General features: G+C 36.9%; 53 protein-coding genes (1 of these 53 running past the window's edge). 19 read left to right on the plus strand and 34 right to left on the minus strand.

Annotation, left to right across the window (positions count from 1 at the left end; all coding sequences use genetic code 11):
* Positions 1-43 precede the first annotated feature (43 nt).
* Together glyA and D017_RS11425 are read left to right on the plus strand one after the other, a co-directional pair.
* Positions 44-1318 (plus strand): serine hydroxymethyltransferase, encoded by a 1275-nt coding sequence (gene glyA, locus D017_RS11415; RefSeq protein ID WP_035336628.1) that lies wholly within the window; start codon positions 44-46, stop codon positions 1316-1318.
* Positions 1319-1673: 355 nt separating this feature from the next.
* A complete protein-coding gene (locus tag D017_RS11425; protein WP_035336632.1) occupies positions 1674-2060 on the plus strand; it encodes a nucleoside triphosphate pyrophosphohydrolase family protein in 387 nt (128 codons plus the stop codon).
* Between the two features lie 62 nt (positions 2061-2122).
* Here D017_RS11425 and D017_RS11430 read toward each other — a convergent pair whose 3' ends face one another.
* Together D017_RS11430 and D017_RS11435 are read right to left on the minus strand one after the other, a co-directional pair.
* The gene (locus D017_RS11430) at positions 2123-2635 is read right to left on the minus strand and encodes an OmpH family outer membrane protein (protein WP_035336633.1); all 513 of its coding nucleotides are present in this window, start codon (positions 2633-2635) and stop codon (positions 2123-2125) included.
* 80 nt (positions 2636-2715) lie between these two features.
* Positions 2716-2958, minus strand: a complete 243-nt coding sequence (locus D017_RS11435; RefSeq protein ID WP_035336634.1) for a hypothetical protein — start codon at positions 2956-2958, stop codon at positions 2716-2718.
* Between the two features lie 132 nt (positions 2959-3090).
* On the opposite strand from D017_RS11435, the gene D017_RS11440 reads away from it, so the two are divergent.
* The 5 genes from D017_RS11440 to D017_RS11460 all read left to right on the plus strand — a co-directional run bounded on the left by D017_RS11440 (position 3091) and on the right by D017_RS11460 (position 11044).
* Positions 3091-5034: a peptidylprolyl isomerase gene (locus tag D017_RS11440; RefSeq protein WP_081804683.1), complete on the plus strand. Its 1944-nt coding sequence runs from the start codon at positions 3091-3093 to the stop codon at positions 5032-5034.
* Positions 5024-5893 (plus strand): hypothetical protein, encoded by an 870-nt coding sequence (locus D017_RS11445; RefSeq protein WP_035336636.1) that lies wholly within the window; start codon positions 5024-5026, stop codon positions 5891-5893. The genes D017_RS11440 and D017_RS11445 overlap by 11 nt, the downstream gene beginning before the upstream one ends.
* Positions 5877-7304, plus strand: coding sequence for a peptidylprolyl isomerase (locus D017_RS11450; RefSeq protein ID WP_343215421.1), 1428 nt, complete (start codon positions 5877-5879; stop codon positions 7302-7304). Before D017_RS11445 ends, D017_RS11450 begins: the two co-directional genes overlap by 17 nt.
* Before the next feature lie 9 nt (positions 7305-7313).
* Entirely contained in the window at positions 7314-8267 is a 954-nt protein-coding gene (locus D017_RS11455; protein WP_035336637.1) for a MoxR family ATPase, read from the plus strand.
* Positions 8268-8770: 503 nt separating this feature from the next.
* Positions 8771-11044: an aconitate hydratase gene (locus tag D017_RS11460; protein ID WP_035336638.1), complete on the plus strand. Its 2274-nt coding sequence runs from the start codon at positions 8771-8773 to the stop codon at positions 11042-11044.
* 76 nt (positions 11045-11120) lie between these two features.
* Here the strand turns inward: D017_RS11460 and D017_RS11465 are convergent, their stop codons facing one another.
* Positions 11121-11633: a lactoylglutathione lyase family protein gene (locus D017_RS11465; protein WP_035336639.1), complete on the minus strand. Its 513-nt coding sequence runs from the start codon at positions 11631-11633 to the stop codon at positions 11121-11123.
* Between the two features lie 120 nt (positions 11634-11753).
* On the opposite strand from D017_RS11465, the gene D017_RS11470 reads away from it, so the two are divergent.
* Complete coding sequence (locus D017_RS11470) at positions 11754-12068, plus strand: helix-turn-helix domain-containing protein (protein WP_035336640.1); 315 nt, start codon at positions 11754-11756, stop codon at positions 12066-12068.
* 260 nt (positions 12069-12328) lie between these two features.
* Here the strand turns inward: D017_RS11470 and D017_RS15015 are convergent, their stop codons facing one another.
* A complete protein-coding gene (locus D017_RS15015; RefSeq protein WP_051583889.1) occupies positions 12329-15961 on the minus strand; it encodes a PAS domain-containing protein in 3633 nt (1210 codons plus the stop codon).
* A 400-nt stretch (positions 15962-16361) separates the two neighbouring features.
* Here D017_RS15015 and D017_RS11480 point away from each other — a divergent pair, with 400 nt between their 5' ends.
* Positions 16362-16925 carry a DUF6642 family protein gene (locus D017_RS11480; protein WP_035338225.1) on the plus strand — a complete coding sequence of 188 codons (564 nt, stop codon included), beginning with the start codon at positions 16362-16364 and terminating at the stop codon, positions 16923-16925.
* 150 nt (positions 16926-17075) lie between these two features.
* Here the strand turns inward: D017_RS11480 and D017_RS11485 are convergent, their stop codons facing one another.
* The 4 genes from D017_RS11485 to D017_RS11500 all read right to left on the minus strand — a co-directional run bounded on the left by D017_RS11485 (position 17076) and on the right by D017_RS11500 (position 20713).
* Complete coding sequence (locus D017_RS11485; RefSeq protein WP_051583891.1) at positions 17076-17543, minus strand: hypothetical protein; 468 nt, start codon at positions 17541-17543, stop codon at positions 17076-17078.
* Positions 17544-17762: 219 nt separating this feature from the next.
* Entirely contained in the window at positions 17763-18311 is a 549-nt protein-coding gene (locus D017_RS11490) for a hypothetical protein (protein ID WP_035336642.1), read from the minus strand.
* Between the two features lie 18 nt (positions 18312-18329).
* The gene (locus D017_RS11495; RefSeq protein ID WP_035336643.1) at positions 18330-18863 is read right to left on the minus strand and encodes a hypothetical protein; all 534 of its coding nucleotides are present in this window, start codon (positions 18861-18863) and stop codon (positions 18330-18332) included.
* Between the two features lie 248 nt (positions 18864-19111).
* Positions 19112-20713, minus strand: coding sequence for an FMN-binding glutamate synthase family protein (locus tag D017_RS11500; RefSeq protein ID WP_035336644.1), 1602 nt, complete (start codon positions 20711-20713; stop codon positions 19112-19114).
* Positions 20714-21652: 939 nt separating this feature from the next.
* Here D017_RS11500 and D017_RS11505 point away from each other — a divergent pair.
* The 3 genes from D017_RS11505 to D017_RS11515 all read left to right on the plus strand — a co-directional run bounded on the left by D017_RS11505 (position 21653) and on the right by D017_RS11515 (position 27084).
* Complete coding sequence (locus D017_RS11505; protein ID WP_035336645.1) at positions 21653-22750, plus strand: DUF3810 domain-containing protein; 1098 nt, start codon at positions 21653-21655, stop codon at positions 22748-22750.
* An 82-nt stretch (positions 22751-22832) separates the two neighbouring features.
* A complete protein-coding gene (locus D017_RS11510) occupies positions 22833-25793 on the plus strand; it encodes an amidohydrolase family protein (protein ID WP_035336646.1) in 2961 nt (986 codons plus the stop codon).
* A gap of 1 nt (position 25794) precedes the next feature.
* Positions 25795-27084 carry an amidohydrolase family protein gene (locus tag D017_RS11515; protein ID WP_035336647.1) on the plus strand — a complete coding sequence of 430 codons (1290 nt, stop codon included), beginning with the start codon at positions 25795-25797 and terminating at the stop codon, positions 27082-27084.
* A 76-nt stretch (positions 27085-27160) separates the two neighbouring features.
* Here the strand turns inward: D017_RS11515 and D017_RS11520 are convergent, their stop codons facing one another.
* Positions 27161-28132, minus strand: coding sequence for a homoserine kinase (locus D017_RS11520; protein WP_051583893.1), 972 nt, complete (start codon positions 28130-28132; stop codon positions 27161-27163).
* A 7-nt stretch (positions 28133-28139) separates the two neighbouring features.
* On the minus strand, positions 28140-30575 hold the full coding sequence (gene thrA, locus D017_RS11525) for a bifunctional aspartate kinase/homoserine dehydrogenase I (protein WP_035336649.1): 2436 nt from the start codon (positions 30573-30575) through the stop codon (positions 28140-28142).
* A 392-nt stretch (positions 30576-30967) separates the two neighbouring features.
* Between thrA and D017_RS11530 the strand changes: the two genes are divergently transcribed.
* The gene (locus D017_RS11530) at positions 30968-32518 is read left to right on the plus strand and encodes a bifunctional ADP-dependent NAD(P)H-hydrate dehydratase/NAD(P)H-hydrate epimerase (RefSeq protein WP_035336650.1); all 1551 of its coding nucleotides are present in this window, start codon (positions 30968-30970) and stop codon (positions 32516-32518) included.
* Positions 32519-32596: 78 nt separating this feature from the next.
* Here the strand turns inward: D017_RS11530 and D017_RS11535 are convergent, their stop codons facing one another.
* From D017_RS11535 to D017_RS11575, 9 genes are all read right to left on the minus strand, one after another.
* Positions 32597-33157: a hypothetical protein gene (locus tag D017_RS11535; RefSeq protein WP_035336652.1), complete on the minus strand. Its 561-nt coding sequence runs from the start codon at positions 33155-33157 to the stop codon at positions 32597-32599.
* Positions 33158-33194: 37 nt separating this feature from the next.
* Positions 33195-35591: a TonB-dependent receptor gene (locus tag D017_RS11540; protein ID WP_051583894.1), complete on the minus strand. Its 2397-nt coding sequence runs from the start codon at positions 35589-35591 to the stop codon at positions 33195-33197.
* A 38-nt stretch (positions 35592-35629) separates the two neighbouring features.
* The gene (locus D017_RS11545; protein WP_035336654.1) at positions 35630-35962 is read right to left on the minus strand and encodes a hypothetical protein; all 333 of its coding nucleotides are present in this window, start codon (positions 35960-35962) and stop codon (positions 35630-35632) included.
* Positions 35963-35965: 3 nt separating this feature from the next.
* Positions 35966-36475 (minus strand): DUF6787 family protein, encoded by a 510-nt coding sequence (locus tag D017_RS11550; RefSeq protein ID WP_035336655.1) that lies wholly within the window; start codon positions 36473-36475, stop codon positions 35966-35968.
* An 18-nt stretch (positions 36476-36493) separates the two neighbouring features.
* Positions 36494-36901 carry a DUF6146 family protein gene (locus D017_RS11555; RefSeq protein ID WP_035336656.1) on the minus strand — a complete coding sequence of 136 codons (408 nt, stop codon included), beginning with the start codon at positions 36899-36901 and terminating at the stop codon, positions 36494-36496.
* 198 nt (positions 36902-37099) lie between these two features.
* On the minus strand, positions 37100-37735 hold the full coding sequence (locus D017_RS11560) for a DUF937 domain-containing protein (protein WP_035336657.1): 636 nt from the start codon (positions 37733-37735) through the stop codon (positions 37100-37102).
* A 159-nt stretch (positions 37736-37894) separates the two neighbouring features.
* The gene (locus D017_RS11565; protein WP_035336659.1) at positions 37895-38845 is read right to left on the minus strand and encodes a D-2-hydroxyacid dehydrogenase; all 951 of its coding nucleotides are present in this window, start codon (positions 38843-38845) and stop codon (positions 37895-37897) included.
* Between the two features lie 29 nt (positions 38846-38874).
* Positions 38875-39939, minus strand: coding sequence for a 3-phosphoserine/phosphohydroxythreonine transaminase (gene serC, locus D017_RS11570; protein WP_035336660.1), 1065 nt, complete (start codon positions 39937-39939; stop codon positions 38875-38877).
* An 83-nt stretch (positions 39940-40022) separates the two neighbouring features.
* Positions 40023-41102, minus strand: coding sequence for an acyl-CoA reductase (locus D017_RS11575; protein ID WP_035336661.1), 1080 nt, complete (start codon positions 41100-41102; stop codon positions 40023-40025).
* Positions 41103-41163: 61 nt separating this feature from the next.
* On the opposite strand from D017_RS11575, the gene D017_RS11580 reads away from it, so the two are divergent.
* Positions 41164-41517: a 4Fe-4S dicluster domain-containing protein gene (locus tag D017_RS11580; RefSeq protein WP_035336662.1), complete on the plus strand. Its 354-nt coding sequence runs from the start codon at positions 41164-41166 to the stop codon at positions 41515-41517.
* Positions 41518-41637: 120 nt separating this feature from the next.
* Here D017_RS11580 and D017_RS11585 read toward each other — a convergent pair whose 3' ends face one another.
* From D017_RS11585 to D017_RS11635, 11 genes are all read right to left on the minus strand, one after another.
* Positions 41638-41961, minus strand: coding sequence for a hypothetical protein (locus tag D017_RS11585; protein ID WP_035336664.1), 324 nt, complete (start codon positions 41959-41961; stop codon positions 41638-41640).
* A gap of 17 nt (positions 41962-41978) precedes the next feature.
* Positions 41979-42326, minus strand: coding sequence for an arsenate reductase (glutaredoxin) (gene arsC / locus D017_RS11590; protein WP_035336666.1), 348 nt, complete (start codon positions 42324-42326; stop codon positions 41979-41981).
* 7 nt (positions 42327-42333) lie between these two features.
* Positions 42334-42966 carry an HAD family phosphatase gene (locus tag D017_RS11595; protein WP_035336667.1) on the minus strand — a complete coding sequence of 211 codons (633 nt, stop codon included), beginning with the start codon at positions 42964-42966 and terminating at the stop codon, positions 42334-42336.
* 4 nt (positions 42967-42970) lie between these two features.
* A complete protein-coding gene (locus tag D017_RS11600; protein ID WP_035336668.1) occupies positions 42971-43726 on the minus strand; it encodes a DJ-1/PfpI family protein in 756 nt (251 codons plus the stop codon).
* 34 nt (positions 43727-43760) lie between these two features.
* Positions 43761-44969: an MFS transporter gene (locus D017_RS11605; protein ID WP_035336669.1), complete on the minus strand. Its 1209-nt coding sequence runs from the start codon at positions 44967-44969 to the stop codon at positions 43761-43763.
* Between the two features lie 240 nt (positions 44970-45209).
* Positions 45210-45470, minus strand: coding sequence for a hypothetical protein (locus D017_RS11610; RefSeq protein ID WP_035336670.1), 261 nt, complete (start codon positions 45468-45470; stop codon positions 45210-45212).
* A gap of 30 nt (positions 45471-45500) precedes the next feature.
* A complete protein-coding gene (locus D017_RS11615; protein ID WP_035336671.1) occupies positions 45501-48020 on the minus strand; it encodes a M14 family metallopeptidase in 2520 nt (839 codons plus the stop codon).
* Between the two features lie 111 nt (positions 48021-48131).
* Positions 48132-48875: an ROK family protein gene (locus tag D017_RS11620; protein WP_035336672.1), complete on the minus strand. Its 744-nt coding sequence runs from the start codon at positions 48873-48875 to the stop codon at positions 48132-48134.
* 104 nt (positions 48876-48979) lie between these two features.
* A complete protein-coding gene (locus D017_RS11625) occupies positions 48980-50017 on the minus strand; it encodes an AI-2E family transporter (protein ID WP_035336673.1) in 1038 nt (345 codons plus the stop codon).
* A gap of 3 nt (positions 50018-50020) precedes the next feature.
* Positions 50021-50437, minus strand: coding sequence for a VOC family protein (locus tag D017_RS11630; protein WP_035336674.1), 417 nt, complete (start codon positions 50435-50437; stop codon positions 50021-50023).
* A gap of 46 nt (positions 50438-50483) precedes the next feature.
* A complete protein-coding gene (locus D017_RS11635) occupies positions 50484-50681 on the minus strand; it encodes a hypothetical protein (RefSeq protein WP_035336675.1) in 198 nt (65 codons plus the stop codon).
* 215 nt (positions 50682-50896) lie between these two features.
* Between D017_RS11635 and hisF the strand changes: the two genes are divergently transcribed.
* Together hisF and hisIE are read left to right on the plus strand one after the other, a co-directional pair.
* Complete coding sequence (gene hisF, locus D017_RS11640; RefSeq protein WP_035338232.1) at positions 50897-51652, plus strand: imidazole glycerol phosphate synthase subunit HisF; 756 nt, start codon at positions 50897-50899, stop codon at positions 51650-51652.
* A gap of 22 nt (positions 51653-51674) precedes the next feature.
* Complete coding sequence (gene hisIE / locus D017_RS11645; RefSeq protein WP_035336676.1) at positions 51675-52274, plus strand: bifunctional phosphoribosyl-AMP cyclohydrolase/phosphoribosyl-ATP diphosphatase HisIE; 600 nt, start codon at positions 51675-51677, stop codon at positions 52272-52274.
* A gap of 64 nt (positions 52275-52338) precedes the next feature.
* Here hisIE and D017_RS15020 read toward each other — a convergent pair whose 3' ends face one another.
* From D017_RS15020 to D017_RS11665, 4 genes are all read right to left on the minus strand, one after another.
* Positions 52339-53580 carry a S41 family peptidase gene (locus D017_RS15020; protein WP_051583895.1) on the minus strand — a complete coding sequence of 414 codons (1242 nt, stop codon included), beginning with the start codon at positions 53578-53580 and terminating at the stop codon, positions 52339-52341.
* 102 nt (positions 53581-53682) lie between these two features.
* A complete protein-coding gene (locus tag D017_RS11655) occupies positions 53683-54480 on the minus strand; it encodes a LytTR family DNA-binding domain-containing protein (RefSeq protein WP_035338236.1) in 798 nt (265 codons plus the stop codon).
* A 129-nt stretch (positions 54481-54609) separates the two neighbouring features.
* Entirely contained in the window at positions 54610-55413 is an 804-nt protein-coding gene (locus D017_RS11660) for a DUF1853 family protein (RefSeq protein ID WP_035336677.1), read from the minus strand.
* Between the two features lie 89 nt (positions 55414-55502).
* Positions 55503-55937 (minus strand): hypothetical protein, encoded by a 435-nt coding sequence (locus D017_RS11665; RefSeq protein ID WP_035336678.1) that lies wholly within the window; start codon positions 55935-55937, stop codon positions 55503-55505.
* A gap of 90 nt (positions 55938-56027) precedes the next feature.
* On the opposite strand from D017_RS11665, the gene D017_RS11670 reads away from it, so the two are divergent.
* The 3 genes from D017_RS11670 to D017_RS11680 all read left to right on the plus strand — a co-directional run.
* A complete protein-coding gene (locus D017_RS11670; RefSeq protein ID WP_035336679.1) occupies positions 56028-56807 on the plus strand; it encodes a pseudouridine synthase in 780 nt (259 codons plus the stop codon).
* 141 nt (positions 56808-56948) lie between these two features.
* Positions 56949-57497 (plus strand): type 1 glutamine amidotransferase domain-containing protein, encoded by a 549-nt coding sequence (locus D017_RS11675; RefSeq protein ID WP_035336680.1) that lies wholly within the window; start codon positions 56949-56951, stop codon positions 57495-57497.
* Between the two features lie 115 nt (positions 57498-57612).
* Positions 57613-57671, plus strand: partial view of a DUF2461 domain-containing protein gene (locus D017_RS11680; RefSeq protein WP_343215422.1) — the start only. It continues 658 nt past the right edge of the window; the window shows 59 of its 717 coding nt (coding positions 1-59); it begins with the start codon at positions 57613-57615; its stop codon lies off the right edge, out of view.

The raw sequence follows: 57671 nt of genomic DNA on the forward strand, positions 1-57671 counted from the left end.
GTCTTTGTAGTATTTTTGTATCACTTTAACAAACAATTTTACTATGCAACGTGATACTGCCATTTTTGACCTAATACAAGAAGAAAAAGAACGCCAATTAAACGGACTAGAACTTATTGCTTCAGAAAACTTTGTAAGTGACCAAGTAATGGAAGCTGCAGGTTCTGTGTTAACAAACAAATATGCCGAAGGTTACCCAGGAAAAAGATATTACGGTGGTTGTGAAGTAGTAGACGAGGTAGAGACACTTGCTATAGAACGCGCAAAGGAACTCTTTGGAGCTGCATATGCAAACGTACAGCCACACTCTGGATCGCAAGCAAACACAGCAGTGTTTCATGCATGTTTAAAGCCAGGAGATAAATTTTTAGGTTTTGATCTTGCACACGGTGGTCACCTTACGCATGGATCTCCAGTAAACTTTTCTGGACGTTTGTATAACCCAGTTTTTTATGGAGTAGAGAAGGAAACGGGACTACTTAATTATGATAAAATACAAGAGATAGCAACAAAGGAGCAGCCTAAGATGATTATTGCTGGAGCTTCTGCATACTCTCGTGAGATAGATTATAAACGCTTTCGCGAAATTGCTGACTCAGTAGGAGCAATCCTTCTTGCAGATGTTGCACACCCAGCAGGTCTTATCGCAAAAGGAATCATTGCAGATCCTATTCCACACTGTCACGTAGTAACAACTACCACACACAAAACCCTAAGAGGACCACGCGGTGGAATGATCATGATGGGGAAGGATTTTGAAAATCCTTTTGGAATCAAATTAAAGAGTGGAAAGCTAAGAATGATGTCTTCATTGTTAGATAGTGGTATTTTTCCTGGGAACCAAGGAGGGCCATTAATGCACGTGATAGGAGCAAAGGCAATCGCCTTTGGAGAAGCACTTACAGATGAGTTTTTACACTATATGGTACAGGTTAAGAAAAATGCCACCACGCTGGCAGATGCACTTGTGCTTAAAGGATACGACATTATATCTGGAGGTACAGATAATCATATGATGCTTATAGATCTACGCAACAAAGATGTAACAGGTAAAGCTGCCGAAGAAGCACTAGGGAAAGCAGATATTACGGTAAATAAAAATATGGTACCATTTGATGACAAGTCACCATTTGTAACTTCAGGTATACGTATAGGTACCGCAGCAATTACTACACGTGGTCTTGTAGAAGGTGATATGCACGAGATTGCAAACTTTATAGACAAGGCAATACAGCACCACGATAATGACGAGGTGCTAGAAAACGTTGCAAAAAGTGTGAACGAGATGATGGGGCACAGACCATTGTTTAAAGCATAACACTTGCCATTTCACATAAAATAAAAGCCCGCATATAGCGGGCTTTTGTTTTTTATAATAGTTTCATACAGCATGTATACTCCAGTGACATTATTAAGGTTTCAGTGCGAGTTTGATGATTATAAGTAAAGCGATAAAACCCATAAAGCCTACCAGCACCCATTTACTTCCTTTGTATTGCTTTTTGTGTAGAGATAAATCCTTTCTGTAACTCCATACCATAAGAAGGATAAAAGCCACAATAAAAAAAACAACAAATATAATCTGACCAGTACTAAACATTTAAAGTATTTTAGGAGTTGTAAAAATACGACTGAGTACGCTTTCGCGAAAGCGTAACAAAACAAAATCCTTTATGAAAAATAAAATAGCCGCCGTAACATTATTTCATGACACTTATGGTCTTGATCGAAAAGATAAACCTACCGCAAATCTCCCGCAATCTAAAAATGAACTACGCTTTAACCTCATGAAAGAGGAAAATGAAGAGTATCTAGAAGCTGCAAACGCTGGTGACCTAGTAGAAGTGGCAGATGCGCTAGGGGATATGCTGTATATTTTATGCGGAACGATTATCGAGCATGGTATGCAAGATAAAATTGAAGAAGTTTTTAATGAAATCCAGCGCTCAAATATGAGTAAACTAGGAGCCGATGGAAAACCTATCTATCGCGAAGATGGAAAAGTGCTTAAGGGACCTAATTATTTTAAGCCAGATATTAAAAGTATACTTGATAAGTAATGACATAAAAAAAGCCGCTTCTATCTAGTAGAAGCGGCTTCTTAATAAAATGCGGTATAAGATTACTCTTCTACTGTGATTCCTAGTTTAGTAAGAACAGCCATTGTAATGTCTGATGCAGGGTCTGCATATGCAAAGTTATTGTTGTTACCTATAGTAAGGATATGTGAGTATCCTTGCTCCTTAGCAACTACAGTTACCATTTCTCCTATTTTCTTGTAAAGTGGTTGTACAACTTCAGATTGCTTTAATTGTAAAAGTTGAGCGCCATTCTGACGAAATTTTGAGATATCTTCTTCAAGAGCGATGATTTCTCCTTGTTTTGTTTTCTTGTCTGCATCTGTAAAAGTCGCTTGACCGCTTTGGTATAGTTTTACCTTTGCTTCATAGTCTTCAATCTTTGCTTTCATTTGCGTTTCAAGATCAAGATTGTAAGCTTTTACTTTTTCATTGGCTCCTGTAAGTTCAGGCATTTTTGAGAGAATGAAGTCGGCATCTACAGTTCCTATTTTGCTTTGAGCAAAAGCGGTTGCAGTAAATAGGACTACAAACATTCCAAGTACGATTTTTTTCATTGTATAGTATTTATTAAGATTATCATTTGCGCGTGCAAATATATGTGATAGAAGACAATATCTATGCCAAGTGATACTTTTTAAGTAAATAGCTGCCCTCGGTGAGGTTTGAGCGCATCTCTCACTGGTTTCATCGCTTCTTTATCAACTACCAAAAATGCAATGCTGTGTTCTTCTGTAACTTGTTGAGTGCCTGTAATGGGAGTATTTAATACCTGTGCAGCTGCATACTCTTTTAAGTGAATCTCATGGTGTAAAGCAATTTTATGTGCATCTGGACCTCTAAAATCCCAAATTAGTTTAAGTCGTTCTTCTGTAGGCATAATATGATTTTATTTCTAACAAAAATATAGCATATATTTTCTATCTAGCTCAATAGGTACTAAATATTCTATAAGCTCGTTGCTATGGTACAACAGTTCATAATACTTATTTTTGCACATACTTAGAACGCTATGAAGCACTTGTTTTTATTGATTACTTTTCTTTTTGGATTTGCATCTGCTCAAGCTCAAAAAGATATTCTTCTTACAATAAATGATGAAGTTGTTTATAGTGAGGAGTTTATAAGAGTCTTTGAGAAAAATAGTGACCTTATAAAAGAGGATGCGTTGAGTTCCCCAAAAGATTATTTAGAGCTCTTTATAGATTACAAGCTCAAAGTTCAAGAAGCATATAAGCTAGGTCTTGATAAGAAAAAGTCTTATCGAGATGAAATATCTGCATATCGCGCACAACTGGCAAAAAGCTATCTCAATGACGTCAAGGTTACAGAAGAGCTTGTTAAAGAAGCTTATAATAGAACTGTAAACGAGCTCAATGCGAGACATATACTCGTTAGGCTTAACCCAGATGCCTCACCTAGTGATACACTTGTAGCTTATCAAAAGATCACTCGAGTAAGAGAACGTATAATTAAAGGTGAAAACTTTGAAAAAGTAGCTAGAGAAGTAAGTGAAGATCCATCAGCTAAAAAGAATGGTGGGAATTTAGGCTGGTTTAAAGCGTTTAAAATGGTGTACCCATTTGAGAATGCCGCTTACAACACGGCAATTAATGAGGTGTCTAAGCCTTTTAGAACGAGTTTTGGATATCATATAGTTGAGCCTATCGCGACTCGCAAATCAAAGGGGAAAGTAAAGGTGGCTCATGTAATGGTTGCTTTAAATCAAAATGACAGTACTATTATTCCAGAGCAAAGAATTAATGAGGTGACTAAGCTATTGAAAGAAGGTGCCTCTTTTGAAACACTAGCACTTAATTATAGTGATGATAGAGTTTCATATAGAAAAGGAGGGAAACTAGAAGAATTTGAGCAAGGGCAACTAAGGAGTGCAATTTTTGAAGAAACAGCATTTTCACTTGAAAATATAGGGGATATCTCACAACCTTTTAAAACTGAATTTGGTTGGCATATATTAAAGTTATTATCTAAAACACCAATTCCTAGTTATCAGGATGTCCAATCTACTTTAATTAGTAAAGTAAAAAGAGACGCTAGGGCACAAGTAATATCAGACAAGTTAGATAACAAGTTAAGAAATAGATATAATGTAATTCTTGATGAAGGATTGCAACCCTATTTAGAAAGAATCTTTCCAGAGAAATATTCTGAAACTAAGGTTGTTCTTAATAACAATCCGGCATTAAGCAATGTAGCCTTTACCTTAGGAAGAAATAAAGTTGCTTATACTTACAAAATGGTAGCCGACTATTTACTAGCGTCTTATCCAAGAAAAACATATAGAAATAGAAATCAGTTTGTTAAAGAAAGAATTCAATCTTTTGTAAGCATCGTGCTTAAAAACTATCATCTGGAGCACCTAGAAGAGGAGGATCAAGATTTTAGTGACATATTAAAAGAATACAAGGAAGGTCTATTGTTATTTGATTTATTAGAAACTAATATCTGGAAAAAAGCTCAGCAAGATAGTATAGGTCTACAAGAATTCTTCTTAGGGAATAAGGAAGACTATAGAAGTGTAAAGACTTATGAGGCTACAGTATGTACTACCAAAAATAAAAGCTTAGCAAAAAAATATAGAAACCTTCTTTCTAAAGGCATCACGCCAGAAGAAGCCGTACTATCTTTGAAAAGTAAGCATGATACGCCTGTATTACTATCTAGTAGGGTTCTAACTCAAGAAGATTTACCAGAGGGACAACATCTATCTCAAGGAGTAAGTGAGTTGATAGAAGATGGAGATAACTTTACGGTTTATCACGTTACGGACATTACAGAGGCAAAAGATCAATTACTAAAAGACGTGAAGGGTATCCCACGTACAACGACACCTAGACCACTGGAAGCTAAGTTTGTAAAAAACTTAAGAGATAAAAGTGTAATCACTGTAAATAAAGAAGTTTTGAATACGTTAATAATGAAATATGAGAATTAAAAACAACAGCGTCGTTGTATTTCTTTTGTTTGCAGTAGTTTCACTGTCAATGGTGAGTTGTCGCTATTTTAAAAGTGATGATACTGAGACTATTGTTGCTCGGGTAAATAATCATACATTATCAAAGCGCACTATTGAAGAAGTTATGGCAAAGAATGTAGTGACAGATAGCGCGTCCTTTGTACAAAATTACATCAATACTTGGGCTACAAGTCAGCTACTGCTAGATGGAGCCTTGAGAAATCTGCCAAAAGAAGATCAAGAAGAATTTGAAGCGCTCGTGTCATCCTATAGAAGTGATTTATATACTCGTTTTTATAAAGATGCACTTATAAATAAACAATTAGATAGCGTTGTTTCTGATAGTGAAGCGTTGAAATTTTACGAAGAAAACAAAGAGAACTTTTTACTTAATGAACCGCTGGTTCAGTTTAAATTCATTCAAGTAGACGAAGATTATCAAAACCTAAAAACACTGGAATCTTATTTTACAAGCAAGGATGAGAAGGATAAGTACGCTTTAGATTCACTAAAATTTCAGTACAAGAATTATTTTCTAAATGATTCTATATGGATAAAAAGAGGTGTGGTAATTGATCAAATAAATGCGATAAACAAGGAGAATGCAAACAACTTGTTAAAAAAAACAAATTTCTTACAACTGCGAGACTCATTAGGATTATATTTGGTAGCTGTAAGAAGTACGCTTGAGCGCAATGAAAATGCCCCGTTGGAATATGTAAGACCAACGATCAATCAGATTATTAAGAATAAAAGAAAATTAGCGCTTATACAAAAGCTTGAAAAGGAGATTAAGGATGATGCTATTAAAAACAAACAATTTGAAATTTACAATTAATATGGTAGTGCTGCTTGCAGCGGCACAGCTTAGTATTGCACAAGAAACAACAGTAACTCCAGAAGTTACAACGATTAAAGAAGCAGCAGTAACGGTTCAAAATGATACTGTAAAAGCTCCTTTTAAGAAATTTAAAGTAGATGGTGTAGCTGGGGTAGTAGGTGATTACTTGATTTTAGAAAGTGATATTGATCAAAGTCTTATTGAGATAAAGCAAAGAGGTCAAGCTTCTGCAGATATTACTCCTTGCCAAGTGCTAGGAAGTTTGCTAGAAAATAAACTTCTCACACACCAGGCTGTTCAGGATAGTATCGTAGTACAAGATAGTCGTGTTAACTCTGAGGTAGACCAGATGGTGCAGCGTTTTGCTTCACAACTAGGTTCTGAGCAGAAGGTAGTTGAGTTTTATAGAAAAGAAAATATGGCAGACTTACGTGCCGAGTTATTTTCAATCAGAAAGAATAATATTCTTTCTGATCGCATGAATCAGAAGATAATTGAATCTGTAGATGTTACTCCAGACGAGATCAAAACATTTTTTAATAGAATACCAGCAGATGAGATTCCTACTTTTGGAGTTGAGCTAGAGATTGCACGTATTGTAATTGAGCCTAAAGCTACCGAGGAAGAACGCCAGAAGGTTATAGACCGTCTCAACGGTTTCCGTAGAGATATTCTTGAGAATGGAAGTAGTTTTGCCACTAAAGCTGTTTTATATACTGATGATGCAGCTTCAAGACCGGATGGTGGTTTAATGGTTATAGATCGTAAAACACCTTTAGTAAAAGAATTTAGAGATGTGGCCTTCAGTTTACAAGATGGTGAAATAAGTGAACCTTTTGAAACAGAATTTGGTTTTCACATTGTAACTGTAGAAAAAACAAAAGGAGAGCGCAAGGACATTAGACACATACTGCTTGTTCCAGAAATTAAAGAAGCTCAAGAAGAGGAGGCAAAAGACCTAGTAAAGAAAGTAAGGAAACGTATCATAGATGGCGAACTTACATTTGAAGAAGCTGCCAAAGAATTTTCTGATGAAAAGGAAACAAAATTTGAAGGAGGAACACTTACTAATCCTCAAACACTAGATAAACGCTTTGAATTAGGTAGACTAGATCCAGATATTTACCCTAAAGTAAATGACCTTGCAGATAAAGAAGTATCACTAGTTTATACAGATCAAACTAGAACAGGTAAAAAACAATTTATGATCTATACGGTAGATAATCGTCTTGAAGAGCACAAAGCAGACTACGTAAAGGATTATATTAAAATTAAAGATCTTGCATTGCGTGAAAAGCAGATTGCTGCTATAGAAAAGTGGCAAAAAGAAAAAATAGTAGAAACTTACATTAAGATAAACGGTGAGAATCGTGACTGTGAGTTTGTAAGTAATTGGTTAAAAAAATAATAGTTATTTATGTCTGACGTTGCCGCTATCAAGAATCTTGTCGAAAAGCATAAGATTCTAAAAGCAGAAATTTCAAAGATTATTGTAGGTCAAGATAAAGTAATTGATGAGATTCTTTTATCTATCTTTTCTGGAGGTCACGCATTACTTATAGGTGTTCCTGGGCTTGCAAAAACCTTGATGGTAAATACTATAGCGACAACGCTAGGACTAGATTTTAAGAGGATACAATTTACGCCAGATTTAATGCCAAGTGATATTTTAGGGTCTGAGATTCTAGATGACTCACGTAAATTTAAATTTATAAAAGGACCTATATTTTCAAATATTGTCCTTGCAGATGAGATCAACCGTACACCACCTAAAACTCAAGCAGCACTTCTAGAAGCGATGCAAGAGCGTGTTGTTACGGTAGCAGGACAGCGATACCCATTATCACTTCCTTACTTTGTTCTGGCCACGCAAAACCCTATAGAGCAGGAGGGAACTTACCCTTTACCAGAAGCACAGTTAGACCGTTTTATGTTTTCTATAAACCTAGATTACCCTTCTTTTCAAGAAGAGGTAGATGTAGTTAAAGCCACGACATCTGCTGCAAAACCTACGGTAAATGCATTGTTAAACGCACAAGAGATTATAGATATTCAACAGCTAGTGAGACGTATTCCAGTTGCAGATAATGTAATCGAATATGCTGTGAATCTCGTGAGTAAAACGCGTCCCAAAACAGATAAAGCAGCTCAGATTGTAAAAGATTACATTGATTGGGGAGCTGGACCAAGAGCATCACAAAACCTAATCTTAGGAGCAAAAACGCATGCAGCGGTGCATGGAAAGTTTTCTCCAGATATTGAAGACGTTCAGGTAGTAGCTACGGGGATTCTTCGCCACAGAATGATTAAAAACTACAAGGCAGAGGCAGAAGGTTTAAGTATTGAAGATATTATTAAGAGCTTATTTTAATACGCTTTCGCGAAAAAATGCTGACGTAATCTTGACAGTAAGATTTTAAAAAAAAAAGCAGTCTTTTAATTAAAAAATTTGCAACTAGTTAAGTTGTGAAAATTTCTAAGCCATTAAATCCATATTGTGATTTGATGGCTTTTTTATGTCACATAAGCTATTGATTATTTAGTTCAGTGCATAGTTGTCGATTTTAAAGTATTTAAATAGTTCTTAGGAGGTATCGTTCTATATAATCGCTCTTCTATTCAATAAAATCACATTTTCGCGAAAGCGGAATATTACAATGAGGAAATTTTATAAGAGTTAAATTATTAATTTGATAATTTGAGCCGCCTCTTTTTTTGAATTTCATAATTAGTGCGTTGTATTTGAGATGGTTTGTCAATACGCGCTATTAGCTCAGTATGGAGCTTTCTGCTATTGTTATTCTTTAAGGTATTTTGTATTTTCGTGAACCGCAAAATTGAGCGGTACTATTTAACAACCCTAATACATTATATATGGCATTTGATATTGATATGATCAAGAAGGTTTATGCAAATATGTCTGAGCGTGTAGATGCTGCTCGTGACCTTGTAGGTAAGCCCTTGACACTTTCTGAAAAGATTTTATATTCTCACCTATGGGAGGGAAAAGCTTCTAAAGCGTTTACTCGTGGAAAGGATTATGTAGATTTTGCGCCAGATCGTATCGCTTGTCAAGATGCAACTGCACAGATGGCTTTATTGCAATTTATGCAAGCAGGAAAAGATAAGGTTGCAGTACCTACTACAGTGCACTGTGATCACTTGATTCAAGCAAAAGAAGGTGCTGAAAAGGATCTTAAGAACGCAAACGATGTATCTAGTGAAGTTTTTAACTTCTTAGAGTCGGTTTCAAATAAATATGGTATTGGTTTCTGGAAGCCAGGAGCAGGTATTATACACCAAGTGGTTCTTGAAAACTATGCATTTCCAGGAGGAATGATGATAGGTACAGACTCTCACACAGTAAACGCTGGAGGACTAGGAATGGTTGCAATAGGTGTAGGTGGAGCAGATGCTGTAGATGTGATGGCTGGTATGGCTTGGGAGCTTAAGTTTCCTAAGTTAATAGGAGTTAGACTTACAGGAAAACTTTCTGGATGGACTGCACCAAAAGATGTAATTCTTAAAGTAGCTGAAATTCTTACTGCAAAAGGAGGAACTGGAGCAATAGTAGAATACTTTGGCCCTGGAGCTACGGCAATGTCATGTACTGGTAAAGGTACTATTTGTAACATGGGAGCAGAGATAGGAGCAACAACTTCTACCTTTGGTTATGACGAGTCTATGGAGCGCTATTTACGTGCTACAGATCGTGCTGATGTTGCAGATGCGGCAAATGACGTAAAAGAATACCTTACAGCAGATAAAGAAGTATATGCAAATCCTGAGCAGTATTTTGATCAGGTAATTGACATAAATCTTTCTGAGTTAGGACCATTACTTAATGGACCTTTTACTCCAGACCTTTCTACAACTGTAGGAAAGGATATGACTGAGAAAGCTACTAAAAACGAATGGCCTCTTAACGTAGAGTGGGGACTTATAGGTTCTTGTACAAACTCTTCTTATGAAGATCTTTCAAGAGCTTCATCTATTGCTCAACAAGCATTAGACAAAGGAATTAAAATGAAATCTGACCTTGGGATTAACCCAGGATCAGAATTGGTACGTTATACTACAGAACGTGATGGAATCTTAGGAATCTTTGAAAAACTAGATGCTAAGATTTTTACAAATGCTTGTGGACCATGTATCGGTCAGTGGGCACGTTACAGTGATCCAAAAAATGCTCCTAAAAACAGTATTGTACACTCGTTCAACAGAAACTTTGCAAAGCGTGCAGATGGTAATCCTAATACACACGCCTTTGTAGCATCACCAGAAATTACTGCTGCAATTGCAATCTCTGGTCGTCTAGACTTTAATCCTCTTACAGATACTCTTCTTAACGAAGATGGTCAAGAGGTAATGTTTGATGAGCCTACAGGATGGGAACTTCCTCCTAAAGGTTTTGACGTACAAGATAATGGATACCTAGCACCAGTAGAAGATGGTAGTGGTGTAGAAGTTAAAGTTGCTTCAGACTCAGAACGTCTTGAGCTATTGACTCCTTTTGAGCCTATTAAAGATAGCGAGATGCAGGGGATGAAATTGCTTATTAAAGCTTTTGGAAAATGTACTACAGACCACATTTCTATGGCTGGACCATGGTTACGTTACAGAGGTCACTTAGATAACATTTCTAATAACTGTTTAATAGGTGCTGTAAACGCATTTGGTAAGAAAACAAACTTTGTTAAAAATCAACTTACAGGTGAGTATGGTGGAGTGCCAGACACACAACGTGAGTATAAAAAAGCAGGAATTAAAACTGTTGTTGTAGGAGATCACAACTATGGTGAAGGTTCTTCTCGTGAGCACGCAGCAATGGAGCCTCGCCACTTAGGTGTAGCTGCTGTGATTGTAAAATCTTTTGCACGTATACACGAGACAAACTTGAAAAAGCAAGGTATGTTAGGTCTTACTTTCCAGAACGAGGCAGATTATGATCTTATTCAAGAGGATGATACTTTTAACTTTGTAGATATTGCTAGTTTTGCACCAGATACTCCATTAACAGTCGAGATCGTTCATGCAGATGGTAGCAAGGATACTATTAAGGTAAACCACACGTACAACGATGCTCAAATTGCTTGGTACCGTGAGGGAAGTGCTCTTAACTTAATAAAAAAGGAGAATGCTGCATAAGTAGTAATTCTTTTAAATTATAAAAAAGCTCCGCTGGTTACAGCGGAGCTTTTTGTTTTTAAACTATGTACGAGTTTTATTCTGTGTAGGCACCAGAGGAATATGTTAACTCATAACTATGAGTGTATATTTCAAATACAATTCCAAAAGGATCTTCTACGTAGCACATTTTATAAGGCTTATCTTTAGGATAATACGCTCTTATAGGCATTCTTTGCTTTCCTCCATAGGAAACAATTTTCTGAATGAGTTCTTCTATATTAGGATCTTGAACGCAAAAGTGAAATAATCCCGTGTTAAAGGGATTAAATTCTGGAGTTTTCATCTCTTTATTGGGAAATGAAAATAACTCTACTCCTATACCATCTGAAGTAGATAGGTGCGCTATCTCAAAGGTTTTCCAATCTTCGCCAAAAACATCAATACACATCTGTCCTATGGCAGTTTCTTTTTCTTTTTTGACTGTAGATGGAGGCATAATAACATACCACCCCATTACCTCTGAGTAAAACTCGACTGCCTTTTTTATATCTGGAACAGATAGTCCAATGTGAGAGAATGATTTTGGATAATTTTTTATAGTGCTCATAATTTTTATTTTTTTTTCAAAATTAAACTATATTGTTCCTGATGTCAATAACTTACCCAAAAGTGACATAGGGTGCTAAAAGAGTAAAATAATGATTTTAAGGTGTTTAAATTTTGATATATGAGTCATAATATTGCATGTCCGCTTAATTATACAATGAATTTAATAGGTACCAAATGGAAACCTCTTGTGTTATTTCATTTATTAGAGGGCGGCTCACGTTCTGGTGTATTACAAAAGAAGGTACCAGGAATTTCTAATAAAATGTTTACACAGACTGTACGTGAACTAGAAAAAGACGGGCTTCTTACGAGAAAAGTTTTTCCAGTTGTACCTCCCAGAGTAGAATATAGCCTGACAAAGAGAGGAGCTTCCTTAGAAGCTATTTTAAGGAGTCTTGATACATGGGGAGAGAAAGATTCTCAAAATATATAGTAATAGGAATTCTGTTGATCAATTAAAATAAAGATACATTGGATAGTATTTAAACTTTTTGATAATCATATTTCAGATTTGAGAAGTTTAATATAGTAAAAGGATACTGTGGTGGATAAAAGAACTGCCGTGTTGTGGAAATGTATACTCTTAGTTTTTATGTTTGTATCTAATAGAAAGAGAGCTATGGCGGATTTACATGTATTAATTGATTTTCAAATCATTATATGCTGTACTATAAATACAAATTAGCCACTTGATTAACTTATTACTTTTAAGTGTTTATTTACCGTGTTAATGAGTTGCGTAGTAGAAATGGGTTTTGATACATAATCATCAAAACCTGCATTGAGCATTTTTTCTTTATCTCCGGACATGGCCAAGCCTGTCTGAGCGATAATAGTTATGTCTTTATTTGTTTTTCTTATTTCTTGCAACGCCTCATAACCATCCATTTCTGGCATATTTATATCCATTAACACTAAGTCAATAGTAAAGTTTTGATTAACAATCTCAACTGCTTCTTTTCCATTTACAGCTCTTATAATTGTGCAATTATAATCAGAAAGACAGGCTTGTATGTACAGAAAGCTCAAATTGTCATCTTCGGCTATTAGGATAGTAAAGTCTCCATTGTCTAGTGTGTTCTCGTTATCCTCATTTATAATAACCTTACTAACACCCACCTTATTATATGGGATTGTAAAGAAAAATGTTGATCCTCTTCCTGTTTCAGAATCAATCCATACCTCACCATGTAAGAGATTAACAAGACCTTTTACTATAGACAATCCAAGTCCTACTCCAAGATTATGTATTTGCTCACGTTTACCCTGCGTGAACCTATTGAAAATGTCTTTTTGTTCTTCTTTATCTATACCAATACCAGAATCTTGCACATAAAACTGAAGATTTTTTCCTTTGAGAGTATAGCCAAATTCAATAGCACCTTCTTTGGTAAATTTTATTGCGTTTTCTAAGAGATTAGATATAATTTGAACAAGCTTATTCTCATCTGTTTCAATAAAACTATCTACTTCTTCTAGACCTTTTTCTACTTGAAGTTTAATACTTGTATTTTCTAGTTTTATATTATATTTTGAATAGAGATCATTAATAACAGTATTTACATTGATATGAGAATAATCAATGTTTATTGTATTTGATTCAATTTTTGAAATATCTACAATGTTAGAAATGAAACTCAAAAGTCGGTGGCCTTCTTTTTCTATGAGTTCTAAATAGCTGTCTCTTTTTTCTTCAGATATATTCTTCTTTCTCAATAGTTCAGAGAAGCCTAAGATACCATTCATAGGAGTACGCATCTCGTGACTTAAATTAGCAAGAAAAGCCGATTTTAATCTATCACTTTCTTCGGCTTTCTCTTTTGCCTCTATAAGTTCTGTGGCTAATTCTTTTTGTTGAGTTATATCTTGATTAGTTCCAGCAAGGCTTAAGACTTTGCCATCTTTATCCATTACAGGCTGGCATATAGCTCTCACCGTTTTTTGTGGTTGATTAGGAACACAAATCCTATACTCAATATTATATGTAATCCCTTCATTAATAGCACTATCGACGGAATTTTTTAGCATTGTCATATCATCAGGATGAACCCTATCAACGACCTTTTGATAATCAGGATATTCTTTGTCATAGTCAAACCCCCAAATATTATACATCTCTTTAGACCACTCCATCTTCATACCAGAAGATGGTTTTACTAGCCAACTGCCAATTTTGGCTAAGGATTGAGCATCACTTAATTCTTTCTCTGTTTTGTCTAATAATAACTTAGATCTTAGTTTATCTTTTTCATTTTGTCGTTGCTCAGTAATATCAAAGAAAACGGTAACAATTTCTTTAACTTCTCCAGTTCTGTTTAGTACCGGAAAACCATTGAGAGTAAGCCATATGATATCTTTCTCATCGCGTCCCACAAGTCCTAAAACTTGATTTTTAATAGACTCTCTTGTATCTGCAATTTTATTTACTGGATATTCAGAAATAGGTAGGGGTGAAGCATCAAGTTTTACAAACTTCCAGCCCATATTTGTTTCGGCTTTTCCTTTAATAAATTTTTTTTCTATACCTAGAATTTGAGAGGCTCTAGAATTACATTGCATTATGCTAGTATCCGGCGCATGAACTACAACTCCAGCTTCTAGATTATGCATTAATATGCGGAAACGCTCTTCGTTTTCCTCGGCACGTTCTTTAGCCTGTTTTATTAAATTTCCTGTTTTATAGCGTTCTGTGATATCATGTATTACACCTACTATAAAAATGGTATTATCGTTATCTACAAATCTTGTTTTTCTTATAGAGATTCTTCTAGTATCTCCATTTTCTTTTATAAGGGTTTTTTCTGTGATATTTTCTCTACCATCTTTTACAAGTTGCTTGTCAATATTAAGGAAATCCTTTCTCTCGACATATGAAAATCTTTCCTCAAGAGTCTTACCAATAATATCTTCTCTTTCAAAACCATAGAGTGTGCAAAACGCATTATTTACTATGAGCAACCTACTTTGGTCATCCTTCACAAAAACGGGATCTCCTATATTATCAATAATATTATTTAGATGATTTTTACTTTCTTCAGCTTTTACTTTAGCCGCAATGAGTTCTGCATCAATGAGTTTTTGCTCAGTAATATCTTGGCCGGTTCCTTTTAAACTAATGACATTTCCTTGGGGACACACTTCAGGTTCACATATACACCTTATGACTTTTTGTGTTCCATCAGAAAGACATATTCTATGCTCTATATCATATGGAATTCCGCTTTTGCTAGCTTTTTTTATAGAAGAATCCCATAATTCTAAATCATCCGGGTGGATATGATCAAGTAATACTTTATATGGGGGTGTACCATGGCTTGGCTCAAATCCCCAAATATGGAACATCACTTTAGACCATTCCATTTTTCTTTCTTCTGTATCAAATATCCAGCTACCTACTTTGGCAAGTGTTTGTGCTTCATCAAGATCACTTTCTATTATTTTTCTGTCTGTTATATCTTGAGTTACCCCAAAAACCTTATCATTTATAAATTCTATGCCTAGAATACTCAAGTGTCTTATTTCACTATTAGATTTAACAATTCTGAATTCGAATGGTTCCATAGCTTTATCGCTGAAAAGCTTTTTAATCACCCTCTTAACTTTAGGTCTATCTTCTTCAAGAATCAATTCTCTTACATTATCACTAGTAGGAATAAACGTTTTTCTTTTGACACCATAAATATTGTACATCTCATCAGACCAGTAAGCTGTATCTGTACTCCACTCCCATTCCCAACTACCTATTTTTCCCAGTTTTTGAGCCTGTTGTAATTTTAAAATGGATTCTTTCTTAGCAGATTCTACTGCTTTTAGTTCAGTAATATCTTGGATAGTGATAGGCACAGCTTTTTGTTCTAATAAAGTTTGAGGTATACGTATAGAAAACAAAGCTTTAAACTCATCACCCTCTAAGGTTTTGTAATTTACCTCAGAAGTAAATGTTTTATTATTTTTCCATATTGCCGCTATAAGTCGTATAAATACTTTATTTGCTCCACGACCGAAGGTATTTTGTAGGTTGTTAAAAAATGCTTGATTATTTTCTGCTTTAAATAGTTTTAAAGTAGCCGTATTAACACTATTAATTTTTACCTTATTAATAAAAGATAATAAAGCATCTGGATTTTTCTTTAAATATTTCTTGATATTAGAAACGCCACTATCTCTAAGCCTCTCAATTTCTTCATATATTAACGTAAAATCTTCATTCCAAATAGAAATAGTTGAGTTATCAAATAGCGTCTTGTAAACGTTGTTACTTTCAGACTTTAATCTCTCTATTTGTTTTTCTAATTCTTGATAAGTAGGCTTTTTCTCTAATTCCATACGGTAATAACTTTAGCCTTTTTATCTATTATTAGGTAGCTAATAGTCTTATTATTAAGTTAATAAATAAAACTATTAAAAATAAATTATATAGCACTTACAATATTTAAAAAGATTATGTTATGCTTTCGCGAAAGCGTAAAAAATCCATATTAAATTCTTTGAAATTGTAGCTTTAGTTGCAATATAATGGATTACACCACTTTAATCATCCATTAAAAAATCAATCTTTAAATGTATTGGATAACTACACAGTTTTGAGACCATTTTTAACAGTGGAGAGGGGGTATTTTGATTTAATTTTGCAGGTAATATTACTATTCAAAAATCATCATAAACTGATTTGTAAATAGTAAATAAAGAGTTATGAATGAATAGTCAAGAGCAGATAATACCCTCAATAGCAGCAGAAAAATTTATCTATTGTCTAGAGGCCGTTCCAGATGTTGATCAGGAGGTAGCCACAGAAGTGATGACAACACTTGAAGATATTGCTCTAAAACAAGGAATCGCAAGTATTTACAAGACCTGCGACACCATTGAGGGGCTAGAGGAAAGTTTAAATACGCTGGTGTATGATGACCATAATTTTAAAGATTATGAACTCATCTACCTCATAATGCCAGGCCAAGCTAACAATATTATGCTCAATGATTATTACTATAGCATTGAAGAAATTGCCGAAATATTTGAAGGAAGAATGACAGGTAAAATCATCCATTTTTCCAATAAAAAAGCACTCGACTTAACTGACGAAGAATCGCAATATTTTCTTGACGTAACTGGTGCTCGTGCAATCTCTGGCTATGGATCTAGCAATAATACATTATCGAGCACAGAAACGATAGATAGAGTGTTTTTTAATATGTTTCAAGAGAATGAAGATTTTAAAGAAGTGGTAGAAGAGATGTTTCAAAAACATTACAAACTCTGTAAACTACTTGATTTTAGATTGTATTATTAATCGTTAATTGAGGAAGAGTTTTGTGGAATACGCTTTCGCGAAAGTGTGACAATTCAACATCATTTTTTCATTAATTCAACACATTAACAAGAATAGAAGGTAGACTAGACATTATTAGAATTGACGAATTATAACGAATGGCTGAGCGTATTAAAGCAATAGCATAACGAGATTCCCTGCAGTTAATACCTGAAATACAAATAGCAAGGTGCTTAAATCTTTTTTAAAGCCATAACTGATGCCTATAGCAAGAAGGACCAGCAGTGGCAGCACGAGCCCAGAAACTACTCTAAAAGAATAGAGGTGGCTCTTCTCTGACGTGGCTAGCTTATACTCATTAACTTCTTTAAAAAGCAAAGACAGCGCATAATCAATTCGGTTACCCTCCAAAGTGGTTGCAACATCTTTTGAAACCGAAAACTGACGAGTAGGAGTCACGACGCGATAGGTGTTATGGGAGTTTCCGCCAGCATTATAATATTTTTCTTTGTTTCTAGATACGGAAACCACATCTTCCGAATACCGAGTTCCAGGCAAAGCAAAATCCATAAGTACCACCAGTGATATGAGTACGGTAATGCCATATAATATGCGGTTGGTGAGTGATAGTGGATACATGATATTAATTTATAATGTTCTGGAGATTTACATAGTTATTAGTTAGTACGTCAATCAGCAGTTTTGTTACGGTATTGAGAGTTTAACCTAAAGAAAATGAACTATTAAAACCACATTATTAATTTATAGTTCCAATGCTAGAATATTCTAACCAATATAATGGTAAGAGCTAAGTTTAACTTGGATTATTGTTGACTAGTTATTTTAAGGCCATCGAATTTAATCCACATACCCATTATATTCAATTAGTTTTAATCTTTTAGATTGAAATATTAATTTGAAAACTGACGTTTGTTCTAAATTTCTAATTATTACTGTGTCATTTAGAATTTCTTGTCCAAGTGATTTTTCAAGAATATTTTTATTGGTTCCAATTTTTATAAAGTCATTCAGTTCAAATTCGGAATTCACAATTTTAGCGTAATAAACCCATTCTTCATCTGTTGCTCTATAAGACGTGATTTTTGTTTTATCAAACGTTCGAGTTAAAATAGTATCCACTAAATTATCAACGTGTCTATTTTGTATTGGCTTTTTCTGTATCGCAAATATTTTATTACGTACAATTTTTTCTAATTTAGATTTTAAAGAAAATACCAAACTATCATTTTCAATATAGGATACCTTAACAGGTTTATAATCTGAAGTTTGTACTTTTGTTTTTACAACTTCTTTTAATCTGCCATCATCAATTTTTCTTGATTCGTTTTGCTCACAAGAATTTAAGGAGAATAGAATCCCAAATATTATTAATAATTGTTTAATCATATATATATAGAAATGTTCTTATGATGAGGGTTCACAAGCAACATAGATGTCAAACGTATCCTTAAAGTGCAAGTCGTTATGATCTTTATCTAAAATAGAGAGCTCAGCGCTACCTGCAGCAACTGTGATATAATTGTTATTATAATAAAAGCGTATAAATGTAAAAAGGTCTTTTTGTCCATTTACTATATTACCATTTATCATAAACTCATCTTTATCTATTCCATATTCGCACTTTACTATAGATTGATGTATAAGCTTTCCAATGGTTTCAGTTTGTCTGGCTTCATATATTTGCCATAAGTCGGGAAAGTCTTTGAAATCACTTTCTTTAAGTCTAGAGTTAAGCTCCGACAAGGCATTCAAATCTAGTTTTATGTGATCACCATCAAAACCGCCTTCAATTTCAAGATACTTATCAAAACGCTCAAATGTTATAAATAAAAGCCATGGTAGGTGAGTGTCTCTAATTTCATTAAAATCTACTTGATACACGCTCTCAACAGTCTGCCCGATAATTTGATTTAAGAAGTGTTCTGGTGGTGATTTCATTAGTGTAAGGTTATTCAATGTTTTATAGTCAACTTTACAAGTTTAAGTATTCTGTTGGCTACCCATTTTATGACACTTTTATACTATACAAATAAATAAAATTGACCTCGAGATATATTTTTAATCTTATTTTTCTAACTTATTCGTAAAATGATTTTTTTCGGTTTTACATATGACTTTCCGCATTATTGTGGTAGTATTTAATGCAATTATGTGATTTGAGTTCACATTTTTGCGAAAGCGTACTTTTAATAACGCACGTCTTTCATATCAATTTCGTCTGCAACTTCTGCTTTGTTATAATTACCTCCTAGATCTGGGCATGCCATGAGGGTAGCGGCTCCTTTAAAGGGTACGGCTACTTTATTGTATCCATACACATCTGCTAGGGTCTGGGTAAGGTTTTTATCTCCTAGGTTAATATCTACATCGTCCATGGTGAGCTGGCAAGGGTGCTCGTAGCCGCAGGCGCGAGTGATTTCTAGTAGTTCTTTCTTGAAATTTTTAAAGTAATAGTGTGTGCGCTCTGCTTTATCTGGAATGTCTATGCCGCGTTGTAACCACTTATTTTGAGTCGCAACACCAGAAGGGCAGGTGTTGTTATGGCACACCTTTGCTTGTATACAACCTACGGCAAGCATAGCTTCACGGGCAACATTGATACAGTCTACACCCATCGCAAAAGCCATGGCGGCCTTAGCCGGGAAGCCTAACTTTCCTGAGCCTATAAATACCACGCGCTCTGTGAGCTGGTACTCCTTAAAAATCTTATAAATATCTGAAAATCCATACACCCAAGGTAGCGCCACATGATCTGCAAAACTTGGTGGGGCGGCACCAGTACCACCTTCACCACCATCAATGGTGATGAAATCTGGTCCTTTACCAGTAGTTGCCATTATTTTTGCTAGCTCGCGCCACGCATCCAGTTTTCCAATAGCAGCTTTAATTCCTACTGGGAGTCCTGTTTCATGAGCAATACTTTCTACAAAGTCAACCAATTCTGGTACATTAGAAAATGCTTTATGGTTAGGAGGTGAGAGTACATCTTTACCCACTTCTACACCGCGTATTTCGGCAATTTCCTTTGTGATTTTTGATCCTGGGAGTACACCTCCTTTTCCAGGTTTTGCTCCTTGTGAGAGTTTTACTTCTATGGCGCGTACTTGTGGGTTCTCGTTTACAAGTTTTTTCATTTTTGGCATAGAGAATCCGCCGTCTTCGGTGCGCACTCCAAAATAACCTGTTCCAAAATGAAACACCACATCACCGCCTTTTTTATGGTAAGGGGAGAGTCCGCCTTCACCAGTATTGTGATAGGCGTATGCTTTTGCACAACCTCGATTTAAAGATTCTACAGCTTTCGCCGAAAGGCTACCAAAACTCATAGCACTCACGTTAATAATAGAACTAGGTCTGTAAGGACGCGCCCTTCTACCAGCACCCATAACTTTTGCACATGCAAGGAAGTAAGGGTCTTTTGCATTGGGGTGATTTTCTTCTACCTTATATGGCATCATGGCATTATTGATAAAGATATAATGCGACTGATTGATGTCACGGTCGGTACCAAAACCTTCGTAGTTATTTTCATTTTTGGCAGAAGCATAAATCCACCCGCGCTCTATACGATTAAAAGGAAGTTCCTCACGGTTATTTGCCACAATATACTGGCGTAATTCTGGACCAATACTCTCTAGCATATACCTAAAATGCCCCACAACAGGGAAGTTGCGCGTGATGATATGTTTTTTGTTAAAAAATATATCTCGTATAGCGACAATAACAACTACCAAAATCAACCACATCCACCATGAGATATTACCTAAAAACTCGAGTACTCCTTCCATTTATTCAATTTTTGCACTAAAATACAATTTACTATCTCGTAGTCTGAAATTTTAATTCAAGTTTATTATTTACTTCTCTGGGGAGGTTTTGGTTGATGGATTATGAGTTACATCTCCCTGACTCCCTCTTCAAAGAGGGACACTGTTGTGGTTTTAAGTTTTTTTGCTGCGCAAAAAAGACTTCTTTAGTTCCCCTCTTGGAAGAGGGGTTAGGGGAGATGTTTTTGAGTTTGAGTAAGCACACCTTATTAGTTACATCTCCCTGACTCCCTCTTCAAAGAGGGACACTGTTGTGGTTTAAGTTTTTTTGCTGCGCAAAAAGAACTTCTTTAGTTCCCCTCTTCCTTGCATCCGACGAGGGAGGAACGACCGAGAGAAATGCATAAGGTTAGGGGAGATGTTTTTGGGTTTGAGTAAGCACATCTTATTAGTTACATCTCCCTGACTCCCTCTTCAAAGAGGGACACTGTTGTGTTTTTAAGTTTTTTTGCTGCGCAAAAAGAACTTCTATAGTACCCCTCTTAGAAGAGAGGCTAGGGGAGATGTTTTTGGGTTTGAGTGAGCACATATTATTAGTTACATCTCCCTGACTCCCTCTTCAAAGAGGGACAATGTTGTGGGGTTTAAGTTTTTTTGCTTCGCAAAAAGAACTTCTATAGTTCCCCTTTTCGAAGAGGGGCTAGGGGAAAGGTTTTTGATTTTGAGTGAGCCATTTTTATGCGTTATGAGTTACATCTCCCTGACTCCCTCTTCAAAGAGGGACACTGTTGTGTTTTTAAGTTTTTTTTGCTGCGCAAAAAGAACTGTTCAATTCCCCTCTTCGAAGAGGGGTTAGGGGAGATGTTTTTGAGTTCGAGTAAGTACATCAAACCACCCACGCTCTCACAAATCAAATAACTTATCATAAATTTACGGAAGACTATAAAGAGAACATCTTCATTGAAAAAACATAAAACCTTATTAATTATTGGCTTACTTCTCATCCCGCAGATGGTCTTGGTTCGCTATCTGGCGAGTTATCCGGAGCTGGTGGAAACCTATTATAGCAACGGATTGTATCCTATCATTTCAAAGGCGTCTCGTTATGCTTTTGGCTGGTTGCCGTTTTCATTTGGTGATATCATGTATGCGGTGCTTATTGTGCTCGCTTTGCGCGAAATTGTACTACTCATTAAACACAAGTTTAGAGGATTTAAAACCTTTCTTCTAAAAATACTAGCCATTACTTCGATAGTGTATGGTGCTTTTAATTTGCTTTGGGGGATGAATTATAATAGGCTTCCCTTGCACGAATCTTTAGGTATCGATAATGAGTACACCACCGAAGAGCTAGTCCAACTTACAGAGAAGCTAATTACAAATAGCAATAACCTCCACAATCAACTCGCCGAGGATAAAAACAGTCGCGTGGTCTATTGTGGCAATGCAGGGAGTGAAAATGCTTGTTTGCAAGAAATTTTCAACGGAACGCTTAATGGTTACGAGACGCTTAAAACTCAGTTCCCAAAGCTTAGTTACCCACCCAAGAGTATTAAGAATTCGTTATTGCGATACCCTCTGTCTATAATGGGATATAGTGGTTATCTCAATCCTATTACTAATGAGGCGCAAGTTAATGGAATGGTGCCGGCTCATCGCTGGCCAGTGATTTCCTCTCATGAACAGGCACATCAGCTAGGTTTTGCAAAGGAAAATGAAGCCAACTTTATTGCGGTTATGGCAACACTTAATAACGAGAGTTTATATTTTCAATATTCGGGAAGTATTTTTGCGTTGCGTTATGCGCTCAATGATGTGTACAGCCGTGATAAGGAATTGGGAGAAGAATTGAAAGCACGTCTTAATCCAGGTATTTTGGTAAATTATCAAGATTCTCGTGACTTTTGGGACGACATGGATAATCCGCTAGAACCACTGTTTGATATGTTTTACAGCAATTACTTAAAGGCAAATAATCAGCCTGGTGGATTAAAAAGCTATAGTTATATGGTAGCACTCTTGGTTAACTATGATCAGCGTTTTCCAGATACATTCTGATGTTAAAAGTCTCTTAAAAGTTTCCTAAACCTTAATAGAACGTTAACGCGGTGGCTATCTTTAGGATCTAAACTTTCAACCTATGTTCTTTAAAAAATTACTTGTCTTTGGGCTAGTAAGCTGCTCATTTACGATGTATGGGCAAGATTACTTTCCAGCAAACGCTGGAGTCAAGTCCAAAAACCAAAATTACACGGTGTTCACAAACGCCACCATCCACAAAACTCCCACAGAAACCATTAAAAATGGAACACTTGTAGTGCAAGATGGAAAAGTGGTCTCTGTAGGCAAATCTTCATCATACGCTCAAAATGCTATTGTTGTAGATCTTAATGGTAAACATGTCTATCCATCTTTTGTAGACATCTATACTAATTTTGGTATCGATAAGCCTAAGCGTGCAGGAGGATCTGGACGTGCTTCACAATATGATAACTCTCGCGAGGGAGCTTACTGGAATGACCATATCTTATCTGAGCAAGATGGCTATCAAGATTTTAAGTACGATTCAAAAAAAGCAACCGAATATCTTGAGGCTGGTTTTGGCGTAGTTGCAACACATCAACACGATGGTATTGCACGTGGTACAGGAGCGCTTATCGCACTTAATAATGATGGAAATACTGCAAACCGCGTGATAGAAGATCGCCTTGGTCAGTATTTCTCATTTGATAAGAGTGTAACCTCACGCCAGTCATACCCATCTTCTAAAATGGGGGCAACAGCATTATTACGCCAGTTGCAGCATGATTTAGACTGGTATGAGAAAGGAAATATAGACACTAAGGATCTTTCTTTAGAGGCGCTTTCGCGAAACAAAGGGCTTCCGCAGTTTTTTGAAGGTGATGGCTTATATGATGATCTTCGTATAGATAAACTAGGTGACCAGTTTGGTATCGACTACGTAATTATTGCCGGTGGTGATGAGTATAAACGTATCGGAGAAGTTAAGGCGATGAATCGTAAGATGATTCTCCCACTTAAATTTCCAGATGCCTACGATATGGAAAATCCATACGCTGCCGAATATGTAGCGCTTTCTGATATGAAACATTGGAATCAAGCACCTACAAACCCTAAAGCATTACAAGATGCAGGAGTAACATTTGCACTTACTACATTCTCACATAAATCTCCCAAAGATTTTAAAGGCCATTTGATGAAAGCAATCAAATATGGTCTTTCTAAGCAAAGAGCCTTAGAAGCACTTACTACAATTCCAGCAACAATGATTGGAAAGAGCGGTGAGCTTGGAGTACTTAAATCAGGTGCGTGGGCAAACTTCATGATTACTTCTGGAGAGGTTTTTGAAAAAGACACAGAGCTTTATGAGCACTGGATTCAAGGTAACAAAACGGTAATCAAGGATATGAACACAGTTAATATTGACGGTGTTTATACAATGAATATTAGTGGAGCTACTTATGAGCTAGAGATTAAAAACGCGTTAGAAAAAGCAAAAGCATCTCTTAAAAAGGGAACAGAAGATGTAAAAAGTGAATTTTCTTATAAGGATGAATGGGTAACAGTAACGTTCCCTCAAAGCGAAGGAAAATTTGTACGTCTTGTAGCAAGAGCATCTGCAGATGGTCTAAGCGGCAAAGCAATTCTTGCAGATGGTTCTGAGAAAAACTTTACTTCTACTAAGAAAGCACTAGCTAAGAGTGGTGATAAAGACGATAAGAAAGAAGAGGATAAACCTCTTACGGTAATGCCACTTACCTTTCCTAATATGGCTTTTGGTTTTGAGACAAGACCAACACAGCAAGATATCCTAATCACCAATGCCACTGTGTGGACAAATGAAGCAGAAGGTATTCTTGAAAACACTGATCTCTTAATAAAAGATGGGAAAATCAGCGCAGTTGGTAAAAACCTTTCTGCTCGCGGAGCTATGGTTGTAGATGGTACTGGTAAGCATGTTACTTCTGGTATTATAGATGAGCACTCTCACATTGCTGCATTTGCAATCAACGAGTCTGGTCACAACTCTACGGCAGAGGTTCGCATGAGTGATGTAGTGAACCCAGACGATTCTGATATTTATCGCAATCTTGCTGGTGGAGTTACAGCTATTCAATTATTACACGGATCTGCAAATCCTATTGGAGGACAGAGTGCAGTAATGAAATTAAAGTGGGGAGCGCCTATCGATGAGATGGTAATTGCAAATAAGAAATTTATCAAATTTGCTTTGGGTGAAAACGTAAAGCAAGCAAACTGGAATAGCTTCTCAAGATTCCCACAAACGAGAATGGGAGTAGAGCAAGTATTTGTGGACTACTTTACAAGAGCAAAAGAATACGAAGCAAAGAAAAAGAGCGGTCAGCCATATCGTATGGATGAGGAGATGGAAACTATTGTAGACATCCTTAATATGGATCGTTTAATTTCTTGTCACTCTTATGTACAAAGTGAAATAAATATGACCATGAAAGTTGCAGAGCAGTTTGGCTTCCATATCAATACGTTCACACATATACTTGAAGGTTATAAAGTTGCAGATAAAATGGCCGAACACGGTGTAGGAGGATCAACATTCTCAGACTGGTGGGCTTACAAATATGAGGTGAATGATGCTATTCCTTATAATGCAGCAATCATGCATAGAGCAGGAGTAACCGTTGCTATCAACTCTGATGATGGTGAGATGTCAAGACGTCTTAATCAAGAAGCTGCAAAAATTCATAAGTACGGTGGTATTTCTGAAGAGGATGCATGGAAAATGGTAACTCTTAATCCAGCAAAACTATTACACATGGATGATCGCGCAGGTAGTTTGAAGCCTGGTAAAGATGGAGATGTTGTGATATGGACAGATCATCCTCTTAGTATTAAAGCGAGAGCAGAGAAAACGATTATTGAAGGAAAAGTATTTTTCGATATGAAAAAAGACGAAGAACTTCGTAAAACAGTGCAACGTGAGAAAGCACAACTTACTGCAATGATGCTTGCAGAAAAGAATAAAGGCTTACAAACGCAACCTGCCAAAAAGAAAGAAAAACAACGTATGCATTGTGATACAGAACAAACACTTTACTAAGATGAAAACACTACAACAAATAATAGTAGCCGTTGTTTTCCTTTTAGGAGCAACTGCAAGCGCACAGCAAACACCTGCAGCAGCACAAACTGCCGCATATACCATTACGGGAGCAACTGCTCACGTAGGTAACGGAACCGTAGTAGAAAATGCCACTATCGTTTTTGAAAACGGTAAAATAAGCATGATTCAAAGCGGAGGAACAGCCACTAAAGGCGAAGTCATTAATGCTACTGGAAAGCATGTGTATCCTGGTTTTATAGCTACAAACACCACATTAGGTCTTGTAGAAGCAGCAGCCGTGAGACAATCTAATGATGATGATGAGATAGGAGAATTAATTCCTCATGTGCGTGGTATTATCGCTTACAATGCAGAATCTAAAGTAGTAGAGAGCATGAGACCAAATGGCGTACTTATGGCGCAAATTCGCCCCGTGGGAGGCACCATCTCTGGATCTTCTTCTCTCGTACAACTTGATGCTTGGAACTGGGAAGATGCTGCTTACAAAACAGACGAAGGTATCTTTATGGAATGGCCTCGCACGATGCGCCGTGGACGCTGGTGGTTAGGTGAGGAGCCAGGTTATAAACCAAACAAAAATTATAGTAAAGATGTAAATGAAATCAAAACCTTTTTCAAAAACTCACGAGCTTATGGAAAAGGGAACACCTCAAAAAACCTTCCTTTTGAAGCGATGCGTGGTGTTTTTGATGGAACTCAAAATGTATATGTCTCTGCAAATGATCAGAAGCAAATACTTGATGTGATTGCTTTTGCAAAGGAGATGAATCTCAAAAATGTAGTTCTTGTGGGAGGATACCAGTCTTACAAAGTAACAGCAGAACTTGTAGCTGCAAATATGCCAGTAATTTTACAACGTGTACAAGAACTACCTTCTATGGAGGATCATGATTATGACTTACCATATAAGTTACCTAAGCTTCTTACAGACGCTGGTGTTACAGTTGCGTTAGGATATGATTCAGAGTATTGGCAAGTACGTAATCTTCCCTTTTATGCGGGACAGGTTACTCAATTTGGTATGAGTGATGAAGATGCACTTAAAATGATTACAATGAATCCTGCAAAAATTATGGGAGTTTCAAATAATGTTGGGACACTTGAAGTAGGAAAAGATGCAACCCTTTTCATAAGCGAAGGAAATGCACTAGACATGAGAGGAAATATCCTTTCGAGAGCATTTATCCAAGGACGTGATATAAGTTTAGAGTCTCACCAGACCAAGCTTGCAAAGCGTTATGCAGAGAAGTACGGACAGAAGGAGTAATCCTTAATCTTAGTTATATTAATTAGTAAAGCCCGAGCAATTGCTCGGGCTTTTGTTTGTAGTAAATTAGTAACGGCTATTTAATCACTTGACAACCTCCACCAGAAATTCGGCTAGAGTAGCTGTCTACTTGAAGTCCATTACGTTCATAAAGTGCGGTACTTTCAGATAGGTATTTATCTATGTCCGCTTTCGCGAAAGCGAGACAAAACATACTAGGTCCGCTGCCAGAAATACCAAAGGCTATGCATCCATTCTGTTGAGAAATAGCTTTAATCTCATCAAAATGCGGAATCAATTGCTTGCGATGTGGCTCTACGAGTACATCTTTAATACTTTCCTTAAATAATTCCTTATCCCATTCATAGAGCGAGGCAACAAAGCCTGCCAGATGTTGCGATTGTGCAATGGCATCCTTGAGAGGCACGTGCGTGGGTAAAATCTCTCTTGCTTCTTTAGTTTTTATGGTAATATGCGGGTGTAAAATCCCAACGTAAACTGTATCCATGGGAGGTAAGGCAATTACCTTAAATGGGTTGTAGCCAGTAACGAGCGTGGTACCTCCATAAATGCAAGGTGCCACATTATCTGCATGCTCATTACCACTTGCCAGTGCTTCGCCTTTCATGGCGTAGCGCGTGAGTTCAAGATTAGATAATGGCTTTTCTAAAAACTGATTGATACCATACACAGCCCCTGCTGCGCTTGCACTGCTGCTGCCTATTCCAGAACCGGAGCGTATTTTTTTATGAATCTCTATTTCAACTCCAAAATCTGCATTAATACCTTCTAGCATGGCATTACCCGCGACACCGGCTACATTTTTGTGAGCTTCCATAGGGAGCGTATCACCTGTGATTTCTGTAATCGTTACTCCGCGACCTTCGGTTTTTCTAAAAACCATTTCATCACCTATACCTTCGAGTGCAAAGCCTAGCGAATCAAAACCGCAGTTTACATTTGCCACTGTAGCGGGACAAAATACGCGTATCGCCGTAGGATTAGCAAGGCTTTGTACCGTGGCTTTTTTATTTATTTCTTGAGACATATAATTATTATCTAAGTCTTATGATATCGCTGAAGAGTCCGCTGGCAGTAACATCTCCTCCTGCACCTGCACCTTTTACAATTAGCGGCTGCTCTGGGTAGCGTGCCGTGTAAAATAAAACAATATTGTCAGACCCTTCAAGGTTGTAAAACGGACTGTCTGCACCTACAGACTGTAAGCCTACACTTGCTTTGCCATTATCCAACTGTGCTACATATTTAAGGCGTTTTCCTGCTGCTGTAGCATCGGCAACTAGTTTTTCAAAGTGTGCTGCATCTTCTTTAAGTGTTTCAAAGAAGTGAGGAACGTCTGTGCTTTCTAGATTGTTTTTGGTTAAAAAAGGTGAGTTTACAATATCTTCTAGCTCTAATTCAAGTCCGCTTTCTCTTGCGAGTATAAGAATTTTACGTGCCACATCTACACCACTTAAATCAATACGAGGATCTGGCTCTGTGTAGCCTTCTTCTTTGGCTTGTTGTACTACATCATAAAAGCTATCACCGCTTTTAAAGTTATTAAAAACAAAGTTGAGACTACCAGAAAGTACCGCTTGTACTTTAGTAATACTATCACCAGACGCGATAAGGTTCTGTAAAGTGTCTATTATAGGTAAACCAGCACCTACGTTGGTTTCAAACTTAAATGGAGCATTATATTTTCTGCTTAATCGTTTAAGGTTTGCATAGTATTCTTGTTTTCCAGCGGCAGCAATTTTATTACATGCAACCACTGCGATGCTATTTCTCAAGTATTCTTCATATGCCATTGCTACGGGTTCATTTGCCGTAATATCTACAAATACTGAGTTGCGCTGGTTGAGAGCGATTACGTTTTCGCGAAAGCGAACAATATCTGCCTTCTCACCTTGTGCAAGCGCTTCTTCCCAATTATCTAAATCAATAGCTTGTTCTGAGACGAGCATCTTGCGACTGTTTGAAAGTCCTAGAACTCTTATATTAAGGTTGAGATGGTCTTTCAGATATTTTTTCTGACTATTAATTTGATCAAGGAGTTTTGCTCCCACATTTCCTACACCAGTAATGAAGAGATTAATTTGCTTTCTGTTTCCTTCAAAGAAAACTTCATGCAGGCTGTTAAGCGCTTTTTTTACATCCTTCTCGGCAATTACTGCAGAGATATTTTTCTCACTCGCTCCTTGTGCAATGGCCCGTATATTCACGTTGTTTTTACCAAGTGTGGAGAACATTTTACCAGAAATCCCTTGATGACTTTTCATAGATTCTCCTACGAGTGCAATAATGGCAAGAGAAGTCTCGACAATCACCGGATCAATCTTACGTAGTGATAGCTCGTAAGCAAACTCTGTTTCTATTGCTGTTTTTGCACGCAAGGCATCAGCCTCCATCACACCGATACAGATGCTATGTTCGCTAGAAGCCTGTGTAATAAGGATCACATTTATTTGCTGTAAAGAGAGTACTTCAAAAAGGCGTTTTGAAATTCCAGAAATTCCCACCATTCCTGCGCCTTCCAGAGTGAGTAGTGCAACATCACTTATATGAGAGATTCCCTTAATAGGGTTTCCATTGCTTCCTTCTTGCTGTCCTATGCGAGTTCCAGCTTCATCTGGAGCCATCGTATTTTTGATATAAATAGGAATGTTTTTACTAAGCGCAGGCACGATAGTAGGAGGGTAGAGCACCTTTGCTCCAAAATGCGATAACTCCATCGCCTCGTGATATGATATGTCACGTATAGGTTTTGCCTGTTTTACAAGCTTCGGGTTTGCAGAGAACATCCCACTCACATCTGTCCATATTTCAAGTTGGTCGACTTCCAGCGCAGCTGCAATTATAGCCGCAGTAAAATCTGAGCCACCACGACCTAGTGTACTTGTTTCTCCCGTAGCAGTACTCGCAATAAATCCTCCTAGAATGGTGATGTTTTGTGACGCTTTCGCGAAAAATTCCTTGATATTTTCATTAGTGCGATCATACAATACACTGGCTTTGGTATGATTACCATCGGTAATGATAAGTTGTCTACTATCTTTTAATGTGGCTTCAATCCCTTTATGGTTGAAGGCTGCTGTTATGATACGGCTGCTGGTAAGCTCTCCAAAAGCAGCGAGTTTGTCTAGTGTTTTAGGTGAAAGCTCGTTGATTAAAAAAATACCCTTGAGTAAGTCGTCTAAGTGCGACATAAGTGCACTTATATCTGCCATTACTATAGCATCACCTTCGGTAAGTGCTTTTGCAAAAGCCGTGTGTTTTTGGTGTATTTCTAAAAATACATCCTTATAAGTTTCGTCTTTTTGAGCAGCAAGCGTTCCGGCCTTTAGTAATAAATCTGTAATTCCACCCACTGCCGAAACAACAACAGCTACTGGATGTGAAGCTGCTTGATGGTTTACAATAGCGATTACTTTTTCTATGTTTTTAACACTCCCCACAGAAGTGCCTCCAAATTTTAATATGCGCATAGTATGCAATTTTACATTTTCGCAAAAGCGAAAATGGTATGAATAAACTAATTAATTTGTGTGTGTGGAAGAGATCCTTGCTCGCGCAAGTAATAGATAGGTGATATGTACGACTATAACCCCAACGGGGTAATTGTACCAATAGTAATAGTGGTAGTCAAGAAAATCGAAGTGTATTGTGTTGTTCTCATCTTGTTTCTGATATGTTAAATGTAGTACATTTACCTAAGGAGGCAAGAAGAAGCTCTTAGTTTTAAGGATATGACAATTCTTGACGTACTTCTAGCACGATACTGATAATGTGATAATTTGAAGTTTACTTTCGTGAATATTTAATGAATTTTAAAACATTTTTCTTCATAAAGATGGAGAAACTACCTAATTATAGCTAAATGAAAATATACAGCGCCAAACAAATTTACGAAGCAGATAAAGCAACCATTGAAAAGGAAGGGATTCCATCTTATAATCTCATGGAACGCGCCGGTGGTTACGTTTATGAGTGGATGAACCAGCGTTTACAAGGGCAGCCTGTGCCTATAAAAGTATTTTGTGGTATCGGTAACAATGGTGGTGACGCCTTAGTGATAGCAAGGTTACTTCTTAAAAATGGCTATAATGTAGACACGTATATTGTACACTGTAATGACAAGCGTTCTCCAGACTTTTTAAAAGCCTATGATGCTCTAAAGAGCGAAGTAAAAAAATGGCCAGAAATTATTAAAGGAGTAGAAAACTTCCCAGAGATAAGTCCGCAAGATATTGTGGTAGATGGAATCTTTGGGATAGGGCTTAACAGATGTCCAGATGATTGGGTAAAAGCACTTTTTGTAAAAATAAATGAGTCTAGGGCTTACACACTTTCTATCGATATCCCGTCTGGGATGTACACAGATAGAGGCGCAGATAAAGATGATGTAATTGTACATGCTACGTTTGTGCTCAGTTTTATGTCACCAAAACTTGCTTTCTTTTTACCAGAAACAGGCAAGTATATAAATATGTGGGATACTATTGATATAGGTCTAGATCCAGAATTTCTCGCAAAAACTCCTACTGATGTTACGCTAATTTCAAAACCGGAAATTCAGCAGATGTACAAAGGGAGGTCGCAGTATTCTCACAAGGGAATGTACGGCCATAGCTTAATTATAGGAGGAAGTTTTGGAAAAATGGGTGCTGTGCAACTTGCTAGTAAAGCTGCTCTTAGAGCGGGTAGTGGTCTTGTGACGGCTTATGTACCGCAAATAGGCGTTCCTATATTACAAACGGCGCTTCCAGAAGTAATGGTAGAGACCGATAATTATAATGGAAAAGTGTTTGAAGAAATTGATTTTCAAACCGAAGCAAATGCGATTGCAATAGGCCCAGGAATGGGAACCGATGAGAAAACGGTAAGAGCAATGGAGTCGTTCTTAAAGAAGCAAAAACAACCACTAGTGATAGATGCAGATGCGATTAATATCATTTCAAAACGACCATCACTTATGGAGCAAGTACCTCCATTATCTATTTTTACGCCACATCCAGGTGAGCTTGAGCGTTTAATAGGCAAGTGGGATGACGACTTTGATAAGCTAGAGAAAACAGCAAAATTTGCAAAAAATCATAATGTTATTATCGTAATTAAAGGTGCTCATACGATTACCGTTTATGATATGAATTTATATATAAACACTACTGGTAACCCTGGATTGTCTACAGCAGGAACAGGAGATGTGCTTACAGGAGTTATCACTGGGCATATAGCACAAGGATATCATCCTATGGAGGCCGCTATGATGGGAGTATACTTTCACGGTCTTGCAGCAGATGTTGCTGTAAATCAATACGGTATAGAAGGACTTATAGCAGGTGATGTAACAGAGTTTTTAGGAAGAGCAGTAATGAGCCTCTTTGAAAAACCAGAGCAAGAAGGAGCACAGGCACCACCACAACAGTAGGACATACATCATAAAATAATAAAAGGGATAGCGCACTAGCGCTATCCCTTTTATTATTAAAAGTATACTTACTTTACATTACTCAACAGTAACAGGAAAAGTAACTTGAATATCAGTTTCACCACCAGCATCACTTAACGTTCCATCGTTAGGCTTAGTAGGCTCGTGACGTAGGGTAACTGTAAGTGTACCTGTACCAGCAGTTGCTCCGGTAGTAAGTGTCACTACAGTACCAAGTGGGTTATTATCACTATCAAAGTTACCGTATGCAATCGCTGCATCTACTCCTGCACTTGGAGTATAAAATACTTGGTGCTCATCTGCCTCTTCTTCTACCTCTTCGGTAATATCTTCTGCTGGGCTTTCTGTTTCGTTAAGAAACTCTACAGTACCATTATAAACAGTGCTTACATCTAAGTTGCCAGAGACTGTAATTGTAGGTGCGTTAGGACCATCTCCATCAAGATCTTGTGATGTAAGAACGATCGTTTCTGCGCCAGACTGTAGTGTGAGATTTAAGGTTGTTATTACCTCTTCTTCATTGATTATTTCTGGAATGTCTGCATCGTCATCACTAGAACAAGCTGCAAGGCTAATGGCAGTAAGGGCGATAAGTGTGTAATTTCTAAAGTTTTTCATTGTTTGTGTGTTGTTACGCTTTCGCGAAAGCGTGATTTTAATAATTAATTTTAAGTTGTAATAAAAAATTTCTACCTAGATCGTCTGCAAAATAGCGCTGGCGATTTAAGTACTCCCTGTAAGAGGTGTCAAATAGATTGTTTACCATAAGACCTACGTTAAGATTGCTCTTATCATTTATTACAAAATCAATAGAGCTTCTAAAGTTGAGAAGATGATACGCATCGGGAGGTGTGCTTATATCTACTAACTCTGTTGTGTTAGTCTCAGGTAGAAAAACGTCAAAGTTTGTGTCAGGAAACTCATTTTGACGAAATACATAGTTACTCTCAAGTGACAGCTTCAAGTTATTTACAGACGGCATTGTATACGTAACACTGTTACGCGTACTCGCCGAAGGCACATTAATTAAAGCTCTGTCAAAGGTTACATCCTTTCCTTTTACTAGTGAAAACTGATTAGAAAATTCAAAACGATCTGTTACTTGAACGTTGTTATCTATGTCAAAACCTAACAGTCTAGCTTGTGTCTGTCTATACTCCCATACAGGAAAACTACCTCTTAAGGTCTGCTGTACGCCTGTAGGCTCTATAAGGATAAAATCCTCTATAAAGTTTGCAAACGGAGCAATAGTAAAACTCCAAGTGTCTGTAGATCTTGTAAAATTTAATGAAATTTTATTTGCGACTTCTTGATTAAAACTTAGGTCACCTAGCTCTAGACGGGCAGCACTCTGGTGTAATCCATCAGAAAATAATTCTGATACATTAGGCGAGCGTGATGCTAGTGCATAGTTTAAGGAAACCGTAGTCGCATCATTTACCTCATAAGAGGCTCCTGCTGTTGCTGAGAAATTATGATACTCAAATTCTGGTTTTACAAATATTTGATTTTCAAATTCTTCAACAACAAACTGAGCAAAGTTTACATCATATTCCCTGGCTTCCCAGAGGCTAGTGATGTAAAACTTCTTTGCATTGATGCGGTTGTAATCATATCTTGCTCCTGCTTCTATAGTCCACATTCCAAAGTCTTTAGAACCTAACGCATAGATACCAAAGTCATAACCTTGGTAATCTGGTATTAGTCTCCTCACTCCGGTAACGGGGTCAGGAAAGTGATCTTGGTACCTTCCAGAAATACCCACCTTTGCGGTAATGGTATTATCTGCCGTGTAGTCAAAATCTATTTTCCCTCCTATAGTTTCAAGTTGTAAATCAATAGATGGTCTTAAGTCATCGCTATCGCGACGTATGTCAAACTCTAGTCTGTTATTGCGCTGGTAATCTACCTGAGCACTTAACTTCCCAAAGTTATCAAAGCGATAAAATGACTTTAGTTTTGCAATCTGATGTTTTACTTCCTGTCTAGGGGCATTAATATCATACGTAAATGGCTCCACTACAAAGGGCTCTTGGCTGTTTATAGCAACCGAGAGATCTGCAGCATTACCTACGTGCGATGAGCGTAAAATACCAGATTCTTTGTCAAAAATCGAGTAGCTAGCCTCTACACCGTAACGATATTTATTAACTCCTATACGTACAGAAAGGTCTCTCTCATACAGAGCTGTGTTACTTAGTACATAATCTGGCGCTTCAAAATCCCCAAATCGTTTCAAAGTTCCATTTATGCCTCCATACCAGCCGTTATTATATGATTTTATTAAAGAAGTAGTCAGAGAACCTCCACGACCATTGGTCGCTCCGGTTATAATTGTTCTTCCAAAAAGGGTATCCTTTACAGGTACCTGCTCTGGCTCTATGATAATGGTGCCTCCTATAGCATCACCACCATATTGCAATCCTGCTGCTCCTTTAATAACTGTGACTTCACCAGCCGCATTTACATCTATATTAGGAGCATGTTCTACACCCCATTCTTGATCTTGCAAGCGCGTGCCTTCTGTAATAAGTACTACTCTACTAGAGTGTAGTCCCTGTATCACAGGCTTTACAACAGAGTTACCCGTGTTTAATGAGGTAACACCACTTAGATTTTTAAGCGCATCACCTAGTGATGCTGCGCTGTTATTTTCTAAGATGTTGTGGTCTACCACACTCTCTGTCGCTGTACGGCTTTTACTTTTATGAGCGTGTGCAACAACCTCTACATCGCCTAGAGACTCTAGGTGATGCTCCATATTAATAGTGCGAGTTGTATTACCGCTTACAGTTACTTTTACAAGTTGTGTCTCACACGCAGGATGAGATACCTGTAGTGTATACTGGTCCTCACAAAGATCTGTAATCACATATTTTCCTTGGGCATCTGTTCTCACAGATCGCTCAGAACCTACTATAATAATGGTTGCTCCTTCAAGCACTTCATTATCGTGTAAATCTATAATGTATCCAGATAAAGTGTACGAGCACTCTTGTGCTGTAACTGTAATGCTCAGCAAGGCAATGCTAAGCCATAAATAAAATTTCATAAAATTTGTTTTGCTAATTATTGAATGTTATTCAATGCTTAACAAAACGGTGGTCCGCGGTCTGAGGAACTTAGGACAATGTTTTTGTAAAATGCTTTAGGTAAAACATCTACTTCCTTTAAGTTGGGTAATGTGATTGTTTTATACGCTTTCGCGAAAGCGTAAACCCCTACTTTAACAATATGAAGATCTCCTAAATCACAATCAAGGTTCTTCTCGTGTACGTGAGTTTTATTACCAAATGAACAGGTGTCGTAATGTGTATGATTTTCTGTACTATGAATGAAAGAAACAATTGCAGGCAGCATAAATGCAAACATTACTAGTAATGCAGCTGCGCGATAAAAAGTATGTAATTTATGTTCTTTCAAAATCTACTTTGAGAATATAAAGCCTAATCCCATTCTTGAAACCATTTTTGTAGCAAAAGCCTTAAAGAATGTATACTGACCAAATAACCAACCAAATATCACTAAAAGCACTTGATAAATAGGAAAAATTAACAAGATTCTAACAGGCCAATAGATCCATCCGCTAGTGACATCTTTTCCTAAGCCTATCAAATCCATTAACGGATTTGATAACCGGCCTGCTGTTGAGCCAGTTACAGCAAAAGCTAGAAAAATTGCAATAAGTTCCCAGCGATATGTTACTCCCCATCTAGAATAGAGTTTTTTAAATAGCCAAAGCGTTATCCAAACAATAAGGAAAGCAATGGGCAGACTGAGTAAAATAGTTGCTACGGGTACAGAAGTGTCATATGCCGGCACATAAATAGCTCGAGCAATTAAATATGCCGAAAAAAGAGCAGCTATCAAACCGAGAATAATATGTATAAATTGCCAGTTTTGAGTGATTTCCCAGCGTTTTTTAAAGTCTTTCATAACGCTGCAAAAATACGATTATCGTAGTTTCTGATTGTTGCGTTCTTGAAAAAATTCGAACCAATTATATAATAGATAATTAACTTCATACCCATAATCGGTATTTGAATTATAATCTATGCGCTGGATATATAGATTGGGGTCGTACTGTGTTAGGTTATTTACTCTATTATTATATTCAGTAACATAAAATCTATTTTTGTTTTCTAAGAAAAACTGACCATAAAACCCTCTAGGACGTTGTGTAACGAGCCATGTATTAAAACCAGGTTCAATGATAATAATTTCATATTCGAGACTGTCATTTGCAATTCGTATTGTATCTGATGCATTATCTGCAGTATTGCCTATATCTTTTGTTCCACTTGTGGTTGCACAACCTATTATGGTTGCGGTAAGAATTGCTAAGTAAATTATCTTTTTCATATTCTTAAAGTTAAGGGTTTTACCTTGGATAGATATCTATTTTATCGAAGTGTTAACTATAATCGGTATGCATTATAAACTTACAGAGAAGAAATTTTTATTTAAACCTATAATGAGCAAGTGATACCTCTCACTGAGTAAACAAAAAAAAGAGTGCCTAAAAGGCACTCTTTTTATAGGAATATATGGTTCAATAAATTATTTTCCAAAGAGTCCTCCTAGAAGTCCACCTATACCACCTTTTGCTTTATTGCTTCCTAGTACCATTCCGGCTACGTCATCTAAGATGCTTCCGTCGCCGTCAGAATCAAGTAATGTTGTAATAAGACTTTGGTTTTCTTGAGGTTGTCCTCCTAGCATGCTTCCTAAGAGCGCATTCATACCGCTTCCGTCACTTACGTTATTTTGCTGTGTTTGTTTTCCTAACACACCCATAAGTACTGGCGCAGCAACTTTAAGTATTTGTGCTATAGATCCAGCATCCATACCTGTTTTGCTACTTAATGCATTTTCTACTTGTGGCTGGTTACCACCTAGTAAGTGTCCTAAAATTCCAGCACCATCATTTACTACTTCGTCACTAGGTCCTCCGTTACCCATAAGATCTCCTAGTTGATCAAGAATACCACCACTATGTTTTCCACTTAAAGCTCCCATTAATCCAGCAGCACCTTCTGGAGTTTGTACATTTTTTTTCATTGCACCCATAAGTACTGGCAAAGCCATACTTAATACGTTTGCAGTATCTCCTTCAGATTGTCCAGCTTTTGCGCTAGCTCCTTGGATGAGCGTTTTTCCTATTGGTCCATTAAGTAGATCTAGTAATCCTGACATATTATTTTTAGTTTAAATTGTGAGATTTCAATTTACGAATTAATATAACTGGTTTTACAAACAAGTATAAAAAAAACACCCAAGAGGGTGTTTTGATTAATAATGTCGATAAAAAGCAAATTATGATAAGTTAGAAATCAAATGTTTGATCTCGCTGCATTATTTTAAAATGCTCATAATCTGGTCTGCTAGCTCTGTACCTATGCGATCTTGAGCACCACCAGTTGCCGCACCTATGTGTGGCGTAAGGCTTACCTTAGGATTCATAAGTACTTGTACCGCTGGAGTAGGTTCGTTCTCAAAAACATCTAAACCTGCAAATGATAATTTACCACTGTCTAAAGCTGCAATAAGAGCTACTTCATCAATAACTCCACCACGAGCTGCATTTACAATTGCTGCACCATCTTTCATAAGTTCAAACTCTGGCTTACCTATTACATAGTCTTTTTGTGCAGGAACGTGAAGAGTAACAAAATCTGCAGATTTTAGCACATCTTCCTTTGAAGAAGATTTTATTGTAAATGAAACCGACTGTCCATCAAAGAAAGGAACTTCAACAGTAGCCTCTTCTGTAAATGGGTCGTGAAAGATTACTTTCATCCCTACACCTAAAGCAATTTTTGCAGTTTCTTGACCTATACGTCCAAAACCGATAACACCAAGTGTTTTACCACGTAGCTCGGTTCCTTTCGCGTAAGCTTTCTTTAAACCTTTAAATTTTGTATCACCATCTAGAGGCATATTTCTGTTTGAGTCAAACAGAAAACGTACACCGTTGTAAAGGTGAGCAAAAACAAGCTCTGCAACAGATGCCGAAGATGCTGCTGGTGTATTAATCACGTGAAGACCTTTATCACGTGCATATTGTACATCAATGTTATCCATACCTACACCACCACGGCCTATAACTTTTATAGATGGGCAAGCGTCTATTAATTCCTTGCGCACTGTAGTTGCACTACGGACAAGTATAACATCTATTTCATTTGTGTTAATATAGTTCTCAAGTTGATCTTGGGCTACGTTTGTGGTAATTACTTCAAAGCCTCCAGCGGTAAGCGCGTCAACTCCTGTTTGTGATATTCCGTCGTTTGCTAATACTTTCATAGTATATAGTGTTGTATGCGTTTTTTTAATTATGCTTTTCTTTCTAGCTCGCTCATTACGTCTACTAGTACACCTACACTGTCCATAGAGAGGGCATTATACATAGATGCTCTGTAGCCTCCTACACTTCTGTGTCCATTAAGACCGTTTATACCGGCTTCCTTCCACATGGCGTCAAAGGCATCTTTAAGATCTCCATCTGTTAGTGAGAATGTAGCGTTCATTGTAGATCTATCTTCTTTGGCAGCAAATCCTTTAAATAATGGGTTAAGCTCAATCTCACTATAAAGCAGTGTTGCTTTTTTATTATTGATTTCTTCAATCGCTTTTACACCACCTAGATTTTTAAGCCATCTCATTGTAAGCATAGATACATATACTGCATAGACTGCAGGTGTGTTAAACATACTTCCTTTACTTATATGCGTTTCATAATTGAGCATAGAAGGTATTTGACGTGTCACTTTACCTAAGATGTCTTCACGTATTACTACTAGTGTAGTACCTGCTGGCCCCATATTTTTTTGAGCACCTGCGTAGATAAGATCAAATTGTCCAAAATCAATCTCTCTAGAGAAGATGTCACTACTCATATCACATATAAGAGGACAGTCTACTTCAGGAAAATCCTTTATCTGTGTCCCGAAAATGGTATTGTTACTGGTAAGATGCAAATAATCTAGTCCTTCTGGAATTGAGTATCCTTTAGGGATGTAATTAAAGTTTGCCTCTTTACTTGATGCAACCTCTACAATCTCTCCAAAAAGCTTAGCTTCCTTTATTGCTTTATCACTCCAAGTTCCAGTATTTATATAACCAGCCTTAGATTGCAATAAGTTATATGCAGTCATTAAGAATTGTGTGCTTGCACCTCCTTGTAAAAAGAGCGCTTTATACCCTTTACCTTCTAGCCCTAGTAGCTCTAAAGCCAGTTGTCTAGCCTCATCCATTACATCTACAAAGTCTTTGCTTCTGTGAGAAATCTCCAGTATGGATAAACCAGATTCGTTAAAGTCTAGTATAGCTTGTGATGCTTCTTTAAAAACATCTTGAGGTAAAATACAAGGTCCTGCGCTAAAGTTGTGCTTCTTCATGGTGTGCGTTTTTATGCGTTTTGTGCATTACAAAGATGCCCAAATCGTTAGAAAAACCCACAGATAAATCGATAAAATATTGGCTATAACGTTGTCAAAAATGTAATAGTATCAACCCCATCAGCATAATCACAAAGCTCAGGTTTTTGAGTTTTTCCGATAGGAGTAAGCTCCTTCACTTTTCCTTCAAGTGCAATATTTCCTACTACACATTGTATACGATCTTTATCTTTTTCAAGCTTTTCAACTAGGCTTTCTATCGATTCGTATTTTTCATAAAATAACGTAGCAATAGGTGAGCCGTAGTTCTCATCTTCTTTAAGCATTAAGAAACCATTCTCTAACAGCTCAAAAAGGCTCATCAAATACACGGCTTTATTGTAGTCATAATTATTTGCATACTTTGCACCGTTCATGATGTCACTCCAGTGATAGATAGCCTTAAAAAAGGCGTCAAAATTATAATCAATAGGAACATAGAGTTTGGATACATTGCGGCATCCTAAACCGTAATATCTAAAAATATCTTCTCCTAATGCGATAAGCTCGTCTTCTGTTTCATTACCGGTGAGTATGGCAACAGAATTTCTGTTTTTACGAATAATATTAGGCTTTTTACCAAAGTAATATTCAAAATATCTCGCGGTATTGTCGCTGCCAGTTGCGATAACGGCGTCGTGCGCTGGTAATTTATCTTCGGTGAAGCTTATGGTTTCTTTAAAAGCAGGCTCTGCATATTCTAGATATTTTGCAAGAAAGGGGAGAAGATGCCTATCATTAGAAGATTGTTTACCTACAAATTTATGTCCGGCAATTAATACGCACATAAAGTCATGGAAACCTACTAATGGAATATTCCCAGCCATAATTACGGCAACGGTTTGTTGTGGTTGCGCTTTCGCGAAAGCGTTATCATACCCACTAAGCCACTCGGTAAGTTTTTCTTGAGTAAGGGATTCTGCCCATCCTTCAAGTGCAAAAAGTATATTTTCTTTAGTAAACCAACCGTTGTTTTCACTAGCTAGTTTAAACTGATGCTGCATTCCGTCAAAGAAAAGGTCATTATGTAATACTCCCTCTTTCCTTGTAATTGAGTCACGTGTAAACTGACTTAAAAATTTTCCTAGCTCAATAAAAGCGTTAATTCGTAGTTGAAGCGTCATAGGTTTTGGCAAATCGGTGTCTAGGCGTTATTTTTGTGCAAAGTTACCCAAAAAGAAAACTATGGCAATTATCATAACAGACGAATGTATAAACTGTGGAGCTTGCGAGCCTGAGTGTCCTAACACTGCCATTTATGAAGGTGCAGACGACTGGCGCTATGCAGATGGAACAGATCTAGATGGAACTGTTGTACTTCCTAACGGAAAAGAGGTAGATGCAAACGAGGCGCAAGAGCCTGTGAGTGATGAGATTTACTACATCATTCCAGATAAATGTACTGAGTGTAAAGGTTTTCATGATGAACCTCAATGTGCGGCAGTATGTCCGGTAGATTGCTGTGTTCCAGATGATGACCATGTAGAAACAGACGAAGTATTACTAGCTAAACAATCTTTTATGCATAAAGATGCGTAACAAGATTTATAAGTATAGATAAAAAAAGTCACTCATAACGAGTGACTTTTTTTATATAATACTCTGACCTTAAATCAGTTTTACTAAAACTATGTTGTTTTAAGATAAATGATGGAGCTATTAAAGCTTTAAATATGCGGCATATTGTTCTTTAGTCAGAAACGTTTGCATGTTACCGTCTTTACGTTTGGCAAGTTTTGCAAGCTCTTCTTTCTTATCTGCAGCACTAAGACCTCCGGCTCTAAGTCTATCTTCTGTAGATTTAAAAGCTTTTATAGTCTTAGAAATATTTGCTACTTGCTCTGGACTAAGATTGAGTTTCTGTGTAAGCATATCAATCTCACTCACTTTTTCTGTATTTACAGTATTTACGCTAGGGCTTTGCGCTTGAACATTTGACATTCCAACAAAGGCAAAAAGGACTACTGCGATAATTACTTTCATATTATTTATTTTAAAAATTATAAGCTCAAGAGCTTTTCTATATTTTCTAGAGGTCGTCCAATAACGGCCTTTTTTTTGAGAACTACAATGGGACGTTCTATTAATTTAGGATGTTGAGACATTGCAGCTATAATTTCTAGATCACTAAGTTCTTTTCCTCTATAATTTTCTTTCCAGATAGCTTCGCCTTTTCTTACTAGTTGCATAGGTGTAATATCAAGCATTTTGATAATGGCAGTAAGCTCTTTTTCTGATAGAGGATTGTCTAGGTATTTTATAACCTCAAATTCTTTTCCAGATTCTTCTAGCAATGCTAGACCTTGTCTACTTTTTGTACAACGAGGATTGTGATATATTTTAATCATTATATAATTATTGTAAAGTTACGTGTACACCTAGTGTTCTAAGTTGTACAGCTAGTGTTTGTGCATTTTTAAAATGAATTCCGGCTATGCCAGAGAGCTTACAGCCCTCAACATTGTTAAGACTGTCATCTATAAAAACAGCCTCTGCTGGATTAATATTATACCTGTCTAGCATAAGGTCGTAAATTTCTTTAAAAGGTTTGCGTGTACCCTCATCACCAGAGACTAGAATTCCTTCAAACCACTGCAGCCAATGAAACTTTTCGAGCGCAACAGGAAAGGTTTCTCCGCTCCAGTTTGTTAATGCTAGCACTCTATAATCTGGATTATCTAATAGTTCTTTTAATATTTTGAGCGTGTCTAGATGTGTAAAACCGAGCATCTCCTCCCAGCGACCGTAATACATTTTTATGAGCTCTTCATATTCTGGAAACATCGCGATGCGCTCTTGGGTTGCTTTTTTTAATGGATAGCCTGCATCTTGATTTACATTCCAATCCCAAGCACAAACGTGTTCTAAAAACCAGTCCATTTTCTCTCGATCGCCTCTAAATTCTTTGAGATATACATACTCGGGGCTCCAGTCTATGAGAACGCCTCCTAAGTCAAATATGACGGTAGTGATTTTTGAATTTTCCATATTATTACTTTGTTATGAGGTGCGGTACATCATCTAGTTTCCAGTCTATCACTAACCCTCCAGCTAGCGATCTTGCAATTTCTGCCCCGTAAAGAAGTTCGGTGAGATAGAGAGCGGCTTCAAAACTTTTAGCACCTCCGGCAGAGGTGATATACTTCCCATCGTGGACAAATAATACACCTTTTCTAATATCAAGATTAGGAAACGTCTCGCGCATCTTATCGATGTCACTCGGGAAGGTCGTTGAGACACTGTTGTCTAGTAAACCTGCCTTTGCTAGTACAAAAGCACCATCGCAATGTGAGGTTACATACATAGCTTCTTTATCTACTTGTTTTACAAAGTTAATGAGTGCTTCATCCTCCAGATCTGTATCTAGGTGATGCTCTGCACTTGGTACAACTAGTATATCTATTTTAGGTAGGTCTTTGTTAGTATAGTCAAAGTCTGGTAGGAGATACATCCCCTCAAAGGTACGCACGGGTTGTAGGGTATTTGCTACTGTAAAAACATTCATCGCTTTTATATTCTCTCTGTAAATAGTATGCTGAAAAATGTCAAAAGGTGCCGTAAGCTCTGTGTTAAAAGTGCCATCCATAATTAAGAAGGCTACATTGTAGCGCGTTGAGTCTAGTACTGGTTTTGCTTTCGCGAAAGCGTTATCAACCTCATTAGTAACAGCGGGCTGTTCTATAGTTTTAGGTTCTGTATTGCAACCTATTAATATAAGCGTTGTAAGTAGTAGTATATAGTATTTCATTAGGTTCTCTTTTTAATGATAAAGATACGAGTTCTCATAGGGTTTCTTTGGCAAGCATTCTCTTTACAATGTAAAGTAGGAGCCAGGCAATAAGTGTGAGCCCTATTAAAAATATCCAAGTGGTCTGAAAGCCGTAATATGCAGTAATTTGCATCCCGCTATTGTGACCAAAAATATGAGCTACAGAAAATGACATACTGTAAACACCCATATATGCTCCTTGTCTCCCTAGCTTAGATCTGTCTAACGCAAATTTGTTGCTAAAAGGGAAGGAAATCATCTCTCCAAAGGTTGCGATTACCATACCTATCACAACAACACCTACCCAAGTCTCCCACAGCAGTAATAGAAAACTTGCGCCCGTCATAAGCAAACCTACAATGGTGCTTTGCACATTAGTAAGTTCTTTTTTTTCCATCCAGGCTATGAGTGGCATTTCAAACACAACAATGAGTGCGCCATTAAGCGCTAGTATGAGACCTATGGCGTCTTCATCAAGTTTATAGGCATCCTTGTAATAAAGCGGTACAGTAGAAAAATATTGTACAAATATGATCCCAAAAAGCGCAAGTGCTATTAAGAATAATACATAAGGCGTATCTTTAAGAGGTTTTACTGGATTCTGAACAACTACTTCTTTATCTAACTCTTTAGTCTTTTTAGGGTTGAGTTCTTGCATCATAAGTACACCCGCAAGCAAGCAGGTGATGCCGTCTACATAAAACAATGTCTTATAACCAGCGAGTGCTATAAGAAAACCACCTATAGCTGGTCCCACAGAAAACCCTAGATTAATTGCGAGCCTAATGAGTGTTAATGACCGCGTTTTATTTTCTGGTTTTGAGTAGGCGCTTAATGCTACAAAAAAAGCAGGTCGTCCCATATCTGCTACAGCAATAAGAACAAAGAATGAAATACACATCATCCAGAAACTCTCTACGTGCATTACCCATAAAAAGTTAATACCAGTGAGTAACAGGCTTAATAAGATGACTTTATAATACCCTATTACATCACTTAGTTTACCGCCTATCCAAGCACCAGCAAAAGAACCTAGACCGTACGAAGTCATTATCCAGGCGACGTCTTGTAGGCTAAAGTGTAAACTCTTATTGAGGTAAATAGACAAGAACGGGATAACCATCGCCCCAGATCTATTAATGAGCGTGATGAGTGATAACCACCAGATCTCTCTTGATAGGCCATCAAAGGTTTTGAGGTAATTGCGTAGCAGTGTTTTCATACAGTTGGTTGGTTAGCTTGTTAAGACCTACGCTTGCCCATAAATATAAAGAGTCCAGCGTGGTGGCCGGACTCTTTAATATCGTTACTTCTTATAATCATATAGTGACAACATATCAAGTCTGGCGCAGCAGTGTGCACGAGGTATGTTTATATGTTGTGACTAAATTCATAATGTGATGTAAAGTTATAAAAATAATTGAGTTGAGTACGCTTTCGCGAAAGCGTAATACGTTTCTATTTATAATGTCTCTTCTCTCTTTATTAATTCTGCCTTGATTGCTTTTTTAGACATAAACTGCATAGGCAATGTTGCCGAACAGCATAAGCCTACCGTTAGGGTTGCTATAAATGTGGCATTATCGTCCTTTGTGAGCATACCATAAATAGATATACCTATAAGAAATGATAAGATGATGAGTAGAGCAACAATGAGCACCTTAATCATATTTAAGTTAGAGAGCAGTTGTGCCGTTGTCTTTGTTGAATAATCTATTTTCATTATCTGAAATTGAGTTTTTTTAAATAAATATTACATCTCGCTCCCGAAGAAGATAGCATTCATAAGCAGTTTGTTTGTTCCATACCAGAAGGCTCTAAAGTTTGTGTTATCTGTAAATAAGATAACCTCACCACGACCCGCACTCTGATGTACAAAGGGTCTTGTCTCTGGGATAGCTTTAAGATTAATCTTAGAGATGTAACCAGCTTGTAATGGTGACTTAGTATACTGTATAGGGTTCTTGTAGCTTGTAGAGTCTGCTTTTATAAATAGCGTAGTGTTTCTAAAAAGAGATACTTTATCACCCGTATATCCAAAGTTAATAGGGTGTGAGCGATCTTGCTTTGCTTCAAAAATTGCACCTCCTATTACTTGTGCTCCTGTAAAATCTCTACGTTGCTCAAAGCTCACGTTTTTTGCAGGATTTTTAGTTTTTACAAAATCTATGTCTAGCATCTTATTTCTTTCAAACCAGTTTGCTACGTTTTTATAACCTATAAGAGTTCCTCCAGATCGGACCCACTGTTTTATCTTATCTGTGTTGCCTTTATTTATAGCATTACCCCATAAATTAGGTAAGATAATATCTGTGTATCTAGACAAGTCTGCGCGACCTAAATCTTTAGTATCAATTTTTGTGATACGCATATTGTAACGTGTGTCAAATAGGTGCCACATCTCTCCCGCATCATAAGGGTTGATACCTTCACCTACTATCATTGCCACGCGAGCAGGCTCTAATGCTCTAAACTGGTTACTACCAAGATCTATACCTTCTGTGAGGCCAGTACTTACTGCCTTGATGGTTACGTTTGCATCTTGTGCCACTTCGTTTATAAAACTCGCTAGTTCTTGCCTATTAAGCGATTGATTTTGCACAGGTATCATAATGGTACCATAGTCATAAGAGATACCTTCTACGCTAAATTTTTGCATACCCACCTTTGCTCTTATACCTTTATTGAGTATGGTGTTGAGCGCCTTAGGAGTGTAGTAATCGTGCCACTCCATAAGGTATGCATAGGTACTAGTACCTACAGCTGGGGTAGGTTTTCTTTTTAAATCTTGTATCTCGTTTCCAGCTTTGCTCAAAGATGCATTTTCTGTAAAATCTACACCAAAAGAGAGTGGGAAAGACCAAGCACTTATATCATAAAACAAACTATCTTGAAAGGTGGTACGCTTTTCAAACATCGCTTTTATGAGGCGGCTCTGTCTTTGGTTTTTTGGGACGATGTAGCTCATTCCTTTTTTAAAGTTTGCTCCATCTTGCGAGAAGTCTTGTGCCACCTCGTGCACTTTTATTTTATGTCTTTTAAGTACCTCTGCTAGGTGATATGCGCTACCTGCATCTTTCTCACTACCAAAGGCATATGCGCCATTTCCTTTTTCGCCTCGAGCGTTCTTAAAAAAGTCACGTTGATAGTCTAGTAATTGCTTGCGCATACCTTGTGCAGCCTCAAGGGTAGATAATATAGCTGTAAACTGGTTACGTATCGTAAACGGAAACTCAAGTAAACCGTTTTCTGTTTCTTGAGCGTGGCCACGGCTACTTCCTTGCTCAAAGAGAATACCTATACCACCATTTATGTCTGGAAAGGTAGATCCTTTACCGTAGTAAAAATCATCAAAACTCTCTTCTGTATAGTAAAAGCTGCCTATTTTATCTAGTGCTGCTGCGTGGTAGTTTCCTATTTGCTTTGTGAGTTCTTGGTTAAGCGCAGGTGTGAGTGGGTGTGTACGAGATTGTATACCTGGCTGAAAGAAAAAGCTACTGTTAGATCCCATCTCGTGATGGTCTGTAAGAATGTTAGGATACCAGCTATGAAATGTCTTAATACGCGCTCTTGACTCTGGTAGTTGTACTGGAAGCCAGTCTCTATTCATATCAAACCAGTAGTGGTTAGTACGACCACCTGGCCAGACCTCGTCATACTCGCGGTCTTGAGGGTCTGCATTTACGTTTATACTCTTATTTGTATTTGCCCAGTAAGCAAAACGCTGTAAACCATCTGGATTAAATGATGGGTCAAAAAGTATAATGGTATTATCTAGTAGTGCATCTATTTTAGGTCCTTGAGCGGCAGCGAGATAGTATGCAGCTATAAGCCCTGCATTTGCGCCAGAAGGTTCATTACCGTGTATAGACATCCCCTGGTATACTACAATAGGCATACTGCTTGTGCTCAAGCTAGCACTGCCATCTTCTACCAGTTTTACGTGTTCTTTACGTATGTTTTCAATATTGGAGTGGTTATTAGGTGAGGTGACCGTTAGTAATAAAATAGGCCTTCCCTCAAAGGTATTCCCTCGACTTTCTATAGTCATACGGTCACTTGCTGCTGCAAGCGTGCGCATATATTCTGATAACTTGTCGTGACTCACGTGCCACTCTCCAGGTGTGTAGCCTAAAACACTTTCTGGTGTAGGGATATTTGGATTGTAAGTGACATCTGTAGGTAAATAGTAATCCATATCTACCTTTCCGCTTTGTGCGAGTGTAGGTATGCTACTTAATAGTAGGGTAGTAAGTACGAGTAATAAGCGCATTCTATAAGCTATTTTTTGAGTGTTAGACTCTAAAAATAAGCAAAAGAAGTAACGCCTGCACGTAACAATTGTTAACTAAAATATGGAGTTGTATTAGATATGAACACAAGACTAGCGTTCTAGTTTATCTAGATAGCCACAAGCAGCACCGATAATGCCAGCGTGATTCTTAGTTTTTGCTGCAACAATAGGAATATCTGTGGTAAGATATCTTTCAAACTCTGCCATATGCTTACTTATACCACCGCCTATTATGTAATGGTTAGGTGTACATATTAACTCTACATTTTTGAGAAAGAAATTAAAGCGCTCTGCCCACTCTTTAAAAGTGAGTTTTTCTTCCTTTCTTACAGAGTTTGCTGCATACTTTTCAATAGGTTTTTTCTTATATGGAATACGACCAAATTCAAAATTTGGGATGAGTTTACCGTTATAGCAAAGTCCAGAGCCTATACCTGTGCCTACTGTAATCACAGCAACCAGGCCTTTTAAATCTTTTCCCGCTCCGTATCTAACTTCGGCGAGACTTGCGGCATCTGCATCGTTAATAACAGAGCAAGGTAAACCAGTTTTTTTAGAAAAAAGTTCATCTATCTGCACACCCATCCAGCTCTTGTGCATATTACCATATGCCATTGCTTTACCATCTACGATAACGGTAGGAAAGCCTATTCCTATAGGTCCTGTCCAGTTAAAGTGATCTACGAGTTGCTGTACACAATCTGCTACAGCCTTAGGTTTTGCAGGGCGCGGGGTTTCTATTCTAAAACGTTCACCTATGTACTCTTCTGTTTCCAGATCTACAGGGACACCTTTTATTCCCGTTCCGCCTATGTCGATACCTAATATCTTCATCTATGATGGTTTTTGTGTGGCGAAAGATAGGAATTTTTGAATAATATAGAAGTAGGGTGGGTGAGTCCGCTTTCGCGAAAGCGTAACCTTATAGATTTAGTTACTTAGAGTACTTCTTCTTGTTCTGATGGTTTTTCTTTACCATATTCTTGTTTGTAAATTTTTACAATAAGTAGAAAAATACTCACTACAATAGGTCCAAAAATGAGACCTATAAATCCAAATAAAGGCACACCTACGATAACTCCTATAATGGTAATAAGTGGGTGAACGTCTGCCAGTCGCTTTTGAATCACGAGTCTAAAAAGATTATCTGTAGAGCCCACTACGACCGTACCATAGATAATCATCACGATGGCTTGCCAGATGTCACCAGCAGCGTATAGAATGATGCAAACAGGTACGATACCTAAGGCGGTACCTACAAATGGTATCATAGACCCAACGGTGACAATTGCAAACCAGAAAAAGGGATCTTCTACGCCAAGTATTAAAAAGCCTATAAGTGCCACAAGTCCCTGTAGTAATGCTACTAGTGGTATACCTATGGCATTTGACTTTACAAGCTCCTGACTATCTTTACCTATGAGTTTTAAGTTTTTCTCACTGAGGGGTATATACTCTAGCATAGACTCTCTAAAAGTCCTTCTATTAGTAAGCATATAGTACAGCATAAAATACATAAGACCTATGGCGATAAATACATTAAAGGTCCCACCGGCTAGCCCTTGAAGGTTACTACTTATCCAGTCTGTTACAGAACTAGTGTCTATGGAGCTTGCGATATCGAGACCAAAGCGAGACTCTATATCTGCCATTTCTGATTTTACAATGTTTATGACTTTGCCACTATTTTCTACCGCTTTACTAATTTTTGAGGTGAGCATTAATACAAGTCCAGCAATAGGTACTAGTATTACAAGAAATGAGCCTGCCATAAGAACGCAAGCGGAAACGCTAGAGTTCCATTTTCTTTTTTTTACTAGATATTCTTGCCACTTACGTAATAAAACAAAGAGTGTAATCGCACCTAGTATACCTGATAGATAGGTTGCCATCTCTTTAAATATTAACCACCCAAATAGGATGATTAAAAAGATGATAAAGAACTGACGTAAAAGGTTAGGTTTGAGTGTTTGCATATATTATTTGGCAAATATTTGAGAGTCGTTTCTAAAAGCTTTAAACTCAAGGGCGTTACCACAAGGATCATAGAAGAACATTGTAGTTTGCTCGCCAGTTAGACCTTTAAAACGCACATAAGGTTCTATTACAAAATCTACGTGTGGTGCTATTTTTTCGGCAAATGCTTCAAAATCTTCCCAAGCGAGTACAACTCCAAAATGAGGCACAGGTACCGCTTTACCATCTACTTCATTATGCACTTCATCTACAGTAGATTTTTCCTTGTAATGAATCACTAGCTGGTGTCCAAAAAAATTAAAATCTACCCAGTGGTCACTGCTGCGGCCTTCAGGTAGATTTAAAATATCTCTATAAAAAACTCTTGCTTTCTCAACGTCATCTACGGGAATAGCAAGATGAAATGGTCGTACTGTCATAATCGATGTTTTGAAGTACTAATTTACACCATTTTTTTTAGGTTATTTATTTATCAGATGCAATTGCATCTGTATCTTTTCTATGTTTAAGTAATGAGATGCCCGCAAAGAAAAATATTACACCTAGTATTGTAAATGCCCACGGACTCATACCAGTACTTAAACTTCCAAAGATTCCCATAACTCCGAGCACTAGCATAATAGCTCCTGCAACAAGCGCTATTACTCCTATAATCTTAATCATAACTTAATTGTTTTTATTATTTGGAGTATAAAAGTAATTGATTGGCGGAGTGAAGCTTTGCTACTTAACACCACATTACCACTGTTTTAATAGGAGTTTATGAATGTGAGTTATATTTTGGCAGTCTTTAAGAAAAGCAGTTTTCATTTTGTGGGGTAGTAGCGGCACTTTTGTATAAATTTGCATCCTTAAAACTAATCTTTTATACGCGCCACGTGATTACAAAAAGAATTATCCCTTGTCTCGATATTAAAAATGGTAGAACCGTAAAAGGAACTAACTTTGTAAACTTGCGTGATGCTGGAGATCCAGTGGAGCTGGCAAAGCTATACTCTAATACAGGAGCAGATGAGCTAGTTTTTTTAGATATATCTGCAACAGAAGAGCGTCGTAAGACCCTTGCAGATCTAGTATTGAGAGTTGCTTCACAAGTAAACATACCATTTACAGTAGGCGGAGGAATATCTTCTGTAGAAGATGTAGATATCTTATTACAAAATGGTGCAGATAAAGTTTCTATAAACTCTAGTGCTGTAAAAAGACCAGAACTCATAAATGAGCTTGTAGCAAAATTTGGCTCACAATGTATTGTTGTCGCTATAGATGCAAAGTATATAGAAGGAGAGTGGATTGTACATTTAGTGGGAGGAAAAGTACCTACAGAGCATAATCTCTTTGACTGGGCAAAAGAAGTAGAAGAGCGTGGTGCTGGTGAGATCCTTTTTACCTCTATGGACAATGATGGTACAAAAGATGGTTTTGCAAACGAGGCGCTAGCTAGACTTTCTGAAAGTCTAAATATCCCAATAATTGCAAGTGGAGGAGCTGGAAATATGCAACACTTTGCAGATGCTTTTACAGAGGGTAAGGCAGATGCAGCTCTTGCAGCAAGTGTTTTTCACTTTAAGGAAATAGAAATAACAGATTTAAAACAAGAGTTAACCTCGCAAGGTATTGCGATGAGATCATAACACTCGTTCATAATAAAAAGTAATGGAAATAGATTTTAAAAAATACGAGAATGGTCTCGTGCCAGCAATTATTCAGGATTCAAGAACTAAGAATGTCTTGATGCTAGGTTTTATGAATAATGAGGCTTACGAGAAAACAATTGCTACAAATAAAGTGACCTTCTTTAGTCGCTCAAAGCAACGACTATGGACAAAGGGAGAAGAGACTAAAAACTATTTGCATCTAGATACTATTGCGGTAGATTGTGATAATGATACTTTGCTAGTACAAGTGACTCCTCAAGGGCCTACTTGTCATAAAGGGACAGATACCTGCTGGGGTAATAGTAACAAAACAAACTTTGGCTTTTTATCACATCTAGAAGAAGTCATAGAAGATCGCTGGAATACTAAAGATACTGCAGACTCTTATGTTGCGTCACTCTTTAGAAGTGGGATTAATAAAGTAGCTCAAAAAGTAGGAGAAGAGGCTGTAGAGGTGGTTATTGAAGCAAAAGATGATAACGATCATCTATTCCTTAATGAAAGCGCAGATCTATTATTTCACTATATGGTTTTATTACAGGCAAAAGGGTTTCACCTGCGTGATATAGAAAAAACACTTATGTCAAGACATAAGTAAAAATCAATGGAGAAGTAGTACTATCAAGACTACTTCTCCAGTTGACCAGCTATCACACTCTTTGCTAGTTGATGTTCTTTATTATCTCTAAAGTCTGAGTAACCCAATCCTCGTCAAAGCTTAATTTGATATCTGGGATGATACCTACATATTCATAATTTAGATATTTATGAAAATTCATATCTGTAGGATAAATTGCAAACTGGCCAGATGGTGTTTCTATTAGTTTGCCATAATTAGAGCCATAAGCAAGGGCTCCATACGTGCGCTGGCCTAGATGTTTTGCATTTTTTAACCCCTTTAGTTTGAGAGTAAATTGCTCACCATTACTCGCGCACCAGAAATTTGTAATGACATACACATTCATTTTATTCTTTTTAAAAATTTTGTAAAATGGATCGGAGTACTTAGAGTTTCCTCCAGAATTATCACGTAGATCTACAATAATATTTTTTGCAGTAAACTTATCTTTAGCTTCCTCATAAAACTTTTTAAAAGCCTTTACATTATTGCTGCTATTTGAAAAAGACCCCATATACACATACTGAATATCTGGTGTAAGTTGTTTGAAATCCCAAGGAGATTGATTCACACTCATTTGTGAAATATAGTTACTAGCTTCTTTCTTAAGATGCCATAAACTTCCATTAAAATGTAGCAATCCTCTTACAAATCTTAATTTACCACCAATGATATCACTGGTAAGAACATCATACATATTTTCTCCGTTAGGAATAATTTTATAAGCAATCTGTCCAGGCGCCCAGATTTTGTTATCTGAAGTAAGTACAATACCTTCGTATGTGCTGCCTGTTTTTACAATGCCTATAGTTATGCCATCCTTTTTCTTGTAAATGCCCTCTATGTTCTCAAAAGACTTCTCAGATAATTTCTCTATGAGCTTTTCAACGCTGATGTTACTTTTAGGATGATTCTTAAATAGTTCGCTTTCGCGAAAACGTTCTAATTCATCACCTTGTTCCATTATCTCGGAGGTAATTACAGGCTTCATGTGACGTATGTGTGCATGTTTATCCTTTACAACAGATAGCAGTTCATTGAGCTTAGAAAAGCAATCTGTCACACTCATTTGTGAAGTAACTTCTTGCTCTAATTGATTTAAGGTAGTTGTGTACTCTGAGAGTTTGTCTCCTTTCATTTGTTTCTTAAAAGAAGTCATTTCTTTTATTTGTTCATTAACAAAAGAGAGTTCCTCTACACAATTGCATGTTTGGGTAGATTGCGCTTTCGCGAAAGCGGAAAAAACAAAAACAATAGCTACTAAAAGTGTGATACGTCTTTTCATAGTACATGATTTTAAAAGTGAATTGCAAATTATCTATGAAACAAATCTAAAATCACTAAATCAGAAAGACCAGTAAATACAAGGTTTTGGGATGAGATGCCTTTAATTTGTGGTAAAATTTAAGGTCTCTTTTGTGATACTCGTATATGTTTTTGATACAGGTATAAAAATCTCATGCGAAAGGATTAGACCTAACTTACCAGCATCTGTTTTGTATGATAAGAAATGCATCGGGTTTATCAAATACGATCGATGCGTTCTCATCATAGTAGGTAATGATTTTTCTAAGTGAGATAACCGAGCTCTAATTAATTGCTTTTTGTAGGTTCCATTATCTTGAAAATGAATTTCTACATAATTATCTGATGCCTCTAGAGCTATTAAATCTGATAGCAACAACCTTATTCCTTCGTAGTTTCCATCACCTTTAATTTCTATTTTTTGTTCTTCTATCTGTTTGTTTTTATATTTTCCAAAACCAAAACGTCCTATCAATACGATAGGAAATATTGTAAGAACTGCTGGAAGAAAAATAGAAGTTAGATAGTAATAGAGAGAGTATGGATTAGGTTCGCCACGCACTACGACATACAGATAAAAACTACGCATTACTAAAAATGACCAAACTATAAACACAAGAAAAAAGCTTATCTCATGTACAAATAGCCATCTTTCTTTATTGTTTTTGAATAAGTAATATTGAATTGGAAGAATGCTCACATAGCATAGTGCACCTAGAAGTCCATAAAGAGCTAAAATAAATAAACGTTCATTATCATATAGCTCAGAAACGTCAAGTGGCTCTGTAAAATAAAGAAATGTAAATATCCATAAAGCCATACCTATGGCTATAATAAGTTGATGCTTTATGGAAGGATCAAAAGGGTATTCTTTTTTCAATATCAATAGCTTAAGTTTAGAAATTTCAAAAAATAGAAATGCAACTATCATTCAGCAGTTATACAATTTTTAAAGGCAATATGCATTAATCACATTGCAATAGCTCTTTAAACTTAAGTATTAGTGTTTTTACCACCAAACCACAAAACATTTTTCTAAAATTCCATCTGTTTTTCTAACCCATATCATAGGAGCTCTTCTATCGCGATGCTTCTCGTTTATTTGATCAAGGGCAATTTCGTGCTTTTCAAATGGTCTCTCTAAATGCGGCTCATGAAGCCACTCGCTTTTTAATGTGATGTAAAAAGATAGCTCCTTAAAATGAGATTTATTAAAATCATCTAGTCTTATCCAATACCCGACTATACAGTCCTTATTAAGTGGTTCTATGGAAGGCGATTGCTGTGCATAGGGTTTAAAAAGTTGAGCTAAAAAATAGGTTTGTTGCTCTAACGTTTCAGGATTGATACCTAATGTTGATAGGGTAGTGCGTCCTTCCGGAGTAAATATAAGAGGTAGTTGCTGGTCTCTTGTTTTTTCCATTTTGGCGTAAAACATATCTTTTCTATTAGGACCTATAAGTCTGTGCGTGGGCACTTCTATTGTAGGATCTATTAGATAAAATTTATAAGTAAGCTCGATGTGTATTTTTATGCTTTCGCGAAAGCGATCTGAAACTATAAAATCTAGTTCACCTAGTGTAATCTTGTCTTTTTTAATCTGAATATTATGTGCTAGAATAGTGTAGCGCTCTGAGTGATCAAGAAGTTGTTTAAAAATATGTTCTATTTGATGTCCTAACCTAAGCCTAGCAGCAATGGGTTGTGAGACAAAATTTGACAGATCAATAGTAGGCATTTCAAATTGGGTAAGTCCAAATTGCGATTTTGTCCAAAGAGGAAGCGTAGCCAGAAAACCTTTGATATGTTTCATAAGTTAAAAATACAGATTATGCATCCATAACAAACAAAAAGAGCTAGCGCATTAATTGGGGTAGCTCTTTAAATGAAGTGATTTGAGACTTACTTGAGCCACCCTTTTGATGCGCTATAACGACTCCACCAGTATTCAAAAATCGCAAGTACAATAATGACAAGCGGAAAAATTAGGCCTTCTCCAACGCCAAAAAGTTCCATGGCATCAGCAAATCCTATATTGTAAACTGTGTGTATAATTATTGCAATAAGTGATATTGCATATACTTTTAGAGCACTTGTTTTACGAGTAATTAAGAGTATAGCGGCTACTAGACCGCCTATAGTTGAGATACCATATAATACTTTTGACCAAATGGGTGTTGCGTTAATGGCGTTCATTTGTTCTTCATTATAAGTGCCAGCAAGAGTATCTGTAAAGAAGGTGTCTACTATAAAAGCACTTGCTCCCATAAGATTCCATAGGAGTAGTACAATGGCAATAATCCAAAATAGTGTAGAAGGTTTTTGTGAGGTTGTCATAGAGATTGGTTTTGAGATATTTGTGTTTTAATTTACAATTATTTTTTAATTATCAAACTTTAATTGATGTAAGGCAATTACTTTTGAAGAATGTTTGACAAGCGCTTTTATTACCTTCTTAAGATTCAATATTTAGGATTTCGTTATCATGGCTGGCAGAAACAGCCAGATGTTCTCACTGTAGAGCGTATGATGGAACGTACTTTTTCATACGTATTAGACCGTAAAAACTTCAAACTTCTAGCATCTGGTAGAACAGATGCAAAGGTCTCTGCAAATGTTGCATATGTTGAGTTATTTTTAAACGACAGTCCGCTCCCTGAGGAGGGATTTCTCACACTTCTTAATGATAATTTACCTCAAGATATAAGATGCCTTGAGATAACTCAAGTAGATAAAAAATTTAATGTAATGGATGCTCCTTTATCTAAAGAGTACGTCTATCTCTTTTCTTACGGAGAAAAGAATCATCCATTTGCTGCACCATATATGATTAATATCGCGGGTTCTTTAGATATTAATTTAATGCAAGAGGCTGCTAGATTATTTGAAGGTGAACATGATTTTAGATCTTATGCTTATAAGCCCAATCCGGAGACTAAGACGATAGGTACTATATCTTCTTCTGTAATAGAGCCAAACGAACTATACACAGCAAATTTCTTTCCTAAGGAGAGCTTTGCCTTTCGCGTAAGCGGTAAAGGTTTTAAAAGGCATCAAATAAGATTAATGATGGGGATGCTGTTTGATATAGGCGAGGGCAAAGCAGATTTAGATTTTTTCAAGAAAACCTTGGACGCTGGCAATGACATTAAATTGACTAGAATTGCTCAAGCCAGCGGTTTGATGCTTCAAAATGTTCAGATTTAACAATCTTAACAAAAGATCCTTCACATTAATAAAGGTTTAACCACAACACTATTTTTCTTATCATCTCATTAACGAAGCTAGCTCAGGCCTCCTAGTATCTTTGTATCATAATTAATTGTATAACCAAAAGATAGAAAGATTATGAATAAGAGAGTAGCAATATTAGCAACAGACGGATTTGAAGAAAGTGAGTTAAAATCACCTATGGAGGCTATGAAAGCCGAAGGATTCACCGTAGATATTATAAGTGAGAAATCTGGAACTATAAAAGGATGGGCAGATGGAAACTGGTCTAATTCTTACGATGTAACAGATACGTTAGATAATGTAAGTGCAAAGGATTATAATGCATTAATGTTACCAGGAGGAGTAATTAATCCTGATAAGTTAAGACGTAATGATGATGCGCTCATTTTTATAAGAGACTTTTTTAAACAAAGTAAGCCAGTAGCAGCAATATGCCACGCACCGCAATTGCTAATTGAGGCAGATGTAGTAAAAGGAAGAACGATGACGTCGTTTAACAGTATAAAAACAGACTTGCAAAATGCAGGAGCACTATGGGTAGATAAAGAAGTCGTAGTAGATGAGGCCTTAGTAACAAGTAGAAATCCAGATGATTTACCAGCATTTAATGATAAATTAATTGAAGAAATCAAAGAAGGAAAGCATGATTTACAACATGCATAATTTAATCTAATATAGATAATTTTAAAAACCATCATTTTATTGTGATGGTTTTTTAATGCAATTATTTTAGACAATTTACTCTTTCCTTAATACAGTATTGCAACTCTATAAATTGATGGCTAATTTAGTAACTCAGCAAAATGAACATATGACTTCTTCGATACCTAAATCTAC

This window comes from Dokdonia sp. PRO95 (assembly GCF_000355805.1).
Classification (GTDB): domain Bacteria; phylum Bacteroidota; class Bacteroidia; order Flavobacteriales; family Flavobacteriaceae; genus Dokdonia.

Bases quoted from the DNA above. Each gene is read 5' to 3' on its own strand.
- glyA (WP_035336628.1), top strand. From the start codon at position 44: ATGCAACGTGATACTGCCATTTTTGACCTAATACAAGAAGAAAAAGAA.
- D017_RS11425 (WP_035336632.1), top strand. From the start codon at position 1,674: ATGAAAAATAAAATAGCCGCCGTAACATTATTTCATGACACTTATGGT.
- D017_RS11430 (WP_035336633.1), bottom strand. From the start codon at position 2,635: ATGAAAAAAATCGTACTTGGAATGTTTGTAGTCCTATTTACTGCAACC.
- D017_RS11435 (WP_035336634.1), bottom strand. From the start codon at position 2,958: ATGCCTACAGAAGAACGACTTAAACTAATTTGGGATTTTAGAGGTCCA.
- D017_RS11440 (WP_081804683.1), top strand. From the start codon at position 3,091: ATGAAGCACTTGTTTTTATTGATTACTTTTCTTTTTGGATTTGCATCT.
- D017_RS11445 (WP_035336636.1), top strand. From the start codon at position 5,024: ATGAGAATTAAAAACAACAGCGTCGTTGTATTTCTTTTGTTTGCAGTA.
- D017_RS11455 (WP_035336637.1), top strand. From the start codon at position 7,314: ATGTCTGACGTTGCCGCTATCAAGAATCTTGTCGAAAAGCATAAGATT.
- D017_RS11460 (WP_035336638.1), top strand. From the start codon at position 8,771: ATGGCATTTGATATTGATATGATCAAGAAGGTTTATGCAAATATGTCT.
- D017_RS11465 (WP_035336639.1), bottom strand. From the start codon at position 11,633: ATGAGCACTATAAAAAATTATCCAAAATCATTCTCTCACATTGGACTA.
- D017_RS11470 (WP_035336640.1), top strand. From the start codon at position 11,754: ATGAGTCATAATATTGCATGTCCGCTTAATTATACAATGAATTTAATA.
- D017_RS15015 (WP_051583889.1), bottom strand. From the start codon at position 15,961: ATGGAATTAGAGAAAAAGCCTACTTATCAAGAATTAGAAAAACAAATA.
- D017_RS11485 (WP_051583891.1), bottom strand. From the start codon at position 17,543: ATGTATCCACTATCACTCACCAACCGCATATTATATGGCATTACCGTA.
- D017_RS11490 (WP_035336642.1), bottom strand. From the start codon at position 18,311: ATGATTAAACAATTATTAATAATATTTGGGATTCTATTCTCCTTAAAT.
- D017_RS11495 (WP_035336643.1), bottom strand. From the start codon at position 18,863: ATGAAATCACCACCAGAACACTTCTTAAATCAAATTATCGGGCAGACT.
- D017_RS11500 (WP_035336644.1), bottom strand. From the start codon at position 20,713: ATGGAAGGAGTACTCGAGTTTTTAGGTAATATCTCATGGTGGATGTGG.
- D017_RS11510 (WP_035336646.1), top strand. From the start codon at position 22,833: ATGTTCTTTAAAAAATTACTTGTCTTTGGGCTAGTAAGCTGCTCATTT.
- D017_RS11515 (WP_035336647.1), top strand. From the start codon at position 25,795: ATGAAAACACTACAACAAATAATAGTAGCCGTTGTTTTCCTTTTAGGA.
- D017_RS11520 (WP_051583893.1), bottom strand. From the start codon at position 28,132: ATGTCTCAAGAAATAAATAAAAAAGCCACGGTACAAAGCCTTGCTAAT.
- thrA (WP_035336649.1), bottom strand. From the start codon at position 30,575: ATGCGCATATTAAAATTTGGAGGCACTTCTGTGGGGAGTGTTAAAAAC.
- D017_RS11530 (WP_035336650.1), top strand. From the start codon at position 30,968: ATGAAAATATACAGCGCCAAACAAATTTACGAAGCAGATAAAGCAACC.
- D017_RS11535 (WP_035336652.1), bottom strand. From the start codon at position 33,157: ATGAAAAACTTTAGAAATTACACACTTATCGCCCTTACTGCCATTAGC.
- D017_RS11540 (WP_051583894.1), bottom strand. From the start codon at position 35,591: ATGAAATTTTATTTATGGCTTAGCATTGCCTTGCTGAGCATTACAGTT.
- D017_RS11550 (WP_035336655.1), bottom strand. From the start codon at position 36,475: ATGAAAGACTTTAAAAAACGCTGGGAAATCACTCAAAACTGGCAATTT.
- D017_RS11555 (WP_035336656.1), bottom strand. From the start codon at position 36,901: ATGAAAAAGATAATTTACTTAGCAATTCTTACCGCAACCATAATAGGT.
- D017_RS11560 (WP_035336657.1), bottom strand. From the start codon at position 37,735: ATGTCAGGATTACTAGATCTACTTAATGGACCAATAGGAAAAACGCTC.
- D017_RS11565 (WP_035336659.1), bottom strand. From the start codon at position 38,845: ATGAAAGTATTAGCAAACGACGGAATATCACAAACAGGAGTTGACGCG.
- serC (WP_035336660.1), bottom strand. From the start codon at position 39,939: ATGAAGAAGCACAACTTTAGCGCAGGACCTTGTATTTTACCTCAAGAT.
- D017_RS11575 (WP_035336661.1), bottom strand. From the start codon at position 41,102: ATGACGCTTCAACTACGAATTAACGCTTTTATTGAGCTAGGAAAATTT.
- D017_RS11580 (WP_035336662.1), top strand. From the start codon at position 41,164: ATGGCAATTATCATAACAGACGAATGTATAAACTGTGGAGCTTGCGAG.
- D017_RS11585 (WP_035336664.1), bottom strand. From the start codon at position 41,961: ATGAAAGTAATTATCGCAGTAGTCCTTTTTGCCTTTGTTGGAATGTCA.
- arsC (WP_035336666.1), bottom strand. From the start codon at position 42,326: ATGATTAAAATATATCACAATCCTCGTTGTACAAAAAGTAGACAAGGT.
- D017_RS11595 (WP_035336667.1), bottom strand. From the start codon at position 42,966: ATGGAAAATTCAAAAATCACTACCGTCATATTTGACTTAGGAGGCGTT.
- D017_RS11600 (WP_035336668.1), bottom strand. From the start codon at position 43,726: ATGAAATACTATATACTACTACTTACAACGCTTATATTAATAGGTTGC.
- D017_RS11605 (WP_035336669.1), bottom strand. From the start codon at position 44,969: ATGAAAACACTGCTACGCAATTACCTCAAAACCTTTGATGGCCTATCA.
- D017_RS11610 (WP_035336670.1), bottom strand. From the start codon at position 45,470: ATGAAAATAGATTATTCAACAAAGACAACGGCACAACTGCTCTCTAAC.
- D017_RS11615 (WP_035336671.1), bottom strand. From the start codon at position 48,020: ATGCGCTTATTACTCGTACTTACTACCCTACTATTAAGTAGCATACCT.
- D017_RS11620 (WP_035336672.1), bottom strand. From the start codon at position 48,875: ATGAAGATATTAGGTATCGACATAGGCGGAACGGGAATAAAAGGTGTC.
- D017_RS11625 (WP_035336673.1), bottom strand. From the start codon at position 50,017: ATGCAAACACTCAAACCTAACCTTTTACGTCAGTTCTTTATCATCTTT.
- D017_RS11630 (WP_035336674.1), bottom strand. From the start codon at position 50,437: ATGACAGTACGACCATTTCATCTTGCTATTCCCGTAGATGACGTTGAG.
- D017_RS11635 (WP_035336675.1), bottom strand. From the start codon at position 50,681: ATGATTAAGATTATAGGAGTAATAGCGCTTGTTGCAGGAGCTATTATG.
- hisIE (WP_035336676.1), top strand. From the start codon at position 51,675: ATGGAAATAGATTTTAAAAAATACGAGAATGGTCTCGTGCCAGCAATT.
- D017_RS15020 (WP_051583895.1), bottom strand. From the start codon at position 53,580: ATGAAAAGACGTATCACACTTTTAGTAGCTATTGTTTTTGTTTTTTCC.
- D017_RS11660 (WP_035336677.1), bottom strand. From the start codon at position 55,413: ATGAAACATATCAAAGGTTTTCTGGCTACGCTTCCTCTTTGGACAAAA.
- D017_RS11665 (WP_035336678.1), bottom strand. From the start codon at position 55,937: ATGACAACCTCACAAAAACCTTCTACACTATTTTGGATTATTGCCATT.
- D017_RS11670 (WP_035336679.1), top strand. From the start codon at position 56,028: ATGTTTGACAAGCGCTTTTATTACCTTCTTAAGATTCAATATTTAGGA.
- D017_RS11675 (WP_035336680.1), top strand. From the start codon at position 56,949: ATGAATAAGAGAGTAGCAATATTAGCAACAGACGGATTTGAAGAAAGT.